Origin of the sequence: Lacticaseibacillus sp. 53-4, assembly GCF_016861805.1 — a bacterium.
Taxonomy (GTDB): domain Bacteria; phylum Bacillota; class Bacilli; order Lactobacillales; family Lactobacillaceae; genus Lacticaseibacillus.
Window position 1 is genome coordinate 1 of record NZ_BOLT01000007.1, and the last position, 57,671, is coordinate 57,671.

Here is a 57,671-nt window from a genome sequence, read left to right on the forward strand (position 1 = left end):
GATTACTACCGACGCATGGCTTAACAACCTAGACCACTATCAAGGATTCGTTATCACCGTTGCACTTGACTTGAAAACTGAGGAACTTAAAATTGATCATCGACCCCGTCAATTTGTTACAAACCGCGGCTGACTCTGAATCTGCTATTTTAGATGCTGCTTTTTCTCAGTTTGCAGACCGAATCGTGGCGGTTCATCTGAAGGATTACCGCTGGCATAGTGATCGGAACCATAAAATAGAAACAGTGGTTCCTGGTCAAGGCCAGGGTAATGTTCCCGAGATGTTAAGGCTTGCTGACAAGGCACAGCCGTTTGGCATCAAGTGCCTGGACGAGTTGCCAGACGGGATGCTTGATCGAGCCCTCGCTTTGCCTTGGATTAAAAATGTGTAGACCAAGGCCGGTGCTCCTAGGTAGCAGTAGCATATAATGAGAAGCACAGTTAATAAGAATTAGAGGAGACTGAAAATGAGCAGAGAAGACTATCCGCGGCCAGACCTGGTCCGCAAGCAATGGCAAAACTTGAACGGCAAATGGGCGTTTGCGTTTGATGACGCGCGCCAGGGCCTGAGTCTGGGCTGGCAGCGCGGTGAGGGTGACATGAACCAAACCATCAATGTGCCGTTTGCTTACCAAGCCAAGCTGAGCGGCATTGGTGATCGCACCCCGCATGATCATGTCTGGTATCGGCGCCACTTTACAGTCGACCATGGCGAAGACGAACGCGTGCTCTTGCATTTTGGTGCGGTGGACTATGCGGCATCAGTTTTTGTCAACGGTCAGATGGTCATTCAGCACGAAGGCGGGGAGACGCCGTTTCAAGTTGATGTGACGGCTTACCTGACTGGCGGCCAGAATTTGCTGGCCGTGCTTGCCGACGACCCGCATGCGGACGAGACGATCCCGCGGGGCAAACAGACGTGGGAGGAGCGGCCGCGTTCGATCTGGTACACTAATACGACGGGCATCTGGCAGACTGTGTGGCTGGAGGTCGTGCCGGCGACGTATCTGACGGGCGTGCGCTTCACACCGCAGTATGACCAAGGGGCAGTGACAATCGATGCGGCTTTAAATCAGCTGCCTGAGCAGGCGGCGATTGAGTACCGGATCACGTTTAAGGGCGAGTTGGTGGCAGAAGGCCGCGTGACTGCGACCGCGCGGCACATGCAGTGGGGCGTTGACCTGCTTCAAAATCACATTTTTCGCTCGAATTTCCACTGGGCCGGGTGGAGCTGGACGCCGGAGCACCCGAACCTGTTTGAGGTTGCGCTCACAGTGGGGAAGGATAGCGTGGCGAGTTATTTTGGCTTGCGCAAGCTGAGCACAGCTCATGGCATGGTGTATCTCAACAACCGCCCGTATTACCAAAAGCTGGTGCTGGATCAGGGTTACTGGCCAGACGGAGGGTTGACCGCGCCGACTGATGAGGCGTTCAAAAAAGATATTATGCTGGCGAAGGCCATGGGGTTTAACGGCTGTCGTAAACACCAAAAAGTCGAGGATCCGCGCTTTTTATACTGGGCTGACCACTTGGGCTATCTGGTGTGGGGCGAGTGTGCCTCGGCACCAGTCTTCAACCATGACGCGGTGCGGCGCTCAATGCACGAATGGGATGAGATTATCGCGCGCGATTACAATCACCCCAGCATCGCCGTGTGGACCCCTCTGAACGAGAGCTGGGGCGTGCCAAATATTCAGTTCGATCGCCAGCAGCAGCACTTCGCCCAGGCGCTGTATCATGAGATTCACAGTCTGGACCAGACCCGCCTGGTCAGCGGCAATGACGGCTGGAGTCAGGTCGAGACGGATCTTTGCACCATTCACGACTACGGCCACGGTGAAGATGACGAACCCGAAGCGCAGGATGCGTTCAGACAACGGTTGGCGACGCCAGACAATCTGCTTGCCGCCATGCCAAGTGATAAGCGGATTTTCGCCGACGGGTTCAGCTGGCAGGGGCAACCGATGCTGCTGACCGAATGCGGTGGCGTCAGCTTCGAGCCAGGGGATGCTGGCGGCTGGGGTTACACCGTCGTAAGTTCACCGCAAGCTTACTTGAAGGCGCTCGAGCGCATCGTCAGCGCGATTTACGCATCACCAGTGCTGTGGGGCTTTTGTTACACCCAGCTCACCGATGTGGAGCAGGAGATGAACGGGCTGCTGACCTTTGACCGCGCCCCGAAGGTTGCGGCGGCCGAGATTAAAAAAATTCTGGATGCGTATCACCCAGAATCAGTTGTGTCACCTGCCAAGTAACTCGATTACATGGCCAAAATCAGCCCGCAAGCGCACAAAATTGTGTGCCTGCGGGCTGATTTGCGCTGGTGCCTTAGCCTCGAAAAATGGGTTTCTGGTATTTTTCAAACCAGCCGCTGGCCAGAATGCGCTCTGCGGCAAACACTAATCGGCGGCTCGGATCGGCCTTGACCGACCAGTTTGCCTTGGCAAACTGGTCCCGAACGGCATTGGCGCCGGCTGTTGTCTTGGTTACAACGATGTACATTTTGGTGCCGTGGTCGTTTTGGAACGCGGCCGCGCTGGTGATGTCGCTGCCGTATTGGGTTTTCAGTTCCGTCAGTGCTGAGCCGGTCAAAGTCTGCTTATTGACAACGGGCAAACCGCGCGCCTCAACGTCGGCGAGATGACTGGCGGCGGTGCGTGGTGCTTGTTGGCTTGTTTCGGCGTTGTTCTGGCCACTTGACCGGCCGACCCCACAGGCGCTCAAGAAGGTGAAGGGGATCAAGGCCAGGAGGACAATTTTGGCTGCGTGCATTTTCATCAAATCAACTCCTGCTCAATCGTTATCTTCATGATAGCAAGCTGGTGGCAAGGTGGCCTCGGCCCCAAGGCTTATCTTCCCTGAAGGACGCCAAAAAGTACGACGTAGCCGGCAAAGTCGCCGATGCGCTTGCGATTAGTTGCCGGATCGCCGAGTTCAGCCAGCCAGTTCGCGCTGTCGTAGTGGTTTATCGTGAAGCGATTCAAGGCGCTCAGAGTCGCGATAAAGCTGTTGTGATTGCTGGTGCGTTTGGTGTCGATTGCGGCACGCTGCTCGTGGGTCTGCTCGTTCCAGTTCACGCGGATCGGGACATAAGCTAGCGCCGCGTCAATCACATCTTGCCAGAGCTCATGAAAGTCATTGTCGGTTTTTGCCTGGTCAAAAGGAAGCTGACTGTAAATCTCATAGGCTTGGTCCATGGACAAGGCATCCGGCCGCTTCAGGTAGTTTTGTAGGTCAAACATGTTAACGCCTCCTAATTTCTATTAACTCCATCATACCTGTTTAGTTGTCCCCCGGGAGCCGATTATCGCAATAAATATGATTTTGTACTATCAGGTAGCGTTTTACGTCAGCCCGTTGCAATCTTTTTCAGGTAAGAATAAGATAATGCTTGTATACAAAAGAAATTTAACATTGGTTGGCCAACCAGAGAATGAGAGTTTTGATTATTCCAATTTGCATATTAGTAATAAATGCGGAGCGGTGTGACAAAAAGTTTTCTGGTTGACCTTTTTATGTGTGAAATTGAGGTACTAGTGATGACTGATGGTGGAGGAGAAAATCGATGAAAAAGCGTTCGTTTAGTTGGGTGCTAATATTGGCAACGGTGCTGGCAATCGGGGCGACAGGTTGCGGTCAGAATTCAGCGGCCAAGTCGAGTCAGACCGCCTCTAGCCGATCGGCAAAGAAAGCGTCGGCCAAGAAAGCCGCGGCCGAAAAAGCGGCCAAGAAAAAAGCTGCCAAGAAGAAGGCGGCAGAAAAGGCCAAGTTAGCAGCGTCGAAGTCGTCGTCCGAAGCGGCTTCCTCGTCGGCGGCCGCTTCATCATCAGCCGCAGCCAGTTCTTCAGCCGCGGCAGCCAGTTCTTCTGCAGCCGCGGCAGCAACACCAGCCGCGTTGGCGGCGCAGCTGACACCAGAGGACTGGGCGGTGCTTGAGTATTATGGCAGCTGGGGATTACCTGACCACCCCGTATCCGCACCATCGATTGCGGAAGAGGGCCAGTTTGCCACCAATGGTGTGCTTGAGTACCAAAACGGGGTGATCCGAATCTCAGATGGCGCCGATTCAGATGGCTACATCGATAATATTACTGCGACCTCAATTCGAATGTCACGGGATGGCATTACAAGCAATGATGACAAATCTTTTTGGGTTGGAATGTATATTCACACCCCCCAAGACATCAAAAATATCAAAGAATTGCGGGCATTATTGGTGAAAAACGGACAGTAATTGTGTTTGAGGCGATGATCACTGTCGACACAGGTCGCATGATTTCGCTTGCCTACCAGTGTGAAGGTGATGTAGTGAGCCTGCCCGTTGCGACACGCCCTTTTACCTTCCTGCCCAGTTTATGGTGCATTCTCCGTGCGGCGCAAATGTGAAAACTAGTCACGCGTTGGGTATAATGCAAACAGAAATGATGACAGGCGGCAGTCTGCCGGAAAAGAGGGACCCTCAATGCAGCTGATCATTGCGCCGGCAAAGAAGATGCAAGTAGACCAAGAAAGTTTCAAGACGACTGCGTGGCCGCGGTACCTCGACCAGGCCCAGGCGCTGTTGGCGGCGTTGCAGCGCTTGAGCTATGACCAGGCCAAGGCGCTGTGGCGGTGTAGCGACCAGCTGGCCAAGCCTAATTACACATGGCTAAAGCACATGGATCTGCGACGGGCAGTCACGCCGGCGGTCATGAGTTACGTTGGCATTCAGTATCAAAGTATGGCCCCGGGCTTGTTGACGGAGGCCGGACTCAGGTACCTGAGTGAACATCTGCGGATTTTGTCAGGCTTTTACGGTGTTCTGCACCCGTTCGACGCCATTGTGCCGTACCGGTTGGAGCTAGGCAGCGGATTTGCGGTTGGTCGGGCCACCAATCTCTACGAATTCTGGGGCGACCGGCTTTACCAGGCGCTGGACTGGCGAGCGCCGGTGGTGAACTTGGCGTCGAATGAGTATGCGAAGGCGATCACGCCGTACCTCAAGTCGACCGATCGACTGGTGACGGTGGTTTTTGGCACGCTCAAGGACGGTAAGATCAAAACGCGCGCCACGTACGCCAAGCAGGCGCGCGGCGCAATGGTCCGCTATGCGGCCGAGCACCAGGTCGACACACCCGCGGCACTCACGCAATTTGATGATCCTCGCTACAGCTATGCCTCAGCTTATTCAACGCCAAAGCGTCTGGTCTTCCTGAGTCGTGAGATGCACCGTTAATTTCCGACCGGATAAAAAAAAGACCCGTGCCGTAAAGCACGAGCCCGAAAAGTTATTGGGGATTGCCCGGCTCATCATCCTGGCCAGTTTGTGAATTGGCTGATGGTGGGGTCGGGCGCTTTTTTGATTTGCGGCGCGGCAGCTTGCCTGCCATCGCAGCTGGAATCGCCGCCGCTGCGCGGGTTACGGTGTGCAGTTGCGCTTGCCGTGCAGCCTGCTTGTTCGCCTTGGCTTCAGCCTTGGCAGCCTGACGGGTGGCGATCATCTGGCGACTGGTTTCAATCGTTTCTTCCGTCGCGTAATAGGCACGAACAAAGGCATTGGGGGCGACTTTCGTATTCGCCTTGGGGGTCGTTTCGAGAATCACATTTGGCTGGCGAGTTGCCAGTTTTGGGGCTGGGGTCGCCATGATCAGGGCGTACTGCAGGTGGTAAAAGTCCAGGACACGTTTGGCCTCCTCTAGCGGCAGGTCGACCAGCGCCGGCATTTTGAAATCATCCTTGTGTTTTTCCATGTGGGCGTCGACCACCTTGGCGCCTTCATCAACCACGCTCGGTGCCACTTTGGCGATGGCGTCGGCGACGCTGCCAACGCCAGAAATAAGTTTGTCTGCGACGTTGAAGGTTTTCCCTGCCAGCTTCTTCAGACCACCGGTGCTGCTTTTACTGTTCGTCATTTGCGCGTTCTCCTTTGGCAATCAATCTACTACCCTAAATATAACAGGTTGAGGATAGACATGCCTAGCTGATCCGCGTTGCGAATCACTTGCATTGCGGATGGGCGGGCCGGCTTGTATGATGAATGGACAGCTAGTGTTATTTCGACACCAGGACATCTTTCACAAAAATCGTGAGGTAAAACTATTGATAGATAAGCAAACCGTTCAGATTGTCCAGCAAGGCGTGTCCGGTATCTCGGCACACCAGGTCAGCGCCGTCTTAAACTTAATGGCGGATGGCAACACGGTGCCGTTCATTGCGCGCTACCGCAAGGAAATGACTGGCAGCTTGGACGAGGTCCAGATTCAGGCGGTTGAGGAAGCTTACAAGCGGGCGGTCGCCTTGCAGGATCGCAAAACCACCGTGCTCAAAAGTATCGAAGAAGCGGGCAGGCTGACCCCGCAACTGACCAAAAAAATTCAGGAGGCCAAGAAGCTCCAAGACGTTGAGGACCTTTACTTGCCATACAAGCAAAAGCGCGAAACGAAAGCGACCATCGCCAAAAAGCGCGGGCTTGAGCCGCTGGCCCGCTGGATTTTAACTTTTCCGACAGGGTCCTTGGATTCGCGGGCTCGCCGTTACCTCAATCCGGCCAAGGAGCTGAAAACTGAAACCGACGTACTGGCCGGGGCCCACGAAATCTTGGCCGAGCGGTTCAGCGAAAAGGCCTCAGTCCGCAATTGGGTGCGCGATTACACCAAGCGCACGGGCGAAATGACCGCAACGGTCAAGACCAAGGGTAAGGCCATCGACGAAAAAGGTGTCTACCAGCATTACTATGATTTCACCGAGAAAGTTTCGCGCATGACAGCGACCCGGACGTTGGCGCTCAACCGCGGGGAAAAGGAAAAGGTCCTGACCGTGAAAATCAAGGTCGACCAAGGCGCGGTGATGCGGTTCATGCACAACCGCTGGATCGGGTCGCAACCGGATAGTTTTGCAACAGCGTTTGTTGAAGAAGCTTATGAAGATGCGTATAAGCGGTTCATCGGTCCAGCCATCGAGCGCGAGGTGCGCGCCGAGCTGACCGACACCGCCGCGGCAAAGTCGGTCAAGGTCTTCGGTCAGAACCTTTACAACTTGCTGATGCAGGCGCCAATTAAAGGCAAGGTCGTCCTGGGCTTTGACCCGGCGTATCGCACCGGTTGCAAGCTTGCCGTGGTCGACGAGAACGGCAAGCTGCTGGCCACGGCGGTGATCTATCCGCACAAGCCGGCGCCTGCCGCCAAGCGTCAGGCAGCGGCCCGCGACTTCAAGACGCTGCTGGAAAAATATCAGGTGACCATGATTGCCATTGGCAATGGCACCGCCAGTCGCGAGTCCGAGCAATTTGTTGCGCAGGTGATCAAGCAGCTGCCCCGCGAGATTTTTTACGTCATCGTCAACGAGGCGGGGGCGTCTGTCTATTCGGCCAGTCAAGAGGCGCGCGATGAGTTTCCCGACCTGCATGTTGAGCAGCGCAGTGCCATCAGTATCGCGCGCCGTCTGCAGGATCCCTTGGCCGAGCTGGTCAAGATCGATCCGGAGGCGATTGGGGTGGGTCAGTACCAGCACGACCTGCCGGCCAAGGCAATGGCCAGCGAGGTCGACGCGGTGGTGGAGCGGGCCGTTAACCAGGTCGGCGTCAACCTCAACACCGCCAGTTATCAGCTGCTTGCCCGCATCTCTGGACTGTCCAAGACCATTGCGCAAAACATCGTGACCTATCGCGACGAACATGGCCGCTACCTCAGCCGCACTGAGCTGAAAAAGGTGCCGCGGCTCGGCCCGAAAGCATATGAGCAGGCCGTGGGATTTCTGCGCATCATCGGCGGCAAGCAGCCGCTCGACAACACCGACATTCATCCGGAAAGTTATCCGGTCGCCAAGAAAATGCTCGCTGCTGCTAGCGTGAAGCCTGGTGAGCTGGGGACGCCTGCAGCGGGTGAGAAACTCAAGGCGCTTGACCTGACGGCTTTTGTTTCCAAAGCCGCTGGTGCTGCCACTGTCAAAGATATCGTTGCCAGTCTTCAAAGCCCCGGCCGCGATTTGCGCGACAGCATGCCGGCGCCGCTTTTGCGCAGTGATGTGCTAACGCTGGAAGATTTGCAGCCTGGGATGAAGCTGCAGGGCACGGTGCGCAATGTGGTCGATTTTGGCGCGTTTGTCGACATCGGCGTGAAGCACGACGGCCTGGTCCACTTGTCCCGCATGGGGCCAAAGTTTGTGCGCGACCCCAATACCGTGGTTGCGGTTGGCGATATCGTTGATGTGTGGATCGAAAAGGTGGACTTGCAGCGTGAACGTATTGCGCTGAGTATGGTGGCGCCGAGAGTTTGAACAGAGGCAGACTGGTAAAATGGTCTGCCTTTTTGACACAAAAATAAATTAAAAAACACTTGTAATTAGTAAGTAAAGAGACTATATTGCATTTGTTCGAAAGAAAGCAAAGGAGGCAATTAAGATGAAGAATATTGGATTCTTGAGTTTCGGCTTCTGGCAAAAGAACAATTCAGTGGTCAAAACCGCTCAGCAGAGCTATGAGGAGTCCGTTCAATTGGCGGTCGAAGCTGAAAAGCTGGGGATCGATGGCGCCTGGTTTCGGGTGCACCATTTCGCCGATCAGATCGGTACGCCGTATCCGCTGATGGCCGCCATCGCCGCGAAGACTTCAAAAATCGAAATCGGGACTGGCCTGGTGGACATGCGTTACGAAAATCCCTTCATGATGGCCGAAAACGTCATGTCAACGGATGTGCTGGCGCAAAATCGGGTCCAGCTTGGCGTTGGCCGTGGTTCACCGGAGCAGGTCAAAGATGGCTGGCAGTACTTCGGGTACGACTACACTGAAGAGGAGATCAAGGACATCGCGCGGGCCCGGGCACTTAAGTTTCTCGACCTTTTAAAGGGTGAGCGCTTCGCCGAGCCAAACGCCCAGCCAATGTTCCCGCAGGAGCCTGGGTTACGGCGGCTCGAACCATTTTCGCCAACATTGCAGCACCGCATCTGGTGGGGCGCCGGCAGCCAGGCCACCGCGATCTGGGCGGCTGAGCATGGCATGAACTTGATGTCCTCGACGCTAGTGAACTACGAGTCTAACGAGCCGTTCCATGTTCAGCAGGCCAAGCAGCTGCGCGCTTTCAAGGACGCCTGGAAGAAAGCAGGACATGATTTTGAGCCGCGGACGCTGGTTACCCGCTCGATCATGCCAATTGTGAGTGACCTGGATCGTCAACTGTTCGCAGAAGGCACGCAGACCCAAGATGAGGTCGGTTACTTGGCTTACCACCAGAACCCGACGATTTTCGGCAAAATGTTTGTCGGCGAGCCCGACCAGTTGATCAAAGAATTGGGTGAAGACGAAGCGATTCAAGAGGCAGATACCATCCTGATCACCGTGCCGTCGACGCTCGGTGTTGATTACAATGTCCACCTGTTGAAGACCATCATGACCGATATTGCGCCAGCCCTCGGTTGGAAATAGCAACACGCCAAAGCGCGAGTGATCGCGCTTTGATTTTGGTCAAAAATATTTTGCGCATTTTTATTGACAGCGGTTACATAACGTGCTATTATGATTTCGGATGATGGGAGGGCGAGGTAGGAACAACCTTGTCAGAGTTACCCGGAAACTCCCTGGCGATCCGACCTGCACTTTAGGGTTGACCAGGCATGCTGAGCCTTCAGATCTGTTAGGCTATGAAGACTGCGTTAGAAGCGCAGGGTCCTTCCAGGACGCATGACAGGATGCTGCTATCACTTTTTTAACTTAATAAAGCGACTCAAAGCGGCGACGCAGCGAGGATAGCAGGCGGGGGCAACCCTGCGATAAAAGCCACCAGGGTTAAACCTGGTGGCAGGGGACACCATTTTGAGAGAAATGGTGTCCTTTGCGTGCCTTAAACCTTGTTTGCCGCTTCGCAGTTTCTAGAAAGTTTCAAGAAACTGCGATGTTTTTTCTTTTCGCTTGGCAGCTGCAGTTCTGGTACAATAGCGCCAGGCCATTGAATGGTCGTTATCAGAAGGGATGTGTGCTTATGTTGAGCATTGTAGCGGGCGTCGACCAGACACCGGAGGACTACAAAGCTTAGTCTTCCATGGATTACGGAGGACAGAAATTTTGAATTTTAAGAATTATGGCGATTATACTGCGCAGGCACTAGCGAGCGGCTTTTCGATTGCCCGCGTGATTGAAACCAGTCATCAGCAGTATATGATCATGACTGAGGCTGGGCCGTATCGTGCGCAGGTTGCCGGTCGCATGGCCAACCTCGCACTGGACGCCGAGGATTTTCCGACGGTTGGCGATTGGGTCCAAGTCAGGATGCCTGAAAATCAGGCCGACATGGCCACGATTGAGCGCCTGAATGACCGGACGTCCGTGTTTCTGCGCAAGGCTGCCGGCCGGCGCAGCGAACCGCAGCTGGTCGCGGCTAACGTGGACTGGCTGCTGCTGTGCATGGCGCTAGACGCGAACTTTAACCTGCGTCGGCTTGAACGCTATCTAGCAGTGGCCACAGCGTCGGGCGCGCAGGCGGCGATCGTGCTGACCAAAGCGGACCAGGCGACTGACTTAGCAGCGCAACTGGCTTCAGTGGCAGAAATCAGCGGCGCCGCGCAGGTGCTAGTGTGCGATGCCACCAAGCCGTCAAGGCTCAGTGAGCTGCAGAACTTTATGCAGCCGCAGCTGACGTATGCTTTTCTCGGCTCGTCTGGCGTTGGCAAGTCAACGCTGATCAATCATTTGATGGGGACGGCCAGCCTGGCGACGCAAACGGTGCGCGCAAGCGATAGCCACGGGCGCCATACCACTACCGCGCGGCAGCTGCTGGTGTTACCCAGTGGCAGCATCGTGATCGACACCCCGGGAATGCGCGAGCTCGGACTGCTGGCAGCGGATGTCGACGCGACCTTTGAAGACATTCAGGCGCTGGCGCAGCACTGCCGGTTCAGCGACTGCACCCACCAGCATGAGCCGGGGTGTGCAGTACAGGCCGCAGTGGCCCGAGGAGCGCTTAGTGCTGACCGATTGGCCAGCTACCAGCGGCTGAAGCAGGAACAGGCCCAAAACGTTGAGATGCGTGGTAAGGCCCGGGAGAATGCAAAAATTGACCGCATGTTTGGCAGTAAAAAGCAGATGAAGGCTCTTCGCCAGTCCGTCAAAGCCCGTCGACGCTAAGCTTGCTTGGCGTCAAAGCTAAGAATTGGATAAGCGACGCGCTTAGGCGCACTTGCCGGGATTTGATGCAGATTGCACTGATCCCGGCTTTTTGCTGAAAGATGAAGCCTTTACGATGAGGTCGATAAAGATTAAACTAACAGGCATTCCCATTGTCTGGAGGTGCATCATGCAGATTGCCGCATTTGAATCTGATCCGCACACAATTGCCGAACTGGTCGATCTCATTTTGTTTTGCCAGGACACAGAGGCCCGGCTTGGAATCACTATGGCTGAGCAGCCGGACGTGTTCGCGATTCCGGAATATTATCTGGCGTCTGGCGGCGGGTTCTGGGTTGCAAAAGATGACGCGGGGCATGTGACCGGGTGTATTGGCCTGCTAAAGCTGACGTCAACTACTGCAGTGCTCAAAAAGTTCTTTGTCTATCCCCAGTTTCGCGGTCGGCCGACTAGTCTGGGCTGGCAGTTGTATCAAGTGCTGATTCAGGAGGCCGTAGCAAAAGGCTTTACGCGCCTGGTGTTAGACACGCCAGAGGCCGAGCACCGCTCTCACCGGTTCTATGAGCGCCAAGGCTTTACGCGCTGTTGGCGTGAGGATTTAGGCGGCGACTACGCATTTCCGGACCGGGCGAGTCGGTTCTATCAGCTGGACCTGAAGGCTGAGTGAGCCGGTTACGCAGCGGCAAAACTTTTATGTTCGCGACCAAATGACCAGGACCCGACCGTATTTTTGGCAGGTTCTGGTCATTTTGGTGGGCACAAAAAAGCCACTCGATCTGATTCGAGTGGCAATCGTACATCTAGGACAATTTGGGTTTCAGCGGCGCCTGAATCCAAGAAGTACGGTGACTGCTTCTTGGCGGGAAGGGCCAGCCAGCTCAACCTTGACTACTTATATACAGTTGACTGGCTGAATGTTCGATGGCATCGACCAATTTTTGTGTTAGTTCATGTGATAGAAACGTTATTCACTCCTACGTGGGTGTTATGGCAAAAGTCTGGACAACAAAAGAAGAACGCGTTGGCGTTCTTCTTTTGTTTGCAGTTAGGCAGTCGCCTTACTGATGGCATCTGCCACGGCGTCTTGCAGCGCGTGGCTGGTGACTGACGCACCGGTCACCGCATCGACTTCTGGGGAGTTGGCTGCGACCATCTCGTGAGGCAGTTCCTTGATGGCCTTCAAGCCAACGTCGGCGCTTTCGCTTTGCTTGAGCACTTCGACGTTTTCCAATTTACCTGAATCGTAGGTTACCCGAACGACGATCTCGTTGCCCATGCCGGCGTCGCTTTTCCCGATGTATTGGTTAGGCCCAACCGGGTAGTCAGACGTTTCCGGTGTGCTGGCCTCGTGGGCCGAGGCGCCGGTGGACGCGTCTGACTGCTCGGTCGTCTCCTCATGTTCCGAAGCGCCGGTCGAGGCGTCGGTTGTCGTCGTCTCCGCGGCCGTCGGGTTCAGGCCATGAGCGGCATTTTCACCGGCGATTTTGCCCCAAATCAGGCATTCGGCCAGGTTGTTGCCACCTTGATACTGGTTGGCGTTGATGCCGCCAAGTTCACCAGCAGAGTACAGATTCTTGATGGCCTCGCCATCGGTGTTCAGCACTTCAGCCCGGCTGTTGCGCCGCGGGCCGCCTTGCGTGTTGAGCACGGTCTGGCGCAACGGCACGGCGTAGTATGGCCCGTCGTCAAACGCGCGCATCGTGCTTGCCGGCCGGTCGAAGGCATAGTCGCGACCGGTTTCGGCGAAGTGGTCGAAGTCTTCCCGAGCCTTGACCAAGACGTCGGGCTTGGCGTTGATCAATTTGGCCAAGTCTTCTAGGCTGGCCGCCTTGACGGTGATGTCGTCGAAATTATCGACTGGTAACTTATTGGCATGAATCGCGTCCCACTGCGTCTGATCAAAAATCAGGTGTGGGTGGTCATTAGCGATTGGAACCTGCCAGGTGCCGTGATAGTAAATGTGGCCGTGCTTGTTAGCTTCGGCCTCGTTGAAGTACCGCGAGCCGTCGTCGCCGACCGTGAAGGTACTGCCGTCAGCGGCTTTTGGCCAGCTCAGGATCAAGCGGCCGCGGGTACCAGCAGGACCAGCAAAAGTCAGCCCATGCAGCATGCCCAGTGATTCATAGTTTGCCATGTGCCACATGTCGGCACCGACTTCTTCGCCCAGCTTGATGCCGTCGCCTTTGTTGTAAAGCGACCCGATTGGAGCCAGGCGGGAAGCCTTCAGGTAATCCTGAATCATTGCCGGATTGTTTTCAAACCCGCCGGTGGCTAAAATGACGCCGCCGCGCGCCTTGATGTCTAGCAGAACGTGATCATGCTCGATCTGTGCACCAAGTACGGCTCCGGTTTCCGGGTCCTGCACAAGGTGCTTGGCTGGTGAGCTGTACCAGACCGTAATTTTGTCGCTGCGGTCGAGAACTTCTTTGCGCAGTTTTTTCCATAGTGCGGAGTCGAATTGACGCTCATGTACGACCAGCAGGTCATACGCGTTCACGCCGGGAAAGTCAGGAAATTCATGCAGAATCCCGTGCAAGTCGACCTTGCTGTGATCCCAGTCCTTAGCGATACTCAGGGGCTCCACACCCAGATACTTGCGGAAGTAGTCGGGCATCTTGACCATGCCGTCAACGTAGGTATCGATCATGTCCTCGTCGAGGTTCATCGGCGAGGTCATCGCCTTGTAGTAGGTTTTCAGCTGGTCAAAATCGGTGCCCGCGCCGACGACTTGGCCGGCGTACCGGGTATTGCCGCCTTCATGGCCTTCCGGTGCGGAATCAACCAGCAGCACCTTAGCACCAGCGTCTGCAGCGAACCGCGCGGCGGTTGCCCCGGCACCACCGAAGCCCAAAACCACAACATCAAAACTCTGATCCCAGGTTCTTGCGACACTCATTTGATGGTTCTCCTTTGTCTCGTCACTGTATAAGTGGATAAATTTAATGAATTGACTGAAACATTCGTCAAGAAACTTGACGGTTTTCTGGTCCTTCAACGCGCCATTCGCATCGAATGCCGTTGCGGCATGGGGCAACATGAACTCGTTGCCAGGCAGCACGCAAGCATCGACCCCAGGCGCGTCAAGGACATGCCGCAGGTCCATTTGGGCCCGGACCGTGCCTTGAGCGCCCAGGGAGGCACCAACGATCATGATGGGCTTGCCGGCCAGTGAATGATAACTTGCAGACAGCCATTCAATCACGCTTTTGAGACTTGCGGTCATGGAATGATCGTATTCAGGGGTGGCAATAATGACTCCGTCGGCAGCCTCCACTTTACGAATCAGGGTTTCAATGGCCGGAGGAAAATGATCTAGCTCATCCTCATTGAACATTGGCAGGTCGCGAACCTCCTGCAGGTCGATCGTCGCCTTGTCGGCAAAATGAGCTTTCATATACTTCAGCAACGTGCGATTGTATGACTTGGTCGCGTTGTTGCCGACGATTGCGAGTAATTTCACCTCAGCATCTTCTTTCTATAAAATAAAATTTTCACAAATACTTACGCGATCATTGTAGCGCTATTACGAACTATTCGTAATCGTCAATATTAGGACCTGGGCAAGTTGCCTCACGCGTATTCCTGATCCCAGACAGTAGAATGGTGGCACGAACGATCGTGGCTAAAATGTGCCAATCAATTTTGTCGTTAAAGCTGACATGGCTTGTGGCGATTTGCGCTTGCATGGTGACGGTGCGTTCGTTGCGTTTGACAGTCACGGCATATCTGGCATTGTCGGTAAGGGTCTTTGCCATGCGTAGTCTTAACTTTGACTAGTTGTCAGCGGCCTGCTTTACGGGGAATGACGCGAAGTGGCACATCGCGGATTCAGACGGGCTAGCTGTGATTGAGATTTACTGTCACTGATGGCGGTCATAAAGGTGCCGCTGGACGAAGAGGCGGGTCTCGATAATGACAATCACGGCACAAGACCTTCAGTTGCTGACGCAGTTCATGAAACAATCGGATAAGAATGCGGGCAGGTTAAATGAATGACTTCTGCCAATATGGGTTGTCTCGACGATGACTTTCATGGTTTACGCAAGCAAAAAAGCATTTGACCGGCTGGCCAAATGCTTTTTCGATATTGCATCGCGGAAATTGTAATCGAGAATTACAGTTTCTGGTTGTAGTATTCAACGACAAGGGATTCGTCGATGTCTGGTTCGAGTTCGTCACGCGTAGGGAGGCGCACATAGGTGCCTTCCTTTTTGTTTTCGTCGAAGGAGACGTAAGCAGGACGAGAAATCGTTGCTTCGAGTGCTTCACCGACGATTGCCAGGTTCTGGCTGCGTTCACGCAGGCCGATCACTTGGCCCGGCGTTACTTCGTAGGAAGGAATGTCAACGCGCTTGCCATCGACCGTGATGTGGCCGTGGTTAACGAGCTGACGCGCCTGCGGACGAGTGGTGGCCAAACCGAGACGGTAGACCAGGTTGTCCAGACGGCTTTCCAGCATGATCATGAAGTTCTCACCATGGGTGCCTTCCTTGAGCTTGCCGGCGCGAATAAACAGGTTCTGGAATTGGCGTTCGTTCAAGCCGTACATCCAACGCAGCTTCTGCTTTTCAGTCAGCTGCTGGCCGTATTCGGAAACCTTACGGCGGTTGTTGGCACCGTGGTCACCAGGGGCGTACGGACGACGAGCAAGTTCTTTACCAGTGCCGGAAAGGCTAAGCCCCAAACGACGGGACTGCTTCCAGCGAGGACCAGTATAACGAGACATAGGATATTTCCTCCAAGATTTTTATTTGGAGTAAAATAATGAATTGTGAATTCAGAACACGGGCAGTCGGGCTAAGCCGTTCGCTCTTGCAGCCGCGGTTACTAAGCTCTCCGATACCGGTTGCCAAACTGGAGCCGACCATTCCATTCACTGCTGCATTATTTTACACGCGCACTAGTATATCGCGGAAAGGGCCGCCGCGTCAAGGTGTTTCGAAAGCGCCGCGCCGAAGTCCGTCAGCACTTTCACGTCCTTTTCCGAAAAGCGGTCGAGGATCGGTGAGTCAATGTCCATGATGCCGACGATGGTGCCTTCAACCTGCAGCGGGACCACTGTTTCCGAATTGCTGGCGGCGTCGCAGGCGATATGGCCGGCAAATTCGTGCACGTTTGGCACGCGCAGGGGAGTTTGTTTCTCATAGCTGGTACCGACGACGCCGCTGCCGGGCGCGATGTGCATGCAGGCGACCTGGCCTTGGAACGGGCCGAGGTCCAATGAATTGCGCTGCTTGCTGTAGATATAGAATCCGGCCCAGTTGACCTGATCCAGGCTGTTGTACAAAATAGCGGCGGCATTACTTAAGTTGGTGATGACGTTGGTCTCGCCGTCGAGCAAAGCGGCGACTTGGTCAACGATGATTGGATCAATGGCAGTCATGGTGACACTCCTTTTTGCGTCAAAAGTCCGAAACGTCGCGGCTTTTCCTATTAAAAGGGTTTCATATTGCCGGCGTTTTTGAGATACTAGGAACCGAAGACGATTTTCAGAACATTAAGGTCAGTGTACGAGGCAGCGGCCGAGAATGCAATCTTGAAAGTCGGCGCGGAAGGTGTAGAGAAAATGAATTGGATTATTATTGTACTGATCATCATTGTGCTCTTAGCCTTAGGGGTATGGGGCTATCAGGTGCGGAACGCGCGGTTGATCCACGATTTGGACGCCGAGGTCGCGACCATTGATACCGGTGCGGTGCCGGGGCTGATCCGCAGTATTCAGCAGCTGAGCCTGACTGGCGATAGCCTGGCCGACTTTAAGTCCTGGTCGCAAAAGTATCAGGGTCTGGTTGACGGCGAGCTGACTGAGCTGCAGACAGCGCTGCTTGATGTGGAGCAGGCCAACAAGCAATTCAAGTTTGGCCAGGTCAAAGATGGCATGGCCAACATCGATGCGCTGCAGACTTCGGCAGCCAAGGACATGAAGCAGATCGAAAGTCACCTTGGCATGATCAAAGAGGCTGAGGCCGATAACGCCAAGCAGCTGAAAGTTTTGCGCAACGACTATCAGGACGCGCGCAAGACGGTGCTGGCCAAGAGTTTTGCCTATGGCGACGCGCTCCCGGCGCTGGAAGCCAGCTTGCAGGATATCGCCTCACAGTTGACTACGGCGACTGAAGTCAACGTTGGGGGTGACCCGCGGCGGGCAAAAGCCGCGATCAAGCAGGTCAAAAATAGCGTTGCGGCGCTCAAACTGCAAGTCAAGCAGTTGCCGCCGCTGGTGAACTCGGTCGTCAACGAATTTCCTTCACAGTTGCAGGAAATCCAATCGGGCTATCAGCAGTTGACTGAGCAGCATTTTCTCTTTACCGACGACGTGCCCGCTGGGGTCGCCGAGGTGCAAAACCTGGTCGCGAAGGCGGAGGCTCAGATCAAGGACCTGGACGTCACTGAACTGACCGCAAACAACGCGACGATTGCCGACAAAATCGACAGCCTGTACGCGGTGATGGAAAAGGAACTCAACGCGAAGAGTTCAGTTATGGATCAAAAGGACGAGCTGCGGCAGTTCATCAGCCACGCAATGCAGCAGAACCGGACGCTGAATATCGAGCTGGATCACCTCAATCAGTCCTATCAGCTCAACCACGATGAGATCAAAACGGCAAATGAGTTGAAGGTGCAACTGGACACGATCGATCAGGCATACGCCAAGGCCATTGACCAGATCAATCAGAATCAGGCGATTTACTCAGACGTTTTGGCCCAGTTTACGCATGATCGCACAGATCTCACCGAAATCGAAAAGCAGCAGCAGGCCATCAATGCCAGCGTTTCCGGTCTGCGCGAAACCGAACGCAAGGCGCTGGCTCAGGTCGACGCGTTCGAGCGGGCCGTGCGTGATGTGCGCTATGAGGTGTCTCGCCACGACCTGCCGGGTCTGCCAAAAGCCTATCGCGACTTCTTCAAGGTCGTCAGCGACGAGATCCTGCAGCTGAAAGACGACATGGATCAGGTCAAAATCGACTTGGACGCCATTGCCAAAACGCTGATTCGGGTGTCCGCGGACATTGACCAGTTGAAGCAGCAAAGTCGCGACCTGATCAGTGCCGCAGGGCTGTGCGAGCAGCTCATGCAATACGCGAACCGCTACAAGACCTCCCACGAGGAAGTGGCCCAGGCCATGACCGATTCAGCCAAGTTATACGCCAAGTACGATTACCAAGGGGCAGCTGATGCCATTGCCACCGTGCTCGAAAAGGTGGAGCCAGGCAGCTACAAGAAGGTGGCCGACGACTTCAACGCCCAGCAGCACGACGAACTCGTCTAATTGGGTTCAATAGGATAGAAGAAAAGTGCGGCCGCAAGTTTCTACCTGCGGCCGCATTTGCCTTATTTAGTTGGCGTGATGAACGGTACGCGGGGTACTGTCACGCCCACGCTGGTCCCACTCACATACGGGGCAGTTGCGACTTTGGCCAAATTTTCGGTCGTGCCGGTGAGCATCACGCCTCTGAACTTTAATCGCGCCGGTGGGGTCTTCATCGCCTTTTCATAGGCCTGATTATTCTTGGCGCCGGTCCAATATTGGCTGAGTGCTTGGCGCCAGTATTTAATCTGGCTTTGCGGCGATTGACCGTCGGCGAGGGCCATGCCAATCGGACTCTCGCCTATTCTAGGCTGCGCCACGTCGCCGGAGATGGAGACGTGCGCGGTATCGTTAAACAGGTAGCCCCACCGCAGCTCAAGGTTCTTTGGCAGCAGCCGTTTCAGCTCAGAATAAGTGTAGCCGCGGTTAAAAGTGACGGCGATTTCGCCGACGTGATCAGGCAGCTCGGCCAGCGTTTGGGCCTCGTTAGGCAAGTCCTTGGTCCCAGTGTAGAATCGCGCGATTTTTTGCGTGCTCCCGGGCTGGAACTGTTGCAGGCCGAAACGCTTATCGCGGCGTTCAATGCTCTGAGCGAACAACCGGTCGTCCAGCTCCCAGCGCAGGTTGGTGTACTGGGACGTGTAGGTTCCCCAAGGGACTTTGTAACCGTCGATGTCCTTATATTCTTTGGTCACTACATTACCGCCAAAACTGGTGTCGTTAGCCAGCATCTCCGAGGAAAGCTCGACATTGGGCTCTGCGACAGTGTGGTAAGCATTCAGCTGGTCAAACAGGGCCGCGCTTTGCCGGGCCGCCAATTTGTTGAGAACGACGTAACCCAGTGGTACCAAAATCACGACGACGATGGCGGCGATGACGGCCATCATCAGCCGCTGCTTCCACTTGGCATGTTGCAGCGCTTTGTCTAACATTGTTATTCCTCCCATTTGGTGCGCAGACTGGCCCGCGCCCTCGCCAGCATGGTTTTCACACTGGCTGGCTTCAGGCCGAGCAGCTGCGCGATTTCTTGATATGAAAAACCGTAATAATATTTCAACGCCAGCAGTTCTTGCTGGTTGGCGGGCAGCGGTGCAAGCATCTCGGCAAATTGCGCCGGACTGGCGGCGGCAGGTTCGGGAATGGCGGCAGTCAGCGTTTCGCGCTGGCGCCTGCGCAGACTGTCCAGGAAGGCATTGAGCGCGATGCGGTAGAACCAGCCGTCAAAGTTGCGCACGGAAAGGTCCGGCAGCATGACGATGATTTTCTCGTAGGCCGTCGCCACTGCGTCTTCCGCGTCGGCCCGCTGGATCCCGCGCGCCTGCAGCCGCTGCACGACCACGCCGCCTAGCGCCAGCAAATGCTGGTCGAACTCTGATTTGGCCATCTCGCCCCTCCCTCCGTGAATAAGACGTCTGAACTCTGCCAAAAGTATACAGGCTGGCTGAACATTCTTCTATTTATTCTGCCAGGCGGATCCTGGCGGTTCATTTTCGCCAAAATATTTGGTATACTTGCATGCAGCTAAACTTACGAAAAGGAAGAATGTTGACCATGATTTATTTCGACAATAGCGCAACGACCAAGGCGCTGCCGGTGGTTCTGGACACCTACCGCAAGGTCTCCGAGGACTTTTTTGGCAATCCGAGCAGCCTGCATGCGGTCGGCGGCAAGGGCAATGAGGTGCTGCAAAGTGCCCGCAAGCAGATTGCGGACCTGATGCACGCCAAACCCGACGAGATCTATTTCACGTCCTGCGGCACTGAAGGCGACAACTGGGTCATCAAGGGGACGGCCATCGAGAAGCGGCCTTTTGGCAAGCACTTGATCACCACGCAGGTCGAACATCCCGCAGTGATCAACACGATGAGGCAGCTGGAGGAGCTGGGCTTTGAGGTGACTTATCTGCCTGTCGACAAGCGCGGTTTCATCGATCCCGAAGAACTGCGCGCGGCGATCCGGCCGGACACGATTCTGGTTTCGGTGATGGCAGTCAACAACGAGGTCGGCGCCAAGCAGCCGATCGATGCTGTCGCGAAAATCCTCGAGGACTACCCGAGCATTCACTTTCATGTTGACGCCGTGCAAGCGATCGGCAAAGGTCTGATGAAGTCGCTGCGCAATCCGCGCATCGATTTTCTGACGTTCTCCGGCCACAAGTTCCACGCGCCGCGCGGGACCGGGTTTGTTTACATCAAAGAGGGCCGGCACATCGCGCCGCTGTTGACCGGTGGCGGCCAGGAGGATAACCTGCGTTCCGGCACTGAAAACACGCCGGCAATCGCGGCGATGGCTAAGGCGCTGCGGCTGCTGTTGACCGATGAGGATAAAAAGGTCGCGCACCAGCAGGCCATTCGCAAGGCGATTTACGACCACGTCAGCCAGTTCGCGAACGTGACGATGTTTTCGCAGCTGACGCCTGACTTCGCCCCGCACATTTTGACGTTTGCCATCGCCGGGGTGCGCGGTGAAACCATTGTCCACGCGTTTGAGCCGCACGACATCTACATCTCGACGACTTCGGCCTGCTCAAGCAAAAAAGGTACTGAAAGCTCCACCTTGGCCGCGATGCATGTCGACGACAGTATCGCCACATCCGCGATCCGGGTCAGCTTGGACGAGTACAACACGATGGACGAGGCCAGGGCCTTTAACCAGGCGTTCGACCAGGTTTATGCCGGCTTTGCCAAGTTGATGCCGTCTGCCTAACCCGTTGCCACTTTATTGGAGGAAAAAATCTGTGAATTACACTGAAATCATGGTGCGCTATGGCGAGTTGTCCACCAAGGGCAAGAACCGCCAAGCTTTCATCAGCCGCCTGCACGGCAACGTCACCAAGGCGTTGCACGAATTTCCCGACCTGACCATTCGGCCCAAGCGCGACCGGCTGCACATCGAGCTCAACGGTGAGGACGCCAAGGCCGTGATGGCCCGCCTGTCCAAGGTGTTTGGCATCCAGACCTATTCGCCATCTGTGAAAGTTGAAAAAGACATGGACCAAGTGCACGAGGCCGTGCTGGCATTAATGAATGAATCTGTGCCGCAGGGAGCCAGTTACAAGGTCAACACCCGGCGTGCGGACCACACGTTTGCGCTTGACACGAACCAGATGAACTTGAATCTCGGCGACTTTTTGGTCGATCACCGGCCAGACCTCAAGGTGCAGATGCACCATCCGGATTACACCTTGCGGGTGGAAGTGCGCCGTGACGCGATTTATCTGTCTACGCAAACGATTCAAGGCGCGCTGGGCATGCCCGTCGGCACCGCCGGGAAGGCCATGCTGATGCTGTCCGGTGGGATCGATTCCCCGGTCGCCGGCTATTACGCCCTAAAGCGCGGTGTCGATCTGGAAATGGTTCACTTTTTCAGCCCGCCGTACACGTCCGACTCGGCTTTGAACAAGGCCAAGCAGCTAACCACCAAACTGGCGCCATACGCCGGCTACATCAAGTTTATTCAGGTGCCGTTCACTGAGATTCAGGAAACCATTAAGGCCACCGTACCGGAAGGGTACCTGATGACGGTGCAGCGGCGGCTGATGCTGCGGCTGACCGAGGCGCTGGCCAAGCAGCGCGGGGGTCTGGCCATCGTCAACGGCGAGTCGATCGGCCAAGTGGCGTCCCAGACTTTGGAAAGCATGGTCGCCATCAACGATGTGACCAACATGCCGATCATTCGGCCAGTGGCCACGATGGACAAGACGGAGATCATCAAGGTCGCGCAGGACATCGACACCTACGACCTGTCGATCATGCCGTTTGAAGACTGCTGCACAATTTTCGCGCCGCCGTCTCCTAAGACCAAGCCAAACCTGGACAAGACGCGCTACTACGAAAGCAAGCTGGACGTTGAGGGGCTGATGCAGCGCGCCTTGGATGGTGTGAAGATCACCGAGATCAAGTCGTCCGACGAGTTCATGAACCAAGACCAGGACATGATTTCTGAGCTGCTGTAAAAAGGAGACCGCGATGACTGAGATCCGCTACATGAATCGGCCCGAGGCCAAGGCGTACTTGGATTGGGTCTATCCAGCGCCGTATGAGTTCTATAACATTCCCGCCGCGGTTCACGCGGTAGAAATGGACAACATTTTTGCTGATGACGGGGATGACTACTATTCGGTGCTGGAAAACGACGAGCTGATCGGGATGTACGAGTTTTCTTTCCCCAATGGCGTGATGGAAATTGGCTTGGGGCTGGCGCCGGCCTACACGGGCGCCGGCCGTGGCCGCGCCTTCGTTCAGGCCGGCATCGACTTTGGCCGCCAGCGCTACCACTACGCCGGCCCCATTACCCTCGAGGTCGCGGACTTTAACGCCCGTGCCCGCCACCTGTATGAGGCCTTGGGCTTCAAACAAACCGGCACGCGCGAGGCTGATGCGTATGGGACTCCGGTCACGTTTGTGCAGATGAAATTAGATCAGTGAGTACTGCAAGCTGCCTGGTGAGGGCAGCTTTTATTATGCCGATAAAAGAGTTGCGCTTCTGGGATACAGGGCTTGAAGTGGTGCCCACCACGATTGCTGTGCGTCGCCGGCCCAATCCTCCCGGAACCCAGTACGTCTGGCGGTCGCGCACTTCCACCGGATTTTGTTTGTTCGTTCACAAAGGTTATGCTAAACTGACATTGTGAACGCTTACACAGAATTCAAGGGCGGAGGCAAGACCCATGCAAAACACAAAAGCACATGTCTCAAAAGCTACGATTAAACGCATTCCCCTGTACTATCGCGCAGTTGTCCAGCTACAGCAGGAAGGCGTCGCCCGCATTCGTTCGGACCGTCTAAGCGAAATTATTCACATACCATCTGCGACCATCCGCCGCGATTTTTCCAGCTTCGGAGAGCTCGGCAAAAGCGGCTACGGCTACAGCATTGCGACGTTGGTGGAGGAGTTCGGCCAGCTGCTCGACGTGGATTCTTCCGAGTCAATTATTCTGGTCGGCGTCGGCGGCTTGGGGCGCGCGCTGCTGATGAATAATTTTCGCCGTAATCCGGACCTGAACATCGTCATGGCGTTCGACGCCGACCCGACGAAGGTCAACACTCGCATTGGCGGCATTCCGGTGTACCCGTTTGCGACTCTGGCGGCACACATGAACCCGAACATTCACACGGCAATCCTCGCGGTGCCGAGTGCGTCGCAAACCGGGGTGATCGGCACGCTGGAGGCGTTCGGCATCAACGCCATCATGACGTTCGCACCGCAGCCGGTGGCCTGCGCGCCGCAGACTACCATCCGCTACATCGATTTGACCTCGGAGCTGCAAAGCCTGCTGTACACCGCGCACCAAAAGGCGAAAGCCCGTTGACGGGTCGCGGCCGCTCGGCTTATAATAGCGTCAACGCGATGACCAAGAGGGTTGCGGGACGCTTTTTCAGCGACAAGGCGGGTGGTGTGAGCCTTGAAGTGTTCCGTGATAAGTAGCTTGCGAGCCGTCGACCTGAAGTCAGTAGGGCCGACCGGGACCACCCGTTATCAGGTTCAAGTGAAGGCGTTGAGCCTTAATTTAGGTGGTACCGCGAGCTAACTCGTCCTAATCGATAGGGCGAGTTTTTTTGTGCAAGCTGCGAAGGCGGGCGCTTTTAGGGTGACAGCCAGCATAGCCTAACGCGTTGCCGCCGTTTTTTGGCGGCGGTGCGTTAGGCGTAGCTGGATGCTCACCCGTTGCCCGCCTGAGCGCAACTACCCGATCTCGGCATCGAAAACAACAGGAGGATCCTTATGAGTGAAGAATTAGCACCAAAATTCGACCCCAAAGCAGTCGAAGCCGGCCGCTATCAGAAGTGGCTGGACCAGGGCGTATTCAAACCAAACGGCGACAAGAAGGCCAAGCCGTACACGATCGTTATCCCGCCGCCGAACGTCACCGGCAAGCTGCACATGGGCCACGCCTGGGACACGACGCTGCAGGACATGATCATTCGCCAAAAGCGGATGCAGGGCTATGACACCTTGTACCTGCCGGGGATGGATCACGCCGGCATCGCGACGCAAGCCAAAGTCGAAGCCAAGCTGCGCGAGCAGGGGATTTCGCGCTACGACCTGGGCCGTGATAAGTTCATCCAGCAGGTTTGGGACTGGAAGGACGAGTACGCGGCAATTATTCACAAGCAGTGGGCCAAAATGGGCCTGTCATTGGACTATTCTCGCGAGCGGTTCACCCTTGATGACGGGTTGTCCAAGGCGGTTCGCAAGGTGTTCGTCGACCTTTACAACAAGGGCCTGATCTACCGCGGCGAGTACATTGTTAACTGGGATCCGCAGGCGCGCACGGCGTTGTCCGACATCGAGGTCATTCACCAAGACGACAAGGGTGCTTTTTACCACCTGATTTATCCCTTCGCCGATGGGACGAAGGGCGGCATTGAAATTGCCACCACCCGGCCGGAAACCATGTTTGGCGATACCGCCGTGGCCGTCAACAGCAAGGATCCGCGCTACAAAGACATGATTGGCAAAGAAGTCATCGTGCCGGGCGTCGGCCGAAAGATTCCAATCATCGCCGATGAGCACGCGGACATGGACTTTGGGACCGGGGCCGTTAAAATCACGCCGGCCCACGACCCCAACGACTTCCAGGTCGGCCTGCGCCATGACCTGCCGCGTATCAACTGCATGAATGACGACGGCACCATGAACGAAAACGCCGGCAAGTACCAGGGCATGGACCGCTTCGAGTGCCGCAAGACGCTCGTCAAGGATTTGCAGGACTCCGGTGACATCATTAAAATCGTGCCGATTGTCCACAGTGTCGGCCACTCCGAACGCACCGGCGTGCAGGTTGAAGCCCGCCTGTCCACCCAGTGGTTCGTCAAGATGAAGCCGCTCGCTGAAGCCGCCATCAAAAACCAGCAAGGCGCCGGCAAGGTCGACTTCGTGCCAGACCGCTTCGAACACACCTTCCTGAACTGGATGGCAAACATTCACGACTGGGTCATCTCCCGCCAGCTCTGGTGGGGTCACCGCATCCCGGCCTGGTACAACAAGAAGACCGGCGAGACTTACGTCGGCGAAGAAGACCCGAAGGACCCGGAAAACTGGGAACAGGATCCCGATGTTCTGGATACCTGGTTTTCCAGCGCCTTGTGGCCATTTTCCACGCTGGGCTGGCCGGACAAGGACGCGCCTGACTTCAAGCGCTACTACCCGACCAACACGCTGGTTACCGGCTACGACATCATTCCGTTTTGGGTTGCTCGCATGATTTTCCAAGGCCTTGAGTTCACCGGTCAGCGCCCGTTTGAGCACACCTTGATTCACGGCCTGATGCGCGACGAGCAGGGCCGCAAGATGAGCAAGTCCCTGGGTAACGGCATCGATCCGATGGACGTCATTGAAAAGTACGGCGCCGACGCGTTGCGCTGGTTCCTGACGCAGGGCAACAAGCCTGGCCAGGACGCCCGTTTCTCCTACACCCAGATGGACGCAGCCTGGAACTTCATCAACAAGATTTGGAACATGAGTCGCTTTGTGCTGATGAACCTGGGCGACACGAAAGCAGACGACGAGCCGGATCCAAGCACTTTCGACCTGTCGGACAAGTGGATTTTTGCCCGCCTGAACGACACAGTCGCTGAGGTGACGCGCCTGTTCGACCACTTTGAGTTTGGCGAAGCCGACCGCGCGCTGTACAACTTCATCTGGAATGAACTGGCCGACTGGTACATCGAAATGTCCAAGGAAGTCCTTTACGGCGACGATGAGACGATCAAGGCGCAAAAGCGGGTCAACCTGCGCTATGTGCTGGATCAGACCCTGCGCCTGCTGCAGCCGATCATGCCGTTTGTGACAGAAAAAATCTGGCTGACGATGCCCCACGACGGCGAGTCCCTGGTGACGGCGGCATACCCGACCACGCACCAAGAATTTGAAAATCCGGCTGCTGTCGCGCAGATGCAGGCCATCATTGAGCTGATTCGCGGTGTCCGCAACATTCGCGCCGAGGTCAACGCGCCGCTGGCCAGTCCGATCGACTTGATCATCAAGCTGCAGGACCCAAGTCTGGAGGCGGTCTTCAATGATAACCGCGACTTCATCGACCGGTTCGTTCACCTGAAGGCAATGACTGTGGGTACCGACGTCGAGGCCCCAGCCTTGGCCGGCAGCGCCGTCACGACCGGCGCGACGATCTATGTCCCGCTCAAGGAACTGATCGACTTGGATGAGGAAATCGCTAAGCTGCGAAAAGACGCCAAGAAGCTCGAGCAGGAGATAACGCGGGCCGACAAGAAGCTGAGCAATCAAGGTTTCTTGGCCAAGGCGCCGGAAGCAGTGATCACGGAACAGAAGGCCAAACGAACCGACTTTACGACGAAACTGGACGCGACCAACGCCCGCATCAAGGAACTGCAAGCGGCCAAATAATGGTCACGCTTAGGAAGAAGCTGCCGCGTGCAGCTTCTTTTTTTGGCTACCGTGGTATAAAAATAGTTTTTACTAAGAATTAAGCATTGGCAACGCTTGCCCGGACCCCAGCGGTTGTCAGGGGTGCTGGGGGCGGTATAATTGATTTGAAGGCTGATGGGCTAACTATTAGTCAGTGTGATATACTTTGCACACAAGCGATTTGACTATGGTAAGGAGCAGTTATGAAAAGAAAAAGTTGGTTGATTACCGCCGCAGTCGCCATTTTGGCCGTTGCTGGGATCGGTTACGGGGTCCGCAGTAACCATTACCAAGACCGGTTTTTACCGAAGACTGAGGCCTTGGGTGTCGACCTGAGCGGTAAAACCGTCAAACAGGCGGATGCGAAAATGAAGGCGCAGCTGGCCGACGTGAATTACCAGCTGAAGGACGGCGGCAAGACTGTGGCCACAGTGTCCGGGCAAACATTGGGCCTCAAGCGTGATTACACGACCATGCTGAATAAGCTATTATCCAAGCAGAATCCGTGGGGTTTTTCCGCGGTGGTGCTGGCGCAAAGCGATAAAACGGCTTTGGCCTCTAGCGCCGACAGCGCGGAGATCAAGCAGTACGCGAACGCCGAGGCAGCCAAGCTGAACGCGTCGCGGACCGCGCCGGTCGATGCCAAGGTCGTTTTGACGAATGACAGCTACAACATTAAGAAGGAAAAACCAGGTAACCAAATCGATGCCGCCAAGCTGGCCGAGGCGCTTGCCGGGGCGATTCAAGCTAACCGCCGCACGGTCGCTTTGAAGCAAACGTTCGCCCAGCCTAAGGCCAAGGCCAATGATCAAGCCCTGAAAGATGCTGTTAGCAAGCTGCAAGCAATGGGTGACATCAAGGCTGTCGTGACGGTCACAAACCATCAGGAGCAGATTTCAAGCGACCGGCTCAAATCGTGGCTGAGTTACTCTGACGGCAGCGTCCAGGTCGACCGCGGTGGTGTGGCCAAGTTTGTGTCTGAACTCGCCGACAAGTACAACACGTACAACAAGTCCCGCCAGTTTCATTCGACCAAGCAAGGAATCGTCACGGTGCCGGCTGGCACTTATGGTTGGAGCATTATGCAGAGCAAGGAAACCGATGCCCTGATTACCCTGATCAAAGCTGGCAAGGACTTCACCCAGCCGGTTCTGCACCAAGGTACCGGTTACCACGCTGATGGCACGGATATTGGCTCCACGTATCTAGAGGTCGACAGGGAAAATCAGCACGAATGGCTTTACCAAAATGGCAAAGTGGTGCTGGATTCCGCCGTTGTCACTGGCAAGCCGGCCACACCAACGCCGAGCGGGGTGTTCGCGGTGTGGTCGAAGCAGCGCAACGCTACCCTGGTAGGCGAGGATTATCGCACACCGGTGAACTATTGGATGCCGATCGATAATACTGGCGTCGGGTTACACGATGCCTCGTGGCAGCCAACTTTTGGCGGTACGTGGTATCAGCAGCACGGCTCGCACGGCTGCGTCAACCAGCCGCCGGCCTTCATGCCGAAGTTGTTTGCCGCTGTGGCGGTCGGCACCCCGGTCATCGTGATTTAAACGATCAATCAACGCGTTCAGGCCGTTTGGCTTGGGCGCGTTTTGTAGTAAGATTGATTAAGGGCATTATTGGGGGCTTAGACATGAAAACTTACGATGAGACCGTTGCAGCGATCCATGCGCTGCCGCGGCTGGCCAAAACCGGCGGCCACGAGCGCATCTTGGCACTGCTTCACGCGCTGGGCGACCCGCAGCACGACCGCTACGTTCACGTGACCGGCACGAATGGCAAGGGCTCGACCGCATCGGGCATCGCGCACATCATGGAAGCCAGTGGGCTGAAAGTCGGGCTGTACACCTCGCCGTTCATCATGCGCTTTAATGAGCGCATTATGATCGATCACCAGCCGATCCCCGATGCCGATCTAGTGGCGGCTGCCGCGACCACAGACGCCGCGATGGCCAAACTGCGTGAAACTGATCCCGACTTTGGGGTGACCGAATTTGAGTACATCACGGCGCTCTCGTTTTGGTATTTTCACCAGCAGCAGGTGGACCTAGCGGTGATCGAGGTTGGCATCGGCGGTGATACGGATTCGACCAATGTCATCACGCCGGAGGTCTCAGTGATCACCAGCGTGGGGCTGGATCACGCCAAGCTTTTGGGCCACACCATCAAAAGCGTCGCCACGCACAAAGCTGGCATCATCAAGCCGCAGCGGCCGGTGGTGACGGCGGCGCTGCCGGCAGATGCGATGGCAGCAGTGAAAAAGCGCGTCGCCGAAACCGGCAGCCAGTGGCTGGTGGCCGGTCAGAACTTTGGCACCAGCCGCGCCGCGCTTGATGGCTGGGGGCAGCGCTTTGACTATCAGGCCGGTACGTTTCATCTCAGTCAGGTGTTCGTGCCGCTAGTGGGGGACTACCAGGTGCAAAATGCGGCGCTGGCGATCGCGGCCAGTCGCGTGGCCGCTAAGGCGATGAACTGGCCGCTTCAGCCCCAGGAGATTCGCCGCGGGCTGGCCAAAAACACCTGGCCGGCGCGCATGGAAAAGCTCAGCGACGACCCGCTGATTGTGATCGACGGTGGGCACAACCCGCAAGGCATCGCGGCCATGCTGAGCGCGGTCAAGCAGGTGTTTAACGATGAGCGGGTGACGCTTATCGTCGGCGTGCTGGCGGATAAGGACGTGGCCACCATCATCGCTGAGCTGGAAGCCAGCACGGCGCGGCTCTGGCTGGTCCCCGTGCCGGATAATCCGCGGGCCGAGGCCTTGGCAGACTACCCGGACGCCGGCAAGCTGCGCACTTTTGCCAGCTGGCAGGAGGCGCTGGCCGCCCACCTGGACGAGTTTCCAGATGAGCCGGTGGTGCTGACGGGCTCGCTTTACCTGGCCTCTGCTGTACGCCAAACGTTGCTCGGCAGTCAGCGCTAAAGGTTTAGATGGCGTAATCTCTCCTCAAAAAGGGGGAGTCAAGATGCAGCCAAGGGAATTGATTCAAGCGCACGGACCGCTTGCGCTATCGGATAAGGAACTGCTGGAAGTGTTGATTGGCAGCGGCAGCGGGCAGTACGACGTCGTCATGGTGGCAGAGGAAGTGCTGCGCCAGTACCCGGCCTTGACCGGGCTGAGTCTCGCCACCGCTGGTGACCTGCTGGCCGTACCGGGCATTGGTCCGACTAAGGCCGCCCGGCTGGTGGCCGGCCTCGAGTTGTCACGGCGCGTGCAGCAGCGGCAAACGCTGAGGTACGGCGAAGTACTGGACGCCCCGCAAATCGGTGCGGCGATGGTGCAGCGCCTGGCTGGGGCCACTGAGGAGCACCTGCTGGCGCTGATGCTGGACGTGCGCAACGCCATCATTCGCGAGGTGGAACTGGCCCACGGCGGGGTCGACAAGTCGATTGCTGATCCGCGTGTGGTGTTTCGCATGGCGCTGGCACTGAATGCGTCGCGGTTGATTCTGGTGCACAATCACCCCAGCGGCGATCATCTGCCCTCCGAGATGGACGTTGAGCTGACCGAGCGGTTTGCTGCTGCCGGGGCCCTGATTGGGGTGGCCTTGCTGGACCACATTGTGGTGGGCGGCGATCAGTTTTACTCGTTCAGCCAGGAACACCACCTCTAAGATTTATTAAATTATGGCGATGGAAGCGTGTGAATCGTGAGCGCAAGACCGGACGACGAGGTCTTTATGCTATAATGCAAGAGATTAGAAAATCGGACTTGTAAGGAGAGAACGTCTTGCTTGGATTAGGCTCAAAAAACATCGGGATCGACCTCGGTACCGCAAACACGCTCGTTTACGTTGACGGGAAGGGCATCGTCACGAACGAACCGTCAGTCGTGGCGAAAAACACACAAACAGGGGAAATCATTGCGGTGGGCGAGGAAGCCCGCGCAATGATCGGCCGCACCCCGGCTGACATCGACGCGATTCGGCCAATGAAAGACGGTGTGATCGCCGACTACGACACCACGGCAGCGATGCTGAAGTACTTCATGAACAAGGCGCTTGGCGGCAAGAACAACCACCCGCAGGTCATGATCTGCGTGCCCAGCGGCGTCACCGAAGTGGAAAAACGCGCGGTGATCGACGCGGCCAAGGTGGCAGGCGCCAAAGAGGCGTTTGTCATCGAGGAGCCATACGCGGCGGCCATTGGTGCGGGCTTGCCCGTCATGGATCCGACCGGCTCTATGGTCGTTGATATCGGCGGCGGCACGACCGACGTGGCCACCATTTCGCTCGGCGGCATTGTGTCGAGCCGCTCCATCCGGATGGCCGGCGACAAGGTCGACGAGGCAGTGGTAGCGTACATCCGCCAGAACTTCAACTTGCTGATTGGCGAGCGCACGGCGGAAGAGATCAAGATCGAGTTGGGCTGCGCTTCCATCGAGGAAGCCAAGAAGCTGGACGGCATGACCGTACGCGGGCGTGACCTGTTGACCGGTCTGCCGAAGACGCAGGATATCACGGCCGAAGACATCGCCAAAGCGATTCAGGAAACTGTCCAGGCGATCATTGAGGCCATTAAGGACACGCTGGAAGAGACCTCACCGGAAATCGCGGCAGACGTCATCGATCACGGCATTGTGCTGACTGGCGGCGGCGCGCAGCTGAAGTCGTTGGATGCCGTCATCTCCGACGCCACCAAGGTGCCTGTGTTTGTGGCGCAAGATCCACTGGAATGCGTCGCTATCGGTACCGGGGAATCCCTTAAGAACATCGATGTCCTGAAGAAACACTGATCCATGCAGGCAGCTGCAATCACCAGTGGCCGGTCCGCGAGTTTTATTGGGCCGGCTTTTTCATTGAGAAGACCAAAAGGAGCGACTCATGCAAAAGTTCTTTTCTAACAAAAAACTGATCGTCTTGATGGTCGCCTTGTTGGTCAGCGTGGGGCTGATGTTCACGTCCATGTCCGTGCGGAATAATAAGAACACGCCGCCCTTGGTACAGCAGATCGGCAACGATATTGTCGGCATCGGTGGGCGCATCGTTGCCGCGCCTGGCAACTTTATCAAAGGCGGGCTGGATGACGTCAATGACCTACTGAACACGTACCAGGAAAATCGCCTTCTCAAGGCGCAAGTGGCGGACCTGGCGCAGACCAAGGTCACCAACCAGACTTTGCAAAGTGAGAATCGGGCACTGAAAAAGCAGCTGAAGCTGAACGCCACCTTGACGGATTACGACCAGGTGCCGGCGACGGTCATGATGCGCAGCCCCAGCGACTGGCGCAACATTGTCGTGATCAACAAGGGCCAAGGCGCTGGCGTGGCTAAGGGCATGCCAGTGATGGCCGGCTCTGGGTTGGTTGGGCGCGTGGTCGAAGTGGAGAAGACCAATGCCAAGGTGGAAATGATGACCACGGACAACAAGTCCGCCGACCGGTTTGCGGCGCAGATCACCACCGGCGATGGCAGTATTGTCAACGGCGTGATCTCGAGTTATAACGCCGCCAAGAACCAGCTGGTGCTTGGTCAAGTCGATACCGAAGACAGCATCAAAAAAGGGCAGAAGGTCGTTACCTCTGGACTCGGTGGCAGCACGCCAAAAGGGCTGCTCATCGGGACGGTGGCGTCGGTCGCCAAGGATGATTTTGGCCTGGCCAACACGGTGTACGTCAAACCGGCCGCTAATTTCAACGACCTGTCCGTGGTGACGGTGATCGACCGCACCATCAAGGGTGAGTAACATGCTGAAAGACAAAAAGTTTACCAAGCACGGCTGGGTGCTGCTGCTTCTGCTGGTGACCTTGCTGTTGGACGGGGTCATCGCGCAGGTCTTTGCACAGTTTGTGATGTCGCCGACGTTCACCGGGGTCCCGCAGCTGACTTTGATCGCGCTGATCATGGCGACCCTGCTGCTGCCTGAAGAAGAATACATTGTGGCCATCGCGGCGGTGTTTGGCCTGATTTTTGACAGCTACTACACGGGCATGCTGGGGGTCAACGCGCTGCTGTGGCCGCTGCTGGTTTACGTGGTGCGGCAGCTCGGGCCAGTGGTGCCCAAGTCGCCGTTTTACATTGGGGCGCTGGTCGTGATCGTGCTGACGCTATTCACCCTGGCCAATTACGCGGTCAACCGCTTTTTGGGGTTCGCACAAGTCACCGCCACGACGCTGATCGCCAACCACCTCGGGTCGAGTCTCATCGTGAATCTGGTGATATTTGCGCTGGCGTATTTGCCTTTACGCCAGATATTGATAAACTTAAGGATAGATTAATATTGGGGGTGTACGCATGGAGGCAGTAACGCTGAAGGGCCGCCAAAGCGGGTTCGAGCTGCAGCTGGCATCAGAGGCTTCACTGGATGAGATCACAGCGGCTTTGACCACGCTGCTTGCGCGCGTGGCGGGGGACACGAAGGACCAGGAACATGTCGATTTTGTTCTGGAAACCGGTGATCGCCTGCTTAATGAGGACCAGGCCAAGGCAGTGCAGACGGTGTTTGACACTTATCCGCAGTTCGCCATCAAGACCATCCATGCGGCGGTGGCGGCAGTCGAGCCACTCCGGGCTGAATTCGCGGCGAAGGCAACCCATTTGGTCGGCGGCGTTCTGCGCTCCGGTCAGGAGGCGGACTACAGCGGCGATGTGCTGTTTTTGGGCGACCTGCACCGCGGCGCCACGCTGAAAACCACCGGCAGCATCTTTGTGATGGGCCAGGTTGAAGGCCTGCTGATTGCCGGGACGTTGGGGGACCAAGAGGCCGTTATCGTTGGCGACATCAGCCGCGCCGCGCAGATTCGCATCGCTGACACCTTGGAGATCATCGATAAAAATTCCTACACCGCGCAGACGACGTCATACATTGACGACCTGCACGCACTGGTGCATGGTAAGGTGCCAGCACTGGCCAAGCTGCGGCCGAAACTGTTCCGGAAACTGGAGGAAATGTAATGGGTACTTCTTTGGTGGTCACCTCAGGCAAGGGCGGCGTCGGCAAAACCACGACGACGGCCAATATCGGCACGGCGCTTGCGCTGCAAGGCAAAAAAGTGTGTCTGATGGATCTGGATATCGGGCTGCGCAATTTGGATGTGGTCCTGGGCCTGTCCAACCGGATCATTTACGACATTGTTGACGTGGCCAGCGGCCGCGCCAAGGTGCATCAGGCGCTGATCAAGGACAAACGCTTTGACGACAAGCTGTACGTCTTGCCGGCGGCGCAAAACGCGGAAAAAGATTCGCTCGAGCCCGATCAGGTCAAGGCGATTGTCGACGAGCTGCGACCGGAATTCGATTATCTGATTTTGGACTCGCCAGCGGGCATTGAGCAAGGCTTCCGCAATGCCGTCGAAGGCGCGGACGGCGCAATCGTCGTCACGACCCCAGAGATTTCCGCGGTGTCAGATGCGGACCGCATCGTCGGGCTGCTTGAGCAGCGTGACATGGTGTACCCGCCGCGCCTGATCATCAACCGCATCCGCCAGCACATGATGGCCGATGGCCGGTCGATGGATATCGACGAGATCACGCAGCACCTGGGCATCGACTTGCTTGGCATCGTGGTCGATGATGATGGGGTGATCGCCAGCTCCAACAAAGGCGAAACCGTCGTAATGGACCCCGACGACTTAGCCAGCCAAGGCTACCGCAATATTGCGCGGCGGCTTTTGGGCGAGTCCGTGCCGCTGATGAACATCGAGCAGAAAAAAGTTGGCTTTTGGCACAGACTTTTTCATCATCAGGGTTGACATTCATTTTGAAGCAGGTATTATAGCCTTAATCAATTAAAACGTTGAGTGGAAATGGTGAGAAGCTGATCAGCCAAGCGAGTCCGGAACGGTGAGAGCCGGACGTGATCATTCTTGCCTCACATCCACGAGTGCCTGATTGAACTCAGTAGGTCAGGCCGGTTGGGCTCGTTATCGCCGTGGTTGAAAAACGACATGAGACCTTCGCGGTGACGCGTTGGTGAGCATGAGGTGGTACCGCGGCATTCAAGTCGCCCTCATTCAGACATTAGTCTGAGTGGGGGCGTTTTGTTTTACCGCCAGTTCCATGTTTTTCAACCACGTGAGGACCAGTCGGTGACGGCTGGTCGAAATGAGGTGGCACCGCGCGGAAGCGTCCTCAAGCAATTGCTTGAGAACAATTCTGTGCGGTGTTTTTTTATTCAACGTTTGAAAACGCAAGGGAGGAATAATCATGAGTTACATTAATTCGATTTTGCCGGCGCTGCTGGCTGGGGTGAAAATGACGTTGGGGGTCTTCTTCCTGACGTTGATCGGGGCCATTCCGTTGGGCATGCTGGTGTCAGTTGGGCTGATTCAGCGCGGCAAAAACATCCTGGCCAAGGCTGGCAAGGCAATTCTTTCAGCCTACATCTGGGTGTTCCGTGGCACGCCGCTGCTGCTTCAGTTGATTTTCGTCTTCTACGGCCTGCCGCTGATCGGCATCGTGTTTGACCGCTTCTCAGCTGTCATTTTCACCTTCATCCTCAACTATGCGGCCTACTTCGCCGAGATTTACCGCGGCGGTTTCGGCGCGGTTGAGGAAGGCCAGTTCGAGGCCGCGACGGTGCTGAACATGACGCGCTGGCAGACGCTGCGCTACGTGGTGATTCCTCAGGTGCTGAAGATCGTGCTGCCGTCCATGGGCAACGAGGTCATCAACCTGGTCAAGGATTCCAGCTTAGTTTACGTCATCGGGCTTGGCGACCTGCTGCGGGCCGGCGAGGTTGCAACCTCTCGCGACGTGACGCTGGTGCCGTTGGTGCTGGTCGCCGTCATCTATCTGGTGATGACGCTGCTGCTCACGCTGCTGCAGCGCCGCGTCGAAAAGTCATTCAGCTACTACAAGTAGGCAGGGGGTAAGCATATGTTAGAGCTTAAAAATATTTCCAAACGCTTCGGCGATCAGGTCGTCCTGGACAACCTGGATGTCACGATTGAAGACCAGAAAACACTCGCGATCGTTGGCCCCAGCGGTGCCGGCAAGACCACGCTGCTGCGGATCATCGCGGGGCTAACCCCGGCCGACAGTGGCAGCTTCACCTACAACGGGCAAGCGACTTCTGCTGCTGAGCTCCGCAAGCAAGGCGTTATCGGCGTCGTGTTCCAGGGCTTTGAATTATTCCCGAACCTGTCTGTGCTGAAAAACATCACACTGGCGCCGACACTGCAAGGTGTCAGCGCGGCAACCGCGGAGAAGCACGCGCGCAACTTGATGGACCAGCTGGACCTGGAAGCGCAGGCCAACGCGTACCCGTACTCCCTGTCTGGCGGCCAAAAGCAGCGGGTGGCGATCGCTCGGGCGCTGGCGCTTGATCCCAAGATCCTGCTTTACGACGAACCGACTTCCGCCCTGGATCCTAACCTGCGCCAGTCCGTGGCTGATCTGATCGCCAGCGTCAAGCAGCAGGGGATGACACAGGTGGTCGTCACCCATGACATGGAATTCGCCAAGATGGTGGCAGACGCGACACTGACAGTGGCCAAGCAGGGGAGTGAGTCGAATGAAGCGTAAGTGGTTAACAATCCTGTTGACGCTGCTGGCTGGGTTCGCCTTGGTGCTTTCCGGTTGCGCCCGCACCGAGCAGAAGAACTCCTGGCCGCGCATCAAACAGGATCAAAAAGTGGTCGTCGGCCTTGACGACAGTTTTGTCCCGATGGGTTTTCGCCAAAAGAACGGCACCGTCGCCGGCTACGACATCGACCTGGCACGGGCGCTGTTCAAGCTTTACGGTGTGAAGGTCAGCTTTCAGACGATTGACTGGTCCATGAAGGAAACCGAGCTGCGCAACCAAACTATCGACCTGATCTGGAACGGCTACACCGTGACGCCTGAGCGCCAAAAACAGGTGGCCTTTTCAACCGAGTACTTGAAGAATCACCAGGTGCTGGTCACCAAGCGCGCTGATAACATCAATTCGTTTGCCGACATGAAGGGCAAGGTCGTCGGCGCTCAAAGCGAAAGCAGCGGCGCCTCGGACATCGACGCTCAGCCGAAAAAGCTGAAGGACATCATTAAAAACCGCGAGCCGGTCCTGTACGACACCTTTGATAACGCCTTTTTGGATCTGAATGCCGGGCGGATTCAGGGCATCGTGATCGACCAGGTTTACGCCAACTACTACATTGCCCACCAAAAGGATCCAGGAGCCTACAAGGTCATCCAAGGCACCTATCCGGCGGAAGATTTTGCGGTCGGCATGCGAAAGAGTGATAATGAGCTGAGAGATCAAATCAATACCGGCCTGAAGACGCTCAAAGCAAACGGCACCCTGAAGAAGTTGAATGAGAAGTGGTTCGGGGTGGCTTCGGTCGATTAGCAGGGAGTTTCCATTATGTGGCTCACGACCATTGTCATCATTATTATCGTGATCAACGCAACCGCGGCCATCATCACCGTGTTCCGCCAGCCGCGGGACATTGCGGCGACTTGGGCGTGGTTGTTAGTGTTATTGCTGCTGCCGGTGATTGGCTTCATTTTGTACTGGTTCTTCGGCCGCAAGCTGGCCACCAACAAGCTGAACTCGCTGGCGACGCAGCAGCGCCTGGGCATCGACCAAATGGTGGCCTCGCAGCAAGAAGCCGTGACGGTCAGTCAGGAAAGCGGGGCGGCCTCGCCGTTTGCCGGCGCCCCTGAGCTGGTGCGGACCTTGCTGCAGGCAGACGGGGCCCTGATCACCACCATGAACCGGGTGCGGCTGCTTTTCAACCGTCAGGACTTTACCAAGGCGCTGTTTGCCGACCTGCGCACCGCGACGCACCACATTCACATTGAGGCCTACACCATTGAACCGGATGGGGTGGGCAAGGCGCTGGTCCAGCTGCTGACCCAAAAGGCTGAGCAGGGCGTGCGGGTCCGGGTGATCTATGACACCTTCGGCTCCCACCGCCTGAATCACGCTTTTTGGCGGCCGCTGGTGCAAGCCGGCGGGCAGGTCGAGCCATTCTTGGAAACGCGGCTGGGCCGGGCCAACTTGCGCATCAACTTCCGCAACCACCGCAAAATTACGGTGATCGATGGGCAGGTCGCGTACATGGGCGGCTTTGACATCGGCAGCACCAGTCGGAAGCTGGCAATCACCCGCGACACGCAGCTGCGCCTGACCGGTCAAGCCGTGGCGTCGCTTCAGGCCCGCTTCTTTATGGACTGGAACACCACGGCCAAGATCAAGAAGGTCCACTTCCAAAAGGCCTACTTCCCGGACCCTGCGGACAACGGCCGCACGACCATGCAAATCGTTGCCGGCGGCCCGGAGCAAAAGCTTGAGGCCATCAAGCTGGGCGACCTACGGCTGATGGCGCTGGCCAAGCACCGGATTTGGGTTCAGTCCCCATTTTTCGTGCCGGACGATTCGCTGCTTGACGCGTTGATTCTGGCGGCGCACTCCGGCATTGATGTGCGGCTGATGGTGCCGGTGCACACAAACCAGCCAATGATGGCCAAGGCCACAGAGTTCTACCTGAACCAGCTGGTCAAAGCCGGCGTGAAGGTCTACCGCTACCAGGCGGGGTTCCTGCACAGCAAGGCCATCATCGTTGACTCACAGTACTTGATGACCGGCTCGCCGAACCTGGATCTGCGCTCGTTCAAGCTCAATTTTGAAATTGCGGCGTTCATTTACGATCGCACGCTGGCCGAAATGGTGGAGCGCCAGTTCAAGCTCGACATGCAGCAGACCACCTTGTACACGTACACGATGGTCAAAAAACAGTCGCCGATGAGTCGGGTGGGGGCCGACTTGGCGCGGCTGTTTGCGCCAATCTTGTAAGCTTACTTTTTGACATTGAATTTCCGCTTGCTATAATGATAGTGCACAAGCAAAATTGTGCCTAAACAAAATAGTGGTGGGACCACGCAAAGGGGAGCCATTGGCTGAGAGTGGGCATTTGCCCAGACCCTTCGAACCTGTTCGCTAATACGAGCGTAGGAATTGCGGTGTCGAGAAATCGACCTTCTTTGTGGGGGATCCTGACCCAAAGGAGGATTTTTTATGTCTAAATCGAATTCACGTGTCTTGATTTTGGTGGAGATTGCGGTGATTGCCGCGTTTGCCATGGCGCTGGAGTACGTGCCGCACAAAACCGGCATTTCCAGTATTGAAATGTCTTACGGGGTGATTCCGATCACTGTGCTGGCGCTGCGGCGCGGCCTTGGCGCCGGGATGGCCGCGGGCCTGACCTGGGGTGTGTTGGATATCATGCTGATTGGCTTTGGCGAAGGGTCCGTCCTGAACCCGATCCAGGGCTTTCTGGAGTATCCAATCGCCTTTGCTGTCGCGGGGCTTGGCGGCTTGCTGTACGGCCGCTTCCAAGCGGCGCTGAAGGCGGGTAAGAACCGCGAGGCCCTGGGCCTGGCCTGGGGGGCTGGGTTGATTGGCGTCTTGGCGAAGTACTTCTGCCATTTCCTGGCCGGCTGGGTCTTCTGGGGGTCATACGCCCCTAAGGGCACGCCGGCGTGGCTGTACTCGCTGGTGATCAACGGCGGCTCGGCCGTCGCCACCGGCATCTTGACCGTGATCGTGGTGTCTGTCTTGATGACCACCGTCAAAAAGCCGCTGTTTGAATCCAAAGACGGCGGTCAGCTGTTGTCACAGCACTAATCCAAGCAAAAAAATAAGTGGGTCTGCAAATGCAGGCTCACTTTTTATAGTGCGGTTAGAAAACATTCATCGCGGATAACCCAACGACTAGGGCCCCAAGGATGGTGACGATCAGCATCGCCCAGGTGGCAATGTGGGTGACCCACCAGAATTTTGAGCGTTTTTCTTTCACCTTAATCACCACCTTTGACCAATTTGGTTGCGCGTTCTACTCGAGTAGTGTACCCGTTTTGCCCAGGCGCTTCAACCAAATTCTCGTGCCCGTACACGCAAAATCGGGTATAGTCTTAAGGGAAGGAAGTGATGAACATGCTGATCGGAATCATTTTACCGTTAGCGGGCCTGGCCTTATGGAGCGTCAGCCGGGCGCTGCAGTTTCATTCGCGCGTGCTGCCATTCCTGGTGGTCGCGCTGGACCTGCTGGGCGTGGCCAGCTTAGCCGCCGCCAAGGCCCCCAACACGATTTGGGTCGCGCTGTTCACCACCACTGCAATTGCGATTCTTTTGATTATCTATTTTCTGGCCCACGATTATGATTTGCTCTTTGCCCGTTATTTCACGACCTTGGGCCGAGTCCTCCTGTTGGCGGCCACATTCTGGTGGCTTGGGGCGATTTTGCTCTCACTTTAGGGCCTGGTCCCCACCATTTTTCCACCTGTCCCCACCCGCTGCAAACCGCAGTGGATGGGGATTTTTTTGTATACTCAGGGAATCGTGGGGTAGCTTTTCAAATTGTCAAGCAGAATTTGTGGGAGTTGGTGGTGAGGAGTGGGTGATTGTGGTAGACTGAATTTAACGTTGGAAAGGGGGCGTTGTCCATGCTGATGGGAGAATTTCATCACAGTATCGATGCAAAGGGCCGGTTGATCATTCCGGCTAAGTTCCGCACCGATCTCGGCAGCGATTTTGTGCTGACGCGCGGCATGGACGGCTGCCTGTTCGGCTATCCGATGGGTCAGTGGCAGAAGCTGCAGACCCAAATCGAGGCCTTACCTCTGACCAAAAAGGACGCCCGGACCTTTACGCGGTTCATGTACTCAGCCGCCACTGAGTGCGAGCTGGACAAGCAGGGCCGCGTCAACATTCCCAAACCTCTGATCCAGCACGCTGGGCTCGATAAGGCTTGCGTCTTGGTCGGGGTCTCCGACCGCATAGAAGTCTGGAGCGAAGAACGGTGGAACAGCTTCACCCAAAGCGCCGAGGACAGCTTCGATGATATTTCCGAAAATCTGACCGACTTTGGACTGTGAGCGCGATGACAGAATATACGCATGAAACCGTGTTATTAAAAGAGGCCACCGACAACTTGGCCATCAAGCCGGCCGGCACCTATGTCGATGCGACTTTAGGGCGCGGCGGCCACACCCGGCGAATCCTCAGCCAGCTGACGGTCGGCCAGCTTTACGCCTTCGATCAGGATCAGGCCGCCATCGACGCGGTCTCAGCGCAAGGGGTGCCGGTCAACCTGCACCTGCTTCACCGCAATTTCCGCGACTTGGATGAGGCGCTTTCGGCAGAAGGGGTCACTTCAGTCGACGGGATCTTGTATGACCTGGGCGTCTCCAGTCCGCAGTTCGACGATTCCAAGCGTGGCTTTTCCTACCGCTTCGATGCGCCGCTGGACATGCGCATGGATCAAAGCCAAGCCCTGTCAGCGCGGGTCGTCGTCAACGAGTGGTCGTATCAGGACCTGGTACGAATTTTCACCCGTTACGGCGAGGAGCGCTTCGCCAAGTCAATCGCCCGCAAGATTGAGCAGGCGCGAGCGAGCAAGCCAATTGACACCACGTTTGAGCTGGTCGATCTGATCAAGGCCGGCATTCCAGCCAAGGCGCGACGCACCGGCGGACATCCCGCCAAGAAGGTGTTCCAGGCAATCCGCATCGCTGTCAATGATGAGCTGGGGGCCCTGGAGGCCTCGCTCACCCAAGCGTTGCAGCTGGTCAAGCCGGGTGGGCGCATCAGTGTCATCACCTTTCAGTCCCTGGAGGACCGGCTGGTGAAGACCATGTTCAAGGAGCAGACGACAGTGCAAGACCTGCCGCAGGGCCTGCCGGTGATTCCGCCGGAAGCCAGGCCGCATTTCAAATTAATCAATCGCAAACCGATCCTCCCTAGCGAGGATGAACTGATTGCCAATCACCGTGCGCACAGCGCTAAGCTGCGGGTGGTTGAGCGGATATATTGAAGGGGTGCTCAAGATGGTCGATAACACAGCAAGACAGCTAGATATGCTGGAACCGCAACGGCGAGAGGCGCCGCAAGCCCGGCCCAAGGTTCAACCGGCAACGCAGCCGGCAACCAAGGTGGCATTTTCGCCGCTGGAGCGGTTGCTCAGCGTCGTATTGGGGCTGGTCGCCGTTGGGTTTTGCCTGTGCTATCTGACCGCTTCGATGCATCTGGCCAATCTGACGCGGACTTACCAGACCGTGCAAAACCAGGTGACCGTGCAAAAGCGGATCATTGCCGACGATAAGCAAACTGTCGGCGAACTGTCCAACTCGGATCGGCTCAACAGCTATGCCAGTGCTCACGGGTTTGCCGTGATCGAGGGTAATATCAAACATGCGGTGAAGTAGACTGATGAAGAAGAAAACGACTAAACGACAAATGCGCGCCCGGCACCCCGAGCGCAATCGGAAAGTGTTCGGGATTGTCCTGTTCGCGCTCACCCTGATTGCGCTGCTGGCGTTCGTTTGTCGTTTTGCGTACGTGGCGCTTGTCGGGTCGGTGGATTCCAAAAACCTGGCGGTGTATCGCGCCTCCCAGTATGCACGCAAAACGACCCTGCAGGCCAAACGCGGCAGTATTGTCGACCGCAACGGCCAGACAATCGCCGAGGACGCATCAACCTACACCATTTATGCGATTACCGATCAAAATTACACGCAAAACGGCAAGAAGCTTTACGTCAGCGACAAGGCCAAAACGGCAGCCGTGCTGGCCAAATATCTGCCGCTTTCTGAGGCCAAAATTTTGGCCTATTTGAGTCCCAAAAAGAAGACTTTCCAGGTCGAATTTGGCGCCGCTGGCACGGGGTTATCGTTGTCCATCCGTAAGGAGATCGAGGCAGAACACCTGCCGGGGATCCACTTCATTGACAGTCCCTCTCGGTTGTATCCGAACGGGGTATTTGCCAGCTACACGATTGGGCTGACTCAAACGAATGCAGCCAACAAGAATCAACCACTGGTCGGGGTCATGGGGCTGGAAAAAGAGTTCAATAAACAGCTGGCCGGCACTAACGGCTACCAGACAGCCCAGGTGGATAATTACGGCTACCGACTGCCTAAGGCCAAGGTGCGGACTAAGGCAGCTAAAAATGGTGGCATGGTTAAGAGTACCCTGGATTCTTCTTTGCAGTCGTACCTGGAAACGCTGCTCGCCAGCGTTCAAACTAAGTACAAGCAGGCGTCAGTTACCGGGGTCGTCATGAACGCTAAATCCGGAGAAATCCTGGCGGCGAGCCAGCGGCCAACCTTTGATCCCAGCACGATGGAAGGGCTTGAGCCCGGCTCGTCTTGGCAAAACATGCTCGTGGAAGATACTTATGAACCCGGGTCAGTGATGAAGGTCTTCAACTTGGCAGGGGCGATTCAAAGTGGGACCTTTCAGCCGAACACCTACTATAATTCTAGCGGTGTGAAAGTCGAAAACACCACCATCCATGACTGGAACCACGTCGGTTTTGGCGAGATCCCATTTTCGCAGGCTCTGCCACGCTCCAGTAACGTCGGTTTTGTGCACATTGTGCAGCAGATGGGTGAAGCAAATCAGGCCAAGACCTTGAAAGACTTTGGATTTGGCCGGCCAACAGGGATCACGCTGCCGAATGAAGCTTCAGGCGGATACAGCCTGACCAACCCGGTTACCCGTGCCGTCATGGGTTATGGCCAAAGTATCAACGTGACGCAAATGCAGATCTTGCAAGCGGCGACCGCAATTGCCAACAAGGGCACGATGATCCAGCCGCGAGTCGTCACGCAGGTCACCGGTTCGAACGGGAAAGTGACCAACTACAAGCGTCAGGTAGTGGGTCACCCAATCTCCGCCGCCACCGCGAAAACGGTGCTAAACGAAATGCGTGACACTATTAACAAGCCATACGGCACCGGTGTGACATACAGAATTGCCGGCGCTGACGTGGCGGCCAAAACCGGGACGGCTAACATTGCCAACCCGAAAGGTGGTTATTTACCGGGTGAGACAAACCAGTTGCACAGTTTACTGGCTGTCGCCCCGGCAAATGATCCTCAATTTATTGTCTATTTAACCTTGAAGCAAAACAGTGCCATGACGACGCCGGCGGTCAGTGTTCTGAACACGATTTATCATCCGCTGATGACCAGACTGCTGGCGTTAAATGCGGGCAGCACCGTCACTGGGTCGTCCGAAACCTTGAGCGTGCCGGCAGTCACTAACGATCCACTGGATACTGCGACGGCAGCTCTGACCAAAAAAGGCCTGACCTCATCCGTGGTTGGGACCGGAAATCGCATCGTCCAGCAGCTGCCCGCAGCGGGCACACAGGCCTTACGCTCTGCCCGCGTGGTGCTTCTCACAAACGGCGCCATGACCATGCCAGACGTTTCTGGCTGGTCTAAGAGTGATGTGTTAAAATTGGCCCAGTTGACTGGCAAAAAATTTAAGTTACAAGGTGCTGGATACGCGTCAGCTCAGAGCCTGAAGGCGGGCAGCTTGCTTGGCGGTGACTCTGTGACCGTAACTTTTCAGAAAACTGACTAATTGACGAAGGTAGGAGACCAATGCAATTCACTGAGATGTTGATCCCGATGGTCGCGGCATTTGCGATTACCGTGATCTTGATGCCGCTGTTCATCGGATACATGCGGATGAAAAAAGAGGGCCAGACGATTCGCGAGGTCGGCCCGAAGTGGCACGAAAAGAAAAACGGGACGCCGACCATGGGCGGCACGGTTTTCATCTTTGCCATTGTGGTCGCCGCCATTTTTACCGGCTGGTGGCAGCACCAGCTGACCCTGAGTGTGTGGGCTGGGCTGTTCATCCTAGTCCTGTATGGGGCACTCGGGTTCTGGGACGATTTCATCAGCGTGGAACTTCACCGCAACATGGGGCTGAAAGCCTGGCAAAAGCTGCTGGGGCAGATTGTGGGCGGCGCGGTGTTTCTTGCCGTGTACTTTCATGAGGGGTTCCCGACCGTGCTGCCGCTGTTTGGCTACCAGCTGAATGTTGCGTGGGTCTTTGGCCTCTTTGCGATGTTCTGGCTGGTGGGCTTTTCCAATGCCGTCAACCTGTCTGACGGGTTGGACGGTCTGGTCGCCGGCCTGTCGATGATTGCCTTTGCCGCCTACGCGGTGCTGGCAGTGCACGACAAACGCACCGACGTCCTGATCTTGTGCCTGGTCACCATCGGCGCGATGCTCGGCTTCTTCCTTTTCAACCACAAGCCGGCCAAGGTCTTCATGGGCGACGCCGGCAGTTTGGCCCTCGGCGGGCTGATTGCCGTCATTGCGCTGCTGCTTGACCGGCCGTGGTCGCTGCTGCTGATTGGCATCGTGTTTGTCTGCGAAACCGCCAGTGTCATCCTGCAGGTCGGCTCATTCAAGCTGTTTCACCGGCGCATCTTCAAGATGGCGCCGATTCATCACCATTTTGAAATGCTCGGCTGGTCCGAGTGGAAAGTCGACACCGTGTTTTGGCTGGTCGGCCTGGTCGGGGCGGCGGCATATTTGGTGTTCGCGCTGGCCTAAGTCAAGCATCAAGCGTCACAAGCAAACCCGGCCAAAGCCGGGATATCTAGGGAGCGTAAGTGGTTGCTGAATAATTCAGAGTACAAGAACAAGAAAGTCTTGGTGTTGGGCCTTGCCAAAAGCGGGGTCAGTGCCGCGAAGTTGCTTCATCGCCTCGGCGCCTTAGTCACCGTCAACGATAAGGAGCAATTTGACGATAACAAGGATGCGCAAGCATTGCTGGACGAAGGGGTCACTGTGATCACTGGCAGCCATCCCGTCGAGCTGCTCGATGAGGGGTTCTCGCTGATGGTCAAAAATCCTGGGATTCCGTATTCCAATCCCATGGTGGTGCGGGCCCAAGAGCTGGGAATCCCTGTGATCACCGAACCCGAGCTGGCTTTTTCGGTGTCCGATTCGACATGGGTCGGCGTCACTGGCAGCAACGGTAAGACCACGACCACCACACTCATCGGCCTCATGCTCAACGAGCGCGAAGGCGCAGGTAAGGCTTATGACGCCGGCAACATCGGCATTCCGGCCACAGGTGTTGTGCAAAAAGCGGGCGCGGCAGACACCGTGGTGTGCGAGCTGTCCTCGTTCATGCTGGTGGGCATCCAAAAGCTTCACCCGCACATTGCCGTGCTCACCAACATTTATGAAGCACACCTGGACTGGCACGGCTCCCGAGCCAATTACGTCAAGGCCAAGATGCGCATCACGATGAACCAGACCAAGGACGACTTTTTCGTCATGAACTGGGACCTGCCGGAAATGCATGAGCTCGCCAAGCAGACCCGGGCGACTATCGTGCCGTTTTCACGCAAAGGGGCAGAAGGCGCCCGCGCCACGTTGACCGATGGTTGGCTGTGCTTTGACGGCGAGCAGATCATGAAGGCCGACGAGATGCAGATTCCTGGCGATCACAACATTGAAAACGCGCTGGCAGCCATTGCCGCGGCCAAGCTCAGCGGCACGCCAAATGCCGCCATTGTCGATGTCCTGCATCGCTTCACCGGGGTCAAGCACCGCATTCAGTACGTCGAGACCGTCGACGGGCGTAAGGTCTACAACGACAGTAAGGCCACAAACGTCGAGGCCAGTACGGTGGCCTTGAACGCGTTCAAGCAGCCCATTGTGCTGCTGGCCGGAGGGCTGGATCGGCACCTGCCGATGGATGACCTCCTGCCGCTGGTCAAGCAGCACGTTCGCGCGATGGTCACGTTTGGCGAAACCGCGCCCCTGATGGAGGCACTGGCCCAGCAGGCCGGCATTCCGTTTACCCGGACCGATAATGTCAAAACGGCCGTGCCGCTCGCCTTTGCGGCCAGTCAGCCAGGCGACGTGATCTTGCTGTCGCCGGCGGCCGCCAGCTGGGATCAGTACCCGAACTTTGAAGTGCGCGGCGATGAATTTATTGACGCAGTGACTCAGTACGCTGAGAAAAAGGGGTAAATTATGCGACTGATGATTTCAGGTGGCGGGACCGGCGGCCATATCTACCCGGCCCTGGCCTTGATTCAGCGGCTAAAAGAGCGCGACATGCTGGACGCTGTGATGTACGTGGGCACGGCCAGGGGGCTCGAGAGCCGCATCGTGCCCAACGCCAAGATTCCGTTTGAGACCCTGGAGCTTCAAGGGTTCAAGCGCAGTTTAAACTTTAACGGCATCAAGACAAATATCCGCACAGTGGAGAAGTTTGTGGGGTCACTGCGCAAGGCGACCCGCATGATCAAGGACTTCAAGCCCGATGTCGTGGTGGGCACTGGCGGCTATGTGTCCGCTGGCGTTTTGTACGCCGCGGCGCGCCACCACGTGCCGACCGTGATCCACGAGCAGAACTCCGTCGCCGGGGTTACCAACAAGTTTTTGGCTCACGCGGTCGACAAAATCGCCATCACATTTCCGGTCGTGGCGAGCGCCTTTCCCGCTAAAAAAGTCGTCATCACAGGTAACCCCCGGGCCCAACAAGTCGCCGGGCTCAAGCCGAATGACCGGCTGGCGGACTTTGGCCTCGACCCCCACAAGCGGACGCTGCTGATTTTTGGCGGCTCGCGCGGGGCACCGATGATCAACCAGGCGGCGGTCAATGCGCTGCCGACGTTTGGCAAGGCGGCTTTTCAGACGCTGTTTGTCACTGGCAATGCCAACTACGGCAAGATTTCTCACCAACTGCGTCAGGTTCCGGCAAACGTCAAGGTGGTCCCATACGTGGACGACATGCCGCAGATTCTGCCGGATGTCTCACTGGTGATTGGGCGCAGCGGGGCGACGAGCCTGGCAGAGCTGACAGCGCTGGGCTTGCCCAGCGTGCTGATCCCCAGCCCGAACGTCACGCATAATCACCAATTTGTCAACGCGAAGAGCCTGGCGGATGTCGGCGCGGCGATCGTCATCACGGAACCGGAGTTAGACAGTTCATTTGCCGGCCGCATCGTCGACCTGATGGAAGACGACACCCGGCTGACGCGCATGGCGCAAGCGGCAAAAAAAATGGGCACCCCGGACGCGGCTGATCAGCTGATCACTGTTTTGGAAAGTGTCCTGAAACACTAAGTAATCAGAGAAGGGAGGCCCACCGATGGCTTGGCGCAAACATGCACAGCAAAAAGATCCACTCACGCCATGGGAGGCATACCAGGCCAAACAAAAGCGCCGGCCCAAGGGCGAAGCCAAGCTGAAACTGCCAGGGGTGTCGGCAGTGCGCCGCCACAAGCGCGCGCGCAACTTAGTCTTGCTGTTGACCCCGCTGCTGGTGCTCCTGGCCTTTTTTGGTTACATGGTGTCACCTTTTTCCAAGGTGCAGGAGGTCTCGGTGGTCGGGACGGTCAATGTGCCGATTCAAAACGTGATCAATGCCAGTGGTCTGTCCGATCGGGTGCTGATCCCGCAAGTGCTCCGGACCAAAAAGCAGCTGGCGGCGCAAATCGAAAAGCGCCTGCCGCAGGTCAAACGCGCCTCGCTGGCCGTCAGCGCGGTCGATCACGTCACCATTCACGTGGTGGAGCACGAACCGATCGGCTACGTGGTCAAAAACAAGCAGTACCGCATGATTTTGGCCAACGGCACGATTATTGCCAGGGGCACCACGACACCGCTGGATAACTACCCCGTCTTTTCCGGCTTTTCCGATCAAGAGGCAGGCAAACTGGCCCAGACGTTGAGCCGCTTTCCGGCCGCCCTGCGACGCACGACTTCGGAAGTGACCGCCAGCCGCGGGGACGGCAACCCGTACCAGATCACCATGACGATGACCGACGGCAACACTGTCGTTGCCGATTCCCGGACAGTGGCAAAACAGATCAAGTTTTATCCTAGCATTATCGCCCAGGTGCAGGGGAAGGGCACCGTGGACCTGGAGGCTGGCGCGTTTTTTAAGCCCTACCAAAAGGCGGCAGCAAAATAAACGAAAAGTTGCGTTTCCCCCAGAAGACACCGCAAATCATAATGTGGTGTGGTAAACTAAATTCAGCGTTATATTTTCTCATTCTACTATAAAAAGGTTGGTAAGGAGGTTCCGGGTCCATGGGAAATCAAGACATTTATGTCGGGCTTGATATCGGGACCACCTCAATAAAAGTGATCGTGGCCGAGCGTGTTCAAGGCCAGTTAAACATTATTGGCGTGGGCAATTCACGTGCGCAAGGGTTATCTCGCGGCGTGATCGTGGATATTGATAAGGCGGCATCGGCGATTCGCCAGGCGGTGCAGCAAGCATCTGAAAAGGCCAGCATCGACATCACCGACGTGGTGGCCGGTGTGCCGGCAACCATGTTGCAAATTGAGACTGTCTCCGGCATGATTGCTGTGGGTGATCAGAGCAAGGAAATCACGGCAGACGATGTGAAAGCGGTAGCCTCTGCCGCGTTGGTGCGCAACCTGCCACCAGAGCGTGAGATTTTGTCTTTGACCCCAACAGAATTCATCGTTGACGGGTTCGATGACATCAAGGATCCACGTGGCATGATCGGGGTGCGCCTCGAACTGCGCGGCATCTTGTTCACTGTGCCGAAAACCGTGTTACATAACACGAAAAAGGCCATTGAAAAAGCCGGGCTGACCATCAGGCAGATCGTGGTTGCCCCGCTGGCCGAGGCCCGCGTGGCGCTGAGCGATGGCGAGGCAGACTTTGGCACCGTCCTGATCGACTTGGGCGGCGGCCAATCCACCGCGGCAGTCATTCACGATCACAAGTTGAAGCTGACCACCTTGGACCAAGAAGGCGGCGACTACATCACCAAAGACATTTCGGTGGTGCTGAACACCGGTTTGACTGATGCAGAAAAGCTGAAGCGCGATTACGGCAACGCGGACAGCCAAGCCGCACCGGAAGGCAACCAGTTCCCGGTTTCGGTGGTGGGTCAAACCGACCCTGTGATGGTCTCCGAGCATTATCTGTCGGAAATTATCGAAGCGCGGTTGACTCAGATCTTCACCCGGCTGAACGACGCGCTGGCTCAGTCCAACGCCTTGGACCTGCCTGGTGGGATTGTCCTGACCGGCGGCACGGCTGCCTTACCGGGCATCGAGCCGCTGGCCTCGGACATTTTCCAGCGCAACGTCAAACGCTACATTCCTGATCAAATGGGGATGCGGCACCCAGCCTTCACCTTGGCGCTGGGTCTGATCACGTACGCGGCGGAAATGACCGACATCGACATCCTGGTGTCCAGCGTGCTGCCGACGCCGACAACCAGTCAGATGACCGCGTCTTCGGATAGCCCAGTCACGAAAGTGCCAAGCAAACCAAGCAAGGCTGACCCGGACCCAGACAGCGAGAGGAAACCTTCTGCTTTGAAGCGCTTCTTCGGTAACTTCTTCGAATAAAACCTTTTTAAGGAGGAACGACAATGGAATTCTCACTGGATACAGATAAAGACACCGGTGCGGTGATCAAGGTCATCGGGGTCGGCGGCGCTGGTGGCAACGCGGTCAATCGTATGATTTCAGAAGAGGTCAAGGGCGTGGAGTTCATTGCGGCCAACACCGATGTCCAGGCGCTGTCTAACTCAGATGCCGAAACGAAGATTCAGCTCGGGCCGAAGCTGACTCGCGGCTTGGGCGCTGGCTCGACCCCGGACGTTGGCCAAAAGGCCGCTGAGGAAAGCCAGGAGGCCATCGAAAACGCCTTGAAGGGCGCGGACATGATCTTCGTCACCTGCGGCATGGGCGGCGGCACCGGGACCGGTGCCGCACCGGTCGTGGCCAAAGTGGCTAAGGATCTTGGCGCCTTGACTGTTGGCGTGGTCACCCGGCCGTTCACATTTGAGGGGCCGAAGCGCGCGAAGAACGCCGCTGAAGGCATCGCCCAGCTGAAGGAACAGGTTGACACGCTGGTCATCATCGCCAACAACCGCCTGCTGGAAATCGTCGACAAGAAGACCCCGATGCTCGAAGCCTTCCATGCGGCCGATAACGTGCTGCGTCAGGGCGTTCAGGGCATTTCCGACCTGATCACTAGTCCTGGCTACGTCAACTTGGACTTTGCTGATGTTAAAACCGTTATGGCCAACCAGGGCACGGCCCTCATGGGCATCGGTTCTGCCACTGGCGAGACCCGGACTGTTGAAGCGACCAAGAAGGCCATCTCGAGTCCGCTGCTTGAAGTGTCGATCGACGGTGCCAAGAATGTGCTGCTGAACATCACTGGCGGCCCAGACCTGTCCCTGTTTGAGGCGCAAGACGCTTCGGACATCGTGGCCCAGGCTGCAAGTTCTGACGTTAACATCATTTTTGGGACTTCCATCAACGAAGAGCTTGGCGATGAAGTTGTGGTTACCGTGATTGCGACTGGGATCGATGATTCCACCATTCAGCAAAATAACGGTCGCGGCAACCGTCGTCAGACCAATCGCCCGGCTCAGGACGGCAAGGCTGATTCTTCCAAGCCGGCGCAAGATGATCCGTTTGGCAACTGGGATCTGCGGCGTGAACCAAAGCGCGAAACGCCTAAGCCAACCGATAATCAAGATGCCGATTTTGCCAATGTTAAGAAGCAGGAGTTCGACATTTTCGAAAGCCAGCCAGAGCCAGAAGACGAGAAAAAGCCGGATGACAAAGGTGACAATGATCAGCCGCCGTTCTTCAAGCTGCGCCGGCAATAAAAGGCTGCGAAGGCCGGCGCATTTAGCCCGACGGGTAGCCTAGCCTGGCACCTTGCTGCTGTATTTTGGCGGTGAGGTGCCGGGCGTAGCTAGCCGCTCGGGCGTTGTCGGCCGAAGCGCAACTACACGCGCCTTTACAGGAGGAAATCTCATGGCTTTTGAAAAACTGGGTAGTAAGTTCAGCGAATTCTTCTCGATGGATCCTGACGAGGATGACGCGGCTGAAATGCCAACGCAGGATGCGGCGCCAGAAACGGCTAAGGCGACCACTGCGGCACGGCCGAACAAGCCTAAGTATCGCGGCAACAAGGTCGTGGCGATGGGCGATCCGGCTGACAAAACCGCGCGCATCGTCGTGTACGAGCCGCGCATTTATTCTGACGCCAAGGAGATTGGCAATCACTTGCTGAATAACAAGGCGGTCGTCGTCAACTTCGATCAGATCAAGGCCGAAGACGCTACGCGCATCGTCGACTTTCTTACCGGGACGGTGTTTGCCATCAACGGTGAGATCCGCCGCGTTGGTGAGATGATTTTTCTGGTCACGCCGGCCAACTTCCAGATTGATGGGACTTTGGCTTCTACGTTGGGTACTGATACTGACCTTGATATGACCAACTAGGAGGACGTATGGCGACAGTTTTGTATTGGCTTTTCACGATCATCAATTACGGCCTCTATATTTACATGATGGCCATGGTGGTCTATGTGCTGATGTCCTGGTTCCCAGGCGCATGGCAATCGCGGTTTGGCCAATGGCTAGGCGGCATCGTGAACCCGTTTCTTAACCTGTTTCACATCATTCCGCCGATTTTCGGCATTGATTTTTCGCCGCTGATCGCGTTCTTCGTGCTTGACCTGGTCAGGTCGGGACTAGGAACCATTTTCAGTGCGATCATGATGCGGGTGGGCTGAGATGGATGGGATTTATCAGCACTTCAGAAAAGACGAGGCGCCGCTGATCGATGAGCTGCAAAGCCAGATCAGCACGGCGGCGACGGAGTACCGGCCGGTTCTGACCGATTTTCTCGATCCGCGGCAGATCCACATTGCCCGAACGCTGACCGGCACCAACGGCACCGTCAAGTGCCACGTGTTTGGCGGGTATATCGGTGCAGAGCGGGCCCGGGTAATTTTCGTGCCTGACTACTTTGCGCCTGACTTGATCGATTTTGAGGTCGCGCCGCTGGAAATCAACTACCCGGAAAAATTCGCGGAGCTGCATCACAGTCAGGTGCTTGGCACGGTTGCCAATGCGGGCATTCGCATGACCGCGTTTGGAGACATCATCACCGATGGCAGCCGCTGGCAACTTTTCACCACCAAGACGATGAGCGACTGGGTGCAGGAAAACATCACGAAGCTTGGCCGCATCAGTGTCCGGTTTGAGGCAATCGGCCTGGATCAGGTCGTGACGCCGCAAAACGATTGGCAACCGGCGCAGCTGTCGATGAGCAGTTTGCGCCTGGACAGTTTGGTCGGTCACGCGTTTGCGATTTCGCGGGCGCGGGCGAAGGCGCTGATCGAGTCCGCTAAAGTCAGACTCAATTTTGAGCTCATTGACCGGCCAGACGCGGCCGTGGGTGATGCCGACATTGTGTCGGTGCGCGGCTTTGGTCGCATTCGCGTTAATTCGGTGCTCGGCGTCAGTAAAAAAGGCAAGGAACGAGTCGCTGTCGACATTATTAAGAAATAGCTGGGAGGGTTCATCATGGCATTAAGTCCATTGGACATACACAATAAGGAATTCAATCACCGCATGCGCGGCCTCGACGAGGATCAGGTCAATGACTTTCTCGCTCAGATCATCAAGGATTACTCCGCTTCGCTCAAGAAGAACGAAGAGATGGAAAAAGAACTCAAGGAACTTCAGGACAAGAACAAGTACTTCAATGACCTGAAGGACGCCTTGAACCAGTCGATCATCGTGGCGCAAGAGGCGGCCGACAAGGTCAAAAAGAACGCCGACGATGAGGCTGCACTGATCCAGTCAAAGGCCGAGAAGACCTCCCAGGACATGCTGACTTCGGCAACCGAAAAGGCCAACCAGATCGTCAAGGATGCTTCGGATAAGGCGAAAAACATCACTGTTCAGACCGAGGACCTCAAGCGGCAGACTCGTGTCTTCCGCCAGCGGTTGCAGGTCATGCTCGAATCACAGCTGGAAGTGGTTAAGAGTCCAGAGTGGAAAGAATTGCTGGCCAGCACAACAGAATCTGCAGAATACCTGGATCCCGCTCAGGAAAAAGTGCCAGAATCTGCCGCAGAGGTTGACAATGAGCCTGCAGATTCAGTAAACTCAGAGGCGACTGAGGACACCGATGGAGAGACCCGTTACACGGAGATCGTTTTTCCAACTGATGAACCGGAAGATTCGACCGCTTCAACCGCCGATTATGAAAGCGACGGCGGTAGTAATACCAGCGATGCGCCTCAAGCATAAGCAATGAACACGCGTCGTCAAACGCCACTGACAGCAGCGAGCCGGGGAGGGTGCAAGCCCGGTGCCAGTCGCTTGACGGTATCAGTTCAGGTAAGTTGGAGGTAACTTCGACGGATGACCACCGTTATTGGGTCAACTAGAGGAAGCAAAACCTTTTGCTTCGAACTTAGGTGGTACCACGAGCACGCTCGTCCTATTGATAGGACGGGTGTTTTTTTATGGTGTGAAGGTCCGTGGCCTTCGCACCCAATCAAGTTTCAGCAGGATGAGACAGATTCAGAAAAGGAGCAGTCATGAAAGTCAAAGATACGTTGAACCTCGGCCACACCGACTTTAAGATGCGGGCGGGGCTGCCGAACAAGGAACCGAAGATGCAGGCGGCGTGGGAAGAAAACCACCTCTACGAAATGCGCCAGAAGCTCAATGAGGGCAAGCCGGCCTTCATTCTGCATGATGGACCCCCGTTTGCAAACGGGAATATTCATATGGGCCACGCGCTCAATAAGATCTCCAAGGACATCATCGTGCGCTACAAGTCGATGAACGGTTTCCGCGCACCGTATGTGCCCGGCTGGGATACACACGGTCTGCCAATCGAGCAGCAGCTGGCCAAGAAGGGCGTGCACCGTAAAGAAATGGCGATGGACGAGTATCGCGAGCTCTGCCGCCAGTTTGCGATGAAGGAAATTGAGAAGCAGCGGACTGACTTCAAGCGCCTTGGCGTGCTCGGCGACTGGGATCACCCATACATCACCCTGCAGCCGAAGTTTGAGGAGCAGGAGATTCGGGTCTTTGGCGCCATGGCCGAAAAAGGCTATATCTATCACGGCTTGAAGCCCGTCTACTGGTCTTGGTCCTCCGAGTCGACCTTAGCGGAAGCCGAGATCGAGTATCACGACGTCAAGTCGCCCTCGATTTACGTGGCCTTCCCAGTTAAGGACGGCAAGGGCATCATCGGCACCGACACGAGCTTCATTATTTGGACCACCACCCCGTGGACCATTCCGGCCAACCAGGGCATCGCGGTCAATCCACGCTTTGAGTACGCGCAGGTCGAAGCCGATGGCAAGAAGTTTGTGGTTGCCTCTGAACGACTGCAGGTGGTCAAGGAGGCCCTTGGCTGGAACGACGTGGCCGTGCTGAAGACGTTCTCCGGCAAAGACATGGAGCGCATGGTGGCCAAGCACCCGCTGTATGATCGCGACAGCCTTGTGATTTTGGGCGACCATGTCACCCTGGATTCAGGGACCGGCTTGGTCCACACCGCGCCGGGACATGGTGAAGATGACTATAAGGCTGGCATGAATTATGACTTGCCAGTGGTTTCAGTCGTCGACGAGAAAGGCTTCATGACCAAGGACGCGCCAGGCTTTGAAGGCGTCTTTTACGACAAGGCCAATCCAATGGTCACTAAGGCTCTCGAGGAAAAAGGCGCCCTGCTGAAGCTCGACTTCTTCACTCACTCGTACCCGCACGACTGGCGGACCAAAAAGCCCGTCATTTTCCGGGCGACGACGCAGTGGTTTGCCTCGGTTGAAGCATTCCGCCAGCAGATCCTTGACGCCATCGACAACGTGTCCTTCACCCCGAGCTGGGGCAAGACGCGGCTGTACAACATGATCCGCGACCGCGGCGACTGGGTCATTTCCCGCCAGCGGGCCTGGGGCGTGCCACTGCCGATTTTCTATGCCGAAGATGGCACCCCAATTCTTGAAAAGGCAACCATCGATCACGTGGCGGACCTGTTCGGCCAGTACGGCTCGATTGTGTGGTCGCAGCGCAAGGCCAAGGACCTGCTGCCGGAAGGGTACACCAACGTGCACTCACCAAACGGTAAGTTCACTAAGGAAACTGACATCATGGATGTCTGGTTCGATTCCGGTTCCAGCTGGGCAGGTGTTGCCGAAGCCCGGCCGGAACTTGAGTACCCGACCGACCTGTATCTCGAAGGCTCCGACCAGTATCGCGGGTGGTTCAACTCTAGTTTGATCACCAGTGTGGCGGTCAACGGCGTCGCGCCATACAAGCAGGTGCTGTCGCAGGGCTTCACCCTCGATGGCGAAGGCCGGAAGATGTCCAAGTCTCTGGGCAACACGATTGCCCCAGACAAAGTCGAGAACCAGTACGGCGCCGAAATCATCCGCCTCTGGGCCGCTACCGTCGACTCTTCGTCGGATGTGCGCGTCTCGATGGATAATTTTGCGCAGACCTCTGAAGCCTACCGCAAGATTCGTAACACCCTGCGGTTCATGATCGCTAACACGGCCGATTTTGACGAAAAGGCCGACACCGTGGCGTACGATCAGCTTGGCAGCGTGGATCAGTACATGATGGTCCGCCTGAACCAGGTTATCAAGACGGCGAAGGCTGCGTACGACAAGTACGATTTCGCCACCGTTGAAAAGACCATCTCCAGTTTCTTGGTCAACGACCTGTCTGCGTTCTACCTGGATTTTGCCAAGGACGTTGTGTACATCGAGGCCGAAAAGAGTTTGGCTCGCCGGCGCATGCAGACGGTGATGTTTGACGCCTTGCTTGACCTGACTAAACTGCTGACCCCAATCCTGTCGCACACCGCCGAGGAAATCTGGCCGTACCTGCGTCAGCCGGAGCAATATGCTGCACTCAGCAACATGCCTGAGGCCCAGGATTTTGCTGGTCAAGATGACTTACTCAAGCAGTGGAGTGCCTTCATGAGCTTCCGCGCTGAGGTGCAAAAGAGTCTGGAAATGGCCCGCGACGCTAAGCTGATCGGCAAGTCCATGGAAGCGGCCGTGACCGTCTACCCGCAAAACAGTGTCCGCTCGCTGCTGGCTGGCTTGGACGCCAATGTCATGCAGCTGCTGATCACCAGCGGGTTCGCCGTGGCAGCAGAGGGCGCCAGCGTCCCTGAAGGCGCTGTGCACTTTGACGATGCTGATATTCTGGTTGAGCATGCGCAAGGGGACGTTTGCCAGCGCTGCCGGATGATCACCACCGACGTCGGGGCCGACAAGCGCTTCCCGACGCTGTGCGGCCGCTGTGCAAAGATTGTCGCCGAGAACTTCCCGGAAGCCGTTGAAAACGGCTTTGAGGCCTAGCCATGGAAGGACGCGTGCGGCTCTTCAACGAAAAGCAGGGCTACGGGTTCATCGAGCCCAGTGACCCAGACCTGCCCAAGGATGTGTACGTGCATTTTTCCGCCATCATCGGCGGTGGCTTCAAGTCGCTGAAGGCCGGGCAAAAGGTCAAGTTTGTGATCATTCAAGGCGCTAAGGGCCCCCAGGCCGCTAACGTCGAGGTGATTGAGGATTCAACGTACGGCAATTAACGTGCAGCGCCGACTGGGGCAGAGTTTGAAGATGCCCAGCCGGCGCTGTTTTGATTCTCGTGAGGTTTCGCGGCGGGTGTCGTATAATGCGTTTGCTAATCATTTTTGGCTGCACGGAAACCCATGGCGCAGCGAGCGGGGCGACCCCTTGACTTGCATGCGCGTCAGCAATCGATTCAAAATCTGATTTTACTCAATAGGTGAGCTTAAACATGGAAAGTACTTTTGTCCCAGTCATTGTCGGCACGGATATCAACGCGTACACGATGGCGATCTCGTTTCATCAGGAGTACGGCATCACGCCCTGGGTCATCGGCCAGGCGCCGCTATCTTTTACCGAATGGAGCGACATCACGACCCAGATCGAGTATCACGATGACCTGCGCAAACCGGGCCGCTTTACCCCGATCTTGCTGGATTTTGCCAAGCGCCACGTGGGTAAGCCGCTGCTCCTAATTGGCACCAATGACGCATACGTAAGGCTGATCGTTGAAAACGCGGCCGCGCTTCAGCCCGCTTATCGGTTTAACTACCCAACCCTGAATCTGCTGAACAAGTTTCAGCATAAGGCCGATTTTTATCAGCTCTGCGATCAGTACGGGATCCCGCACCCGGTCACAAAGACAGCGCTTTGCAGCGACCCGGCACCCGAGTTTGACGACCGCGGGCTGCGTTACCCCGTAATCGTGAAGCCCAATGACACCGTCAAGTACATGTACATGCACTTTGCCGGCAAGGAAAAAGTCTTCAAGTGTGT

53 protein-coding genes, 2 pseudogenes, 1 riboswitch and 1 other annotated feature (1 of these 57 running past the window's edge) are annotated in these 57,671 nt (G+C 56.3%); of the genes and pseudogenes, 46 read left to right on the top strand and 9 right to left on the bottom strand.

Going from position 1 to position 57,671, the window contains the following annotated elements:
• The first annotated feature begins 92 nt into the window (after positions 1–92).
• Both JUF21_RS04170 and JUF21_RS04175 read left to right on the top strand, forming a co-directional pair.
• The gene (locus tag JUF21_RS04170) at positions 93–392 is read left to right on the top strand and encodes a hypothetical protein (RefSeq protein WP_203663183.1); all 300 of its coding nucleotides are present in this window, start codon (positions 93–95) and stop codon (positions 390–392) included.
• Positions 393–467: 75 nt separating this feature from the next.
• Positions 468–2,255, top strand: coding sequence for a glycoside hydrolase family 2 protein (locus tag JUF21_RS04175; protein ID WP_203623099.1), 1,788 nt, complete (start codon positions 468–470; stop codon positions 2,253–2,255).
• Between the two features lie 73 nt (positions 2,256–2,328).
• On the opposite strand, the gene JUF21_RS04180 is transcribed toward JUF21_RS04175, so the two are convergent.
• Complete coding sequence (locus JUF21_RS04180) at positions 2,329–2,778, bottom strand: hypothetical protein (RefSeq protein WP_203663184.1); 450 nt, start codon at positions 2,776–2,778, stop codon at positions 2,329–2,331.
• Between the two features lie 71 nt (positions 2,779–2,849).
• The gene (locus JUF21_RS04185) at positions 2,850–3,242 is read right to left on the bottom strand and encodes a hypothetical protein (RefSeq protein ID WP_203623097.1); all 393 of its coding nucleotides are present in this window, start codon (positions 3,240–3,242) and stop codon (positions 2,850–2,852) included.
• 323 nt (positions 3,243–3,565) lie between these two features.
• Here JUF21_RS04185 and JUF21_RS04190 point away from each other — a divergent pair, with 323 nt between their 5' ends.
• Together JUF21_RS04190 and yaaA are read left to right on the top strand one after the other, a co-directional pair.
• A complete protein-coding gene (locus JUF21_RS04190) occupies positions 3,566–4,234 on the top strand; it encodes a hypothetical protein (RefSeq protein WP_203623096.1) in 669 nt (222 codons plus the stop codon).
• A gap of 228 nt (positions 4,235–4,462) precedes the next feature.
• Complete coding sequence (gene yaaA, locus JUF21_RS04195) at positions 4,463–5,215, top strand: peroxide stress protein YaaA (RefSeq protein ID WP_203663185.1); 753 nt, start codon at positions 4,463–4,465, stop codon at positions 5,213–5,215.
• 52 nt (positions 5,216–5,267) lie between these two features.
• On the opposite strand, the gene JUF21_RS04200 is transcribed toward yaaA, so the two are convergent.
• On the bottom strand, positions 5,268–5,891 hold the full coding sequence (locus JUF21_RS04200) for a PASTA domain-containing protein (RefSeq protein ID WP_203623094.1): 624 nt from the start codon (positions 5,889–5,891) through the stop codon (positions 5,268–5,270).
• Between the two features lie 187 nt (positions 5,892–6,078).
• Between JUF21_RS04200 and JUF21_RS04205 the strand changes: the two genes are divergently transcribed.
• The 4 genes from JUF21_RS04205 to JUF21_RS04220 all read left to right on the top strand — a co-directional run bounded on the left by JUF21_RS04205 (position 6,079) and on the right by JUF21_RS04220 (position 11,759).
• Positions 6,079–8,253, top strand: coding sequence for a Tex family protein (locus JUF21_RS04205; protein ID WP_203623093.1), 2,175 nt, complete (start codon positions 6,079–6,081; stop codon positions 8,251–8,253).
• 124 nt (positions 8,254–8,377) lie between these two features.
• Complete coding sequence (locus JUF21_RS04210; RefSeq protein WP_125757364.1) at positions 8,378–9,397, top strand: LLM class flavin-dependent oxidoreductase; 1,020 nt, start codon at positions 8,378–8,380, stop codon at positions 9,395–9,397.
• Between the two features lie 636 nt (positions 9,398–10,033).
• Positions 10,034–11,092, top strand: coding sequence for a ribosome small subunit-dependent GTPase A (rsgA, locus tag JUF21_RS04215; RefSeq protein WP_203663190.1), 1,059 nt, complete (start codon positions 10,034–10,036; stop codon positions 11,090–11,092).
• A gap of 169 nt (positions 11,093–11,261) precedes the next feature.
• Positions 11,262–11,759 (top strand): GNAT family N-acetyltransferase, encoded by a 498-nt coding sequence (locus JUF21_RS04220; protein WP_203624882.1) that lies wholly within the window; start codon positions 11,262–11,264, stop codon positions 11,757–11,759.
• A gap of 378 nt (positions 11,760–12,137) precedes the next feature.
• Here the strand turns inward: JUF21_RS04220 and JUF21_RS04225 are convergent, their stop codons facing one another.
• From JUF21_RS04225 to JUF21_RS04235, 3 genes are all read right to left on the bottom strand, one after another.
• The gene (locus JUF21_RS04225; protein WP_203663198.1) at positions 12,138–14,552 is read right to left on the bottom strand and encodes an NAD(P)H-dependent oxidoreductase; all 2,415 of its coding nucleotides are present in this window, start codon (positions 14,550–14,552) and stop codon (positions 12,138–12,140) included.
• Between the two features lie 654 nt (positions 14,553–15,206).
• Positions 15,207–15,818, bottom strand: a complete 612-nt coding sequence (gene rpsD / locus JUF21_RS04230; RefSeq protein ID WP_125755582.1) for a 30S ribosomal protein S4 — start codon at positions 15,816–15,818, stop codon at positions 15,207–15,209.
• Between the two features lie 174 nt (positions 15,819–15,992).
• Positions 15,993–16,475, bottom strand: a complete 483-nt coding sequence (locus tag JUF21_RS04235) for a GAF domain-containing protein (RefSeq protein WP_203623561.1) — start codon at positions 16,473–16,475, stop codon at positions 15,993–15,995.
• Between the two features lie 183 nt (positions 16,476–16,658).
• Between JUF21_RS04235 and ezrA the strand changes: the two genes are divergently transcribed.
• A complete protein-coding gene (ezrA, locus tag JUF21_RS04240) occupies positions 16,659–18,362 on the top strand; it encodes a septation ring formation regulator EzrA (RefSeq protein WP_203663200.1) in 1,704 nt (567 codons plus the stop codon).
• Positions 18,363–18,424: 62 nt separating this feature from the next.
• Here ezrA and JUF21_RS04245 read toward each other — a convergent pair whose 3' ends face one another.
• Complete coding sequence (locus JUF21_RS04245) at positions 18,425–19,333, bottom strand: sigma factor regulator N-terminal domain-containing protein (protein ID WP_203663202.1); 909 nt, start codon at positions 19,331–19,333, stop codon at positions 18,425–18,427.
• A gap of 2 nt (positions 19,334–19,335) precedes the next feature.
• The gene (locus JUF21_RS04250; RefSeq protein WP_203623564.1) at positions 19,336–19,785 is read right to left on the bottom strand and encodes an RNA polymerase sigma factor; all 450 of its coding nucleotides are present in this window, start codon (positions 19,783–19,785) and stop codon (positions 19,336–19,338) included.
• Positions 19,786–19,952: 167 nt separating this feature from the next.
• Here JUF21_RS04250 and JUF21_RS04255 point away from each other — a divergent pair, with 167 nt between their 5' ends.
• The 18 genes from JUF21_RS04255 (at position 19,953) to thiT (ending at position 39,346) form a co-directional block, all read left to right on the top strand.
• On the top strand, positions 19,953–21,107 hold the full coding sequence (locus JUF21_RS04255; protein ID WP_203623565.1) for a cysteine desulfurase family protein: 1,155 nt from the start codon (positions 19,953–19,955) through the stop codon (positions 21,105–21,107).
• 31 nt (positions 21,108–21,138) lie between these two features.
• Positions 21,139–22,356 carry a tRNA uracil 4-sulfurtransferase ThiI gene (gene thiI, locus JUF21_RS04260; protein WP_203623566.1) on the top strand — a complete coding sequence of 406 codons (1,218 nt, stop codon included), beginning with the start codon at positions 21,139–21,141 and terminating at the stop codon, positions 22,354–22,356.
• Between the two features lie 13 nt (positions 22,357–22,369).
• Complete coding sequence (locus tag JUF21_RS04265; protein WP_125755568.1) at positions 22,370–22,828, top strand: GNAT family N-acetyltransferase; 459 nt, start codon at positions 22,370–22,372, stop codon at positions 22,826–22,828.
• A 242-nt stretch (positions 22,829–23,070) separates the two neighbouring features.
• Positions 23,071–23,712: a redox-sensing transcriptional repressor Rex gene (locus JUF21_RS04270; RefSeq protein WP_125755566.1), complete on the top strand. Its 642-nt coding sequence runs from the start codon at positions 23,071–23,073 to the stop codon at positions 23,710–23,712.
• Between the two features lie 29 nt (positions 23,713–23,741).
• Positions 23,742–23,943: a binding site (T-box leader), on the top strand.
• A gap of 182 nt (positions 23,944–24,125) precedes the next feature.
• A complete protein-coding gene (locus JUF21_RS04275; RefSeq protein WP_203623567.1) occupies positions 24,126–26,768 on the top strand; it encodes a valine--tRNA ligase in 2,643 nt (880 codons plus the stop codon).
• 224 nt (positions 26,769–26,992) lie between these two features.
• Positions 26,993–28,348 (top strand): L,D-transpeptidase family protein, encoded by a 1,356-nt coding sequence (locus JUF21_RS04280; RefSeq protein ID WP_203663204.1) that lies wholly within the window; start codon positions 26,993–26,995, stop codon positions 28,346–28,348.
• A gap of 83 nt (positions 28,349–28,431) precedes the next feature.
• Positions 28,432–29,721, top strand: a complete 1,290-nt coding sequence (locus tag JUF21_RS04285) for a folylpolyglutamate synthase/dihydrofolate synthase family protein (protein WP_203663212.1) — start codon at positions 28,432–28,434, stop codon at positions 29,719–29,721.
• A gap of 43 nt (positions 29,722–29,764) precedes the next feature.
• On the top strand, positions 29,765–30,412 hold the full coding sequence (gene radC / locus JUF21_RS04290) for a DNA repair protein RadC (RefSeq protein WP_203623570.1): 648 nt from the start codon (positions 29,765–29,767) through the stop codon (positions 30,410–30,412).
• Between the two features lie 116 nt (positions 30,413–30,528).
• Positions 30,529–31,533 (top strand): rod shape-determining protein, encoded by a 1,005-nt coding sequence (locus JUF21_RS04295; RefSeq protein ID WP_125755556.1) that lies wholly within the window; start codon positions 30,529–30,531, stop codon positions 31,531–31,533.
• 88 nt (positions 31,534–31,621) lie between these two features.
• Complete coding sequence (mreC, locus tag JUF21_RS04300) at positions 31,622–32,482, top strand: rod shape-determining protein MreC (RefSeq protein ID WP_125755554.1); 861 nt, start codon at positions 31,622–31,624, stop codon at positions 32,480–32,482.
• A gap of 1 nt (position 32,483) precedes the next feature.
• Positions 32,484–33,014, top strand: coding sequence for a rod shape-determining protein MreD (gene mreD / locus JUF21_RS04305; protein ID WP_203663214.1), 531 nt, complete (start codon positions 32,484–32,486; stop codon positions 33,012–33,014).
• A 16-nt stretch (positions 33,015–33,030) separates the two neighbouring features.
• On the top strand, positions 33,031–33,690 hold the full coding sequence (locus tag JUF21_RS04310) for a septum site-determining protein MinC (RefSeq protein WP_125755550.1): 660 nt from the start codon (positions 33,031–33,033) through the stop codon (positions 33,688–33,690).
• Complete coding sequence (gene minD / locus JUF21_RS04315; protein ID WP_125755548.1) at positions 33,690–34,487, top strand: septum site-determining protein MinD; 798 nt, start codon at positions 33,690–33,692, stop codon at positions 34,485–34,487. The genes JUF21_RS04310 and minD overlap by 1 nt, the downstream gene beginning before the upstream one ends.
• A 454-nt stretch (positions 34,488–34,941) precedes the next feature.
• The gene (locus tag JUF21_RS04320) at positions 34,942–35,598 is read left to right on the top strand and encodes an amino acid ABC transporter permease (RefSeq protein WP_203623573.1); all 657 of its coding nucleotides are present in this window, start codon (positions 34,942–34,944) and stop codon (positions 35,596–35,598) included.
• A gap of 15 nt (positions 35,599–35,613) precedes the next feature.
• Entirely contained in the window at positions 35,614–36,261 is a 648-nt protein-coding gene (locus tag JUF21_RS04325) for an amino acid ABC transporter ATP-binding protein (protein ID WP_203623574.1), read from the top strand.
• Complete coding sequence (locus JUF21_RS04330) at positions 36,251–37,066, top strand: amino acid ABC transporter substrate-binding protein (RefSeq protein WP_203663216.1); 816 nt, start codon at positions 36,251–36,253, stop codon at positions 37,064–37,066. The genes JUF21_RS04325 and JUF21_RS04330 overlap by 11 nt, the downstream gene beginning before the upstream one ends.
• A gap of 15 nt (positions 37,067–37,081) precedes the next feature.
• The gene (cls, locus tag JUF21_RS04335; RefSeq protein WP_203623576.1) at positions 37,082–38,515 is read left to right on the top strand and encodes a cardiolipin synthase; all 1,434 of its coding nucleotides are present in this window, start codon (positions 37,082–37,084) and stop codon (positions 38,513–38,515) included.
• 80 nt (positions 38,516–38,595) lie between these two features.
• Positions 38,596–38,694: riboswitch (TPP riboswitch) on the top strand.
• A 43-nt stretch (positions 38,695–38,737) separates the two neighbouring features.
• Entirely contained in the window at positions 38,738–39,346 is a 609-nt protein-coding gene (thiT, locus tag JUF21_RS04340; protein ID WP_203623577.1) for an energy-coupled thiamine transporter ThiT, read from the top strand.
• A 55-nt stretch (positions 39,347–39,401) separates the two neighbouring features.
• Here the strand turns inward: thiT and JUF21_RS04345 are convergent, their stop codons facing one another.
• Entirely contained in the window at positions 39,402–39,518 is a 117-nt protein-coding gene (locus JUF21_RS04345; RefSeq protein ID WP_125755536.1) for a DUF4044 domain-containing protein, read from the bottom strand.
• Positions 39,519–39,655: 137 nt separating this feature from the next.
• Here JUF21_RS04345 and JUF21_RS04350 point away from each other — a divergent pair, with 137 nt between their 5' ends.
• The 19 genes and pseudogenes from JUF21_RS04350 to JUF21_RS04435 form a co-directional block, all read left to right on the top strand.
• On the top strand, positions 39,656–39,976 hold the full coding sequence (locus JUF21_RS04350) for a DUF3397 domain-containing protein (RefSeq protein WP_203623578.1): 321 nt from the start codon (positions 39,656–39,658) through the stop codon (positions 39,974–39,976).
• Between the two features lie 188 nt (positions 39,977–40,164).
• Positions 40,165–40,596 (top strand): division/cell wall cluster transcriptional repressor MraZ, encoded by a 432-nt coding sequence (mraZ, locus tag JUF21_RS04355; protein WP_203623579.1) that lies wholly within the window; start codon positions 40,165–40,167, stop codon positions 40,594–40,596.
• A 5-nt stretch (positions 40,597–40,601) separates the two neighbouring features.
• The gene (gene rsmH, locus JUF21_RS04360) at positions 40,602–41,534 is read left to right on the top strand and encodes a 16S rRNA (cytosine(1402)-N(4))-methyltransferase RsmH (protein ID WP_203623580.1); all 933 of its coding nucleotides are present in this window, start codon (positions 40,602–40,604) and stop codon (positions 41,532–41,534) included.
• 13 nt (positions 41,535–41,547) lie between these two features.
• On the top strand, positions 41,548–41,925 hold the full coding sequence (locus tag JUF21_RS04365; RefSeq protein WP_125755528.1) for a cell division protein FtsL: 378 nt from the start codon (positions 41,548–41,550) through the stop codon (positions 41,923–41,925).
• Positions 41,926–41,929: 4 nt separating this feature from the next.
• Entirely contained in the window at positions 41,930–44,092 is a 2,163-nt protein-coding gene (locus JUF21_RS04370; RefSeq protein WP_203623581.1) for a penicillin-binding protein, read from the top strand.
• Between the two features lie 20 nt (positions 44,093–44,112).
• Complete coding sequence (gene mraY, locus JUF21_RS04375) at positions 44,113–45,078, top strand: phospho-N-acetylmuramoyl-pentapeptide-transferase (protein ID WP_203623582.1); 966 nt, start codon at positions 44,113–44,115, stop codon at positions 45,076–45,078.
• Between the two features lie 63 nt (positions 45,079–45,141).
• Complete coding sequence (gene murD / locus JUF21_RS04380; RefSeq protein WP_203663217.1) at positions 45,142–46,512, top strand: UDP-N-acetylmuramoyl-L-alanine--D-glutamate ligase; 1,371 nt, start codon at positions 45,142–45,144, stop codon at positions 46,510–46,512.
• A 3-nt stretch (positions 46,513–46,515) separates the two neighbouring features.
• Positions 46,516–47,613, top strand: a complete 1,098-nt coding sequence (murG, locus tag JUF21_RS04385) for an undecaprenyldiphospho-muramoylpentapeptide beta-N-acetylglucosaminyltransferase (RefSeq protein ID WP_203623584.1) — start codon at positions 46,516–46,518, stop codon at positions 47,611–47,613.
• Positions 47,614–47,638: 25 nt separating this feature from the next.
• Positions 47,639–48,463: a cell division protein FtsQ/DivIB gene (locus JUF21_RS04390; RefSeq protein WP_203623585.1), complete on the top strand. Its 825-nt coding sequence runs from the start codon at positions 47,639–47,641 to the stop codon at positions 48,461–48,463.
• A 119-nt stretch (positions 48,464–48,582) separates the two neighbouring features.
• Positions 48,583–49,884: a cell division protein FtsA gene (ftsA, locus tag JUF21_RS04395; RefSeq protein ID WP_203623586.1), complete on the top strand. Its 1,302-nt coding sequence runs from the start codon at positions 48,583–48,585 to the stop codon at positions 49,882–49,884.
• A gap of 23 nt (positions 49,885–49,907) precedes the next feature.
• A pseudogene (ftsZ, locus tag JUF21_RS04400) lies at positions 49,908–50,859 on the top strand (cell division protein FtsZ); the annotation flags it as partial.
• A 47-nt stretch (positions 50,860–50,906) separates the two neighbouring features.
• Positions 50,907–51,161, top strand: a pseudogene (locus tag JUF21_RS12120) (cell division protein FtsZ); the annotation flags it as partial.
• Positions 51,162–51,312: 151 nt separating this feature from the next.
• Positions 51,313–51,783 (top strand): cell division protein SepF, encoded by a 471-nt coding sequence (locus tag JUF21_RS04405; protein ID WP_125755512.1) that lies wholly within the window; start codon positions 51,313–51,315, stop codon positions 51,781–51,783.
• 8 nt (positions 51,784–51,791) lie between these two features.
• A complete protein-coding gene (locus JUF21_RS04410) occupies positions 51,792–52,076 on the top strand; it encodes a YggT family protein (RefSeq protein ID WP_125755510.1) in 285 nt (94 codons plus the stop codon).
• Between the two features lies 1 nt (position 52,077).
• Positions 52,078–52,857, top strand: coding sequence for an RNA-binding protein (locus JUF21_RS04415; RefSeq protein ID WP_203663218.1), 780 nt, complete (start codon positions 52,078–52,080; stop codon positions 52,855–52,857).
• A 15-nt stretch (positions 52,858–52,872) separates the two neighbouring features.
• On the top strand, positions 52,873–53,604 hold the full coding sequence (locus JUF21_RS04420) for a DivIVA domain-containing protein (RefSeq protein WP_125755506.1): 732 nt from the start codon (positions 52,873–52,875) through the stop codon (positions 53,602–53,604).
• Between the two features lie 293 nt (positions 53,605–53,897).
• The gene (gene ileS, locus JUF21_RS04425) at positions 53,898–56,684 is read left to right on the top strand and encodes an isoleucine--tRNA ligase (protein ID WP_203623588.1); all 2,787 of its coding nucleotides are present in this window, start codon (positions 53,898–53,900) and stop codon (positions 56,682–56,684) included.
• 2 nt (positions 56,685–56,686) lie between these two features.
• Positions 56,687–56,914, top strand: coding sequence for a cold shock domain-containing protein (locus tag JUF21_RS04430; protein ID WP_125755501.1), 228 nt, complete (start codon positions 56,687–56,689; stop codon positions 56,912–56,914).
• A 212-nt stretch (positions 56,915–57,126) separates the two neighbouring features.
• A protein-coding gene (locus JUF21_RS04435) for a hypothetical protein (RefSeq protein WP_203663219.1) crosses the window boundary here: on the top strand, positions 57,127–57,671 show its 5' end (the start). 664 nt of this gene lie beyond the right edge of the window; only the first 545 of its 1,209 coding nucleotides appear in the window; the start codon lies at positions 57,127–57,129; the stop codon falls past the right edge of the window.

What these genes read in the sequence shown, in the direction of transcription:
- JUF21_RS04270 (WP_125755566.1), top strand. Translation starts at nt 23,071, where the DNA reads ATGCAAAACACAAAAGCACATGTCTCAAAAGCTACGATTAAACGCATT.
- rsmH (WP_203623580.1), top strand. Translation starts at nt 40,602, where the DNA reads ATGACAGAATATACGCATGAAACCGTGTTATTAAAAGAGGCCACCGAC.
- JUF21_RS04275 (WP_203623567.1), top strand. Translation starts at nt 24,126, where the DNA reads ATGAGTGAAGAATTAGCACCAAAATTCGACCCCAAAGCAGTCGAAGCC.
- JUF21_RS04320 (WP_203623573.1), top strand. Translation starts at nt 34,942, where the DNA reads ATGAGTTACATTAATTCGATTTTGCCGGCGCTGCTGGCTGGGGTGAAA.
- yaaA (WP_203663185.1), top strand. Translation starts at nt 4,463, where the DNA reads ATGCAGCTGATCATTGCGCCGGCAAAGAAGATGCAAGTAGACCAAGAA.
- JUF21_RS04235 (WP_203623561.1), bottom strand. Translation starts at nt 16,475, where the DNA reads ATGACTGCCATTGATCCAATCATCGTTGACCAAGTCGCCGCTTTGCTC.
- mreC (WP_125755554.1), top strand. Translation starts at nt 31,622, where the DNA reads ATGCAAAAGTTCTTTTCTAACAAAAAACTGATCGTCTTGATGGTCGCC.
- JUF21_RS04410 (WP_125755510.1), top strand. Translation starts at nt 51,792, where the DNA reads ATGGCGACAGTTTTGTATTGGCTTTTCACGATCATCAATTACGGCCTC.
- JUF21_RS04180 (WP_203663184.1), bottom strand. Translation starts at nt 2,778, where the DNA reads ATGAAAATGCACGCAGCCAAAATTGTCCTCCTGGCCTTGATCCCCTTC.
- mreD (WP_203663214.1), top strand. Translation starts at nt 32,484, where the DNA reads ATGCTGAAAGACAAAAAGTTTACCAAGCACGGCTGGGTGCTGCTGCTT.
- JUF21_RS04265 (WP_125755568.1), top strand. Translation starts at nt 22,370, where the DNA reads ATGACTGAGATCCGCTACATGAATCGGCCCGAGGCCAAGGCGTACTTG.
- rpsD (WP_125755582.1), bottom strand. Translation starts at nt 15,818, where the DNA reads ATGTCTCGTTATACTGGTCCTCGCTGGAAGCAGTCCCGTCGTTTGGGG.
- JUF21_RS04330 (WP_203663216.1), top strand. Translation starts at nt 36,251, where the DNA reads ATGAAGCGTAAGTGGTTAACAATCCTGTTGACGCTGCTGGCTGGGTTC.
- JUF21_RS04420 (WP_125755506.1), top strand. Translation starts at nt 52,873, where the DNA reads ATGGCATTAAGTCCATTGGACATACACAATAAGGAATTCAATCACCGC.
- JUF21_RS04280 (WP_203663204.1), top strand. Translation starts at nt 26,993, where the DNA reads ATGAAAAGAAAAAGTTGGTTGATTACCGCCGCAGTCGCCATTTTGGCC.
- JUF21_RS04390 (WP_203623585.1), top strand. Translation starts at nt 47,639, where the DNA reads ATGGCTTGGCGCAAACATGCACAGCAAAAAGATCCACTCACGCCATGG.
- JUF21_RS04430 (WP_125755501.1), top strand. Translation starts at nt 56,687, where the DNA reads ATGGAAGGACGCGTGCGGCTCTTCAACGAAAAGCAGGGCTACGGGTTC.
- JUF21_RS04255 (WP_203623565.1), top strand. Translation starts at nt 19,953, where the DNA reads ATGATTTATTTCGACAATAGCGCAACGACCAAGGCGCTGCCGGTGGTT.
- thiT (WP_203623577.1), top strand. Translation starts at nt 38,738, where the DNA reads ATGTCTAAATCGAATTCACGTGTCTTGATTTTGGTGGAGATTGCGGTG.
- JUF21_RS04185 (WP_203623097.1), bottom strand. Translation starts at nt 3,242, where the DNA reads ATGTTTGACCTACAAAACTACCTGAAGCGGCCGGATGCCTTGTCCATG.
- ileS (WP_203623588.1), top strand. Translation starts at nt 53,898, where the DNA reads ATGAAAGTCAAAGATACGTTGAACCTCGGCCACACCGACTTTAAGATG.
- mraZ (WP_203623579.1), top strand. Translation starts at nt 40,165, where the DNA reads ATGCTGATGGGAGAATTTCATCACAGTATCGATGCAAAGGGCCGGTTG.
- JUF21_RS04310 (WP_125755550.1), top strand. Translation starts at nt 33,031, where the DNA reads ATGGAGGCAGTAACGCTGAAGGGCCGCCAAAGCGGGTTCGAGCTGCAG.
- JUF21_RS04200 (WP_203623094.1), bottom strand. Translation starts at nt 5,891, where the DNA reads ATGACGAACAGTAAAAGCAGCACCGGTGGTCTGAAGAAGCTGGCAGGG.
- JUF21_RS04245 (WP_203663202.1), bottom strand. Translation starts at nt 19,333, where the DNA reads ATGTTAGACAAAGCGCTGCAACATGCCAAGTGGAAGCAGCGGCTGATG.
- JUF21_RS04175 (WP_203623099.1), top strand. Translation starts at nt 468, where the DNA reads ATGAGCAGAGAAGACTATCCGCGGCCAGACCTGGTCCGCAAGCAATGG.
- cls (WP_203623576.1), top strand. Translation starts at nt 37,082, where the DNA reads ATGTGGCTCACGACCATTGTCATCATTATTATCGTGATCAACGCAACC.
- JUF21_RS04325 (WP_203623574.1), top strand. Translation starts at nt 35,614, where the DNA reads ATGTTAGAGCTTAAAAATATTTCCAAACGCTTCGGCGATCAGGTCGTC.
- murG (WP_203623584.1), top strand. Translation starts at nt 46,516, where the DNA reads ATGCGACTGATGATTTCAGGTGGCGGGACCGGCGGCCATATCTACCCG.
- JUF21_RS04220 (WP_203624882.1), top strand. Translation starts at nt 11,262, where the DNA reads ATGCAGATTGCCGCATTTGAATCTGATCCGCACACAATTGCCGAACTG.
- JUF21_RS04415 (WP_203663218.1), top strand. Translation starts at nt 52,078, where the DNA reads ATGGATGGGATTTATCAGCACTTCAGAAAAGACGAGGCGCCGCTGATC.
- JUF21_RS04190 (WP_203623096.1), top strand. Translation starts at nt 3,566, where the DNA reads ATGAAAAAGCGTTCGTTTAGTTGGGTGCTAATATTGGCAACGGTGCTG.
- ftsA (WP_203623586.1), top strand. Translation starts at nt 48,583, where the DNA reads ATGGGAAATCAAGACATTTATGTCGGGCTTGATATCGGGACCACCTCA.
- minD (WP_125755548.1), top strand. Translation starts at nt 33,690, where the DNA reads ATGGGTACTTCTTTGGTGGTCACCTCAGGCAAGGGCGGCGTCGGCAAA.
- JUF21_RS04250 (WP_203623564.1), bottom strand. Translation starts at nt 19,785, where the DNA reads ATGGCCAAATCAGAGTTCGACCAGCATTTGCTGGCGCTAGGCGGCGTG.
- JUF21_RS04285 (WP_203663212.1), top strand. Translation starts at nt 28,432, where the DNA reads ATGAAAACTTACGATGAGACCGTTGCAGCGATCCATGCGCTGCCGCGG.
- JUF21_RS04210 (WP_125757364.1), top strand. Translation starts at nt 8,378, where the DNA reads ATGAAGAATATTGGATTCTTGAGTTTCGGCTTCTGGCAAAAGAACAAT.
- JUF21_RS04350 (WP_203623578.1), top strand. Translation starts at nt 39,656, where the DNA reads ATGCTGATCGGAATCATTTTACCGTTAGCGGGCCTGGCCTTATGGAGC.
- ezrA (WP_203663200.1), top strand. Translation starts at nt 16,659, where the DNA reads ATGAATTGGATTATTATTGTACTGATCATCATTGTGCTCTTAGCCTTA.
- JUF21_RS04370 (WP_203623581.1), top strand. Translation starts at nt 41,930, where the DNA reads ATGAAGAAGAAAACGACTAAACGACAAATGCGCGCCCGGCACCCCGAG.
- JUF21_RS04365 (WP_125755528.1), top strand. Translation starts at nt 41,548, where the DNA reads ATGGTCGATAACACAGCAAGACAGCTAGATATGCTGGAACCGCAACGG.
- radC (WP_203623570.1), top strand. Translation starts at nt 29,765, where the DNA reads ATGCAGCCAAGGGAATTGATTCAAGCGCACGGACCGCTTGCGCTATCG.
- JUF21_RS04405 (WP_125755512.1), top strand. Translation starts at nt 51,313, where the DNA reads ATGGCTTTTGAAAAACTGGGTAGTAAGTTCAGCGAATTCTTCTCGATG.
- mraY (WP_203623582.1), top strand. Translation starts at nt 44,113, where the DNA reads ATGCAATTCACTGAGATGTTGATCCCGATGGTCGCGGCATTTGCGATT.